The sequence below is a fragment of the Thiocystis violacea genome (genome assembly GCF_016583575.1).
Taxonomy (GTDB): Bacteria; Pseudomonadota; Gammaproteobacteria; order Chromatiales; family Chromatiaceae; genus Thiocystis; species Thiocystis violacea.
Window position 1 is genome coordinate 1 of record NZ_NRRG01000041.1, and the last position, 47,978, is coordinate 47,978.

The following is a 47,978-nucleotide window of genomic DNA, read 5'->3' on the forward strand; positions in this document are numbered from 1 at the left end:
AATTCCGTCATTACGCTGTCGGCAAGGAATCGGGAAAGACAAATCACATCGAACGATACAACGGCACACTCAGGCAACGTATTTCCAGGCTCGTACGAAAAGCACTTTCTTTTTCAAAAAAGCTTCAGAACCATATTGGAGCTATTTGGTATTTCGTCCATCATTATAATAGCACTCTCTCAGCCAAAGCTCATCTGTGAAATCATATAGAGAAGGGTACTACCCCTGCGGATTGGGGCACTACCGGGAACGGCAAGGAGGGGATGTGAAGCCGTTCTTGCAATCGACCGGAAGCGCCGAATGGATCGGCGCTTCCCAAGTTGGCGTGAACCTCAGTCCTCGGCGCGCTGATAGGCGTCCATCATTTGTTTCTGGATGTTGCCCGGCACCGGGTCGTAGTGGCTCAGTTCGATGCTGTAGGTGCCTTCGCCGCCCGTGATGGCCTTGAGGCGGGCGTCGTAGCCTTCCAATTCCGCCATCGGAACCTCGCCATCGATGACGATGCGTCCGCGGCTCTTGGATTCGCTGCCGTTGATGCGTCCGCGACGGCTCGACAGATCCCCGGCCAGATCGCCCATGGCGCTGTCCTGGGCGGTGACGCGGATCTTGACGATCGGCTCCAGGATGACCGGCTGGGCCTTGAGCACGGCGTCGATGAACGCCTTGCGTCCGGCGGTCGCGAAGGCGATGTCCTTGGAGTCGACCGGATGGTATTTGCCGTCATAGACGGTGACCTTGACGTCCTGCAAGGGATAGCCGGCGATGGCGCCTTCGTCCAGGATCTGGCGCACGCCCTTTTCGATCGAGGGAATGAAGTTGTTGGGAATCACCCCGCCGACGACCGCGTCGATGAACTCGAAACCCGCTCCGCGCGCGTTGGGCTCGACGCGCAGATAGACCTCGCCGAACTGGCCCGCGCCTCCGGTCTGCTTCTTGTGACGATGATGGCCATCGGCCTTGCCAACGATCGTCTCCCGGTAGGGGATGCTCGGTGGACGGGTCTCCACGTCGACATGGAACTGCTCGGACAGGCGGCGCAGGATGACCTTGAGGTGCAACTCGCCGAGCCCGCGCACCACGGTCTCGTTGGCGCTGGCGTTGTGCTCGATATGGAAACAGGGATCCTCGGATCTCAGCTTGTGAAGCGCGTCGGTGAGTTTCTGCTCGTCGCCGCGCTTGGCCGTGTTGATCGCCAGGCCGTAGAGCGGAACCGGGCATTCCAGGCTGGAGAGATGGAAGTGGTCCTCGTCATGCGAGTCGTGCAGAACGGCGTCGAAATGGATGTCGTCGACCCGCGAGACGGCCAGGATATCACCGGGAACGCCCTCGCTGACCTCGACCTGTTCGGCGCCGTGCAGCCGATAGAGATGATTGACCTTGAACGGTTTGCGCGCGTCGCCGATGAGGAGCTGGCTGCCCGTGACGATCCGGCCCTGATGGATGCGGAAGATGCCGAGCTTGCCGCGGAAGGGGTCGTTGACTACCTTGAAGACGTGGGCAATCGCATGGAGCGAGGGATCGGGACTGACGCGGACGGGTTCCAGCGAGGCGCCCTCGCCTTTCAGGAAGGGCGGAGGATTGCCCTCGGACGGGTTGGGCATGAGTCGCGCCATGATCTCCAACAGCTCCGGGATGCCGGCGCCGGTCTGGGCGGAGACGTAGCAGATGGGGATCAGATGGGCCTCGCGCAGGGCCGCCTCGAAGGGATCGTGAAGCTGCTCGGGCTGGAGATCCTGACCCTGCTCCAGATAGAGCTCCATCAACTCCTCGTCGACTTCGACCACCTGATCGATGATGTGACTGTGGGCCTCCTCGACCGAGGAGAAATCGGCGCCTTCACCGCTGGGCTGGAAGAAGCAGTCGATGACCCGCCGACTACCCTCGGCCGGCAGGTTGATCGGCAGACACTCGGCACCGAAGGTTTCCCGAATCTGATCGGTCAACTGGGCCAGGTCGATGTTCTCGGCGTCGATCTGATTGACGATGATGAGCCGGCACAGGGCGCGATTGTCCGCCGCCTTCATGAGCCGGATGGTCATGGGCTCGATGCCGGCCTGGGCGTTGATCACCAGGGCGGCCGTCTCGACCGCGGACAACACGGAAATGCTGCGTCCAAGGAAGTCCGGAAAGCCGGGGGTGTCGATCAGATTGACGTGCTTGCCGCTCGTGGTGAAGCTGGTGACGGCCGCGTCCAGCGAGTGTTGCAGCTCCTTCTCCAGCGGATCGAAATCGCACACGGTCGTGCCCTTGGCGACCAGGCCCGGCGCCGGAATGACGCCGGTCGCGGCGAGCAGCGCCTCCACCAGTGTCGTCTTGCCGGAGCCGGCATGGCCGACCAGTGCGATGTTGCGGACGTCCTCGGCATTGTAGTCAGGCATCTTGGATCCCGTCGTGGCGCTTGAGTGAAATGCGGAGCGCTGCGTGAGCGCTCTTTGGGTTTATTCGGCGGAGCGGAAATTATACTGTAACCGAGGCGTCACTCAGACCGTCCGAACGAGGAAATCCGAGGCGGCTGCTTTAGATCAAGGATGTGGAACGGGAGGCGCGGCTTGACAGGCCATGTGGAGCGCCTCCGGGCGAACAATAAAAAGCGGCGGCCATTTGGCCGCCGAAGGACGCACAGCTAGTAATAAGGAATAACCTTTCATTTGATCGGGGATACCCTATGTCGCTTGAAACGTTAGCACAGAGCCGGAGGGCATAAGATGGCACTGGTTCTCAAATCGGAGGCTTTTGTCGAAGGCGGGTCGATCCCGCGATCCCATACCTGTGACGGCGACGACCGGTCACCACCACTCGTCTGGGAAAACCTGCCGGCGGGAACCGAGAGCCTGGTTCTGATCGTGGATGATCCGGACGCCCCGGATCCGGCGGCGCCGCGCATGGTCTGGGATCACTGGATCCTCTACAACATCCCGTCGACCTGCGCGGGCCTGCCCGAGGGTGTCGACGCGGATGGATTACCGGAGGGAACGGGAGAAGGGATCAACAGTTGGGGCCGGACCGGCTATGGAGGGCCTTGCCCGCCGATCGGACGTCACCGCTACTTTCATCGGCTCTACGCGCTGGATGTGCGGTTGCCGGAGGAATTGGGGACGCCCGGTAAGGACGATCTGCTCCTCGCCATGGAGGACCACATCCTCGCGCATGCCGAGTTGGTGGGAACCTACGGCAAAACCGCCCTGGAATGACCTGAATCGAGCGGATGCCTGGTGGGCTAGGCGCTGGTCGATTCGCTTGGCGGAACCGACCAGCGCTGGATTTTAGGTGATTTCCGGGAAACCTTGTACCCGCGATCCACCCCGTCATAGACAGGATTAACAGGATTTCGCAGGATGGACAGGATTTATAACGTTCTGTTTTTAATCCTGTAAATCTTGAACAATCCTGTTAATCCTGTCCATTTCCGGAGCTTTAGGTTGGGCATGGACTTTCCCGGAAATCACCTTGGCTCAGGTCAGGGCCTGACCCGATCGATGATGACCGCGACTCCTCGCTGTCCCTGTGGATCGAGAGGACCGGCCTGGCCCTCAAGGTCGCCGGCTCGCGGAGTCGCATCGCCGCTCTTGGAGATACGCGCCCCCACCAGAACCTGATCGAAGGCCGACAGGCGCATGGCCGGGGTCATGGCCATGCTGTCGTCCAGGGTCACGGTGCTGGGCAGATCCTTCACCCGAAGACGCTGAACGGCGAGCGGCATGGGTGGACCCTGGGCCGCGCGCGCGAAGACGAAGACCGTGTCCTCGGGCGAGGCTTCTCCGGCGAGACTGGCGGCGAGACTGACGTCGAGTGTCACGCCGACCTGGCCATCGGCCGGGGGCTGGTCCGGTGTCGCCGTCGCTTCCGTCGCCTCGCTCGTCGCCGGGTCCGAGGGTACCGGCTGGACCGGCTCCATCGGGGCGCTCGCGGCGATGTTCTCGCTCGCGGGAAGACCCGCGCGGCCCTGGGCTTCCTCGATCATCTTTTTCAGGTTGCCGGCCTCTTCGCTGGCCGGATCCGTTTCATCCAGGATCTTTTTCCAGGCGACGACGGCGGCATTGTATTGAGCCCGTTGGAAGGCGAGCAGGCCGCTCAGCCAGCGCGCGTTGAGATTGTCGGGCTCCTGTTCCAAGGCGGACTGGATCAGTTCCGCCGGCCGACCCTCCAGACTCTTGCCTGGGCTGACGGTGGCGAGTCCCTCGGCGTAGGCCAGTTTGACCTCGGCCTGGTCGGGGGCGAGCGCATAGGCCCGTTCGATGGCCTTGAGACCCGCTTCCGGCTGATTGGTGGCGAAATAGGTTCGCCCGAGCATCAGCCAACCCTCCAGGTTCTCCGGGCTCTCCCGGAGACGCTCCTCAAGCCGTTGAATCAGGACGTCCAGCGGGTCGCCTTGCTGGCCGCCGGCCCCTTCGGACTGGGCAAGAGCCGGCGTCTGGAGCTGGTCGATGATGCCCGGCGTGCCGAGTTCCAGGTAGACCAGGACGACCGAGACCGGAACCGCGACGGCGAGTCCGGCGCCCAGCGCCCAGCGTCCGAAGGTGGAAGACGAGCGCGCCGTCGCCTTGGCGGACTCCCCGCCGTCGAGGTCGTAGAGCAGTTCGCGCTCCAGATCGCGCCGCGCGGCGGCATATTGCTCCTGCTCCAGGAGTCCGGCCTCCAGGTCGACGTCCAGCTCCCGCAGGCGCTGTTTGAAGACCTCCAGATTGAGCATGTCCTGCTCGGGAGCCGCCTCGGGCGGTGTCGCGCGCGACAGTGGCACGACAATAAACAGCAGGGCCAGGCCAACGAGCCCACCAGCGAGAATCCAGAAGATGATCATGAGGCGTTATTCTTTTTGGTCGGGGGTCTGGGCGAGTAGTTGCCGAAGACGGGCGCGTTCGGACTCGCTGATGTCGGGTTCGGGCTCGGCCCTCTTACGCCGGAGGGTGCGCAACAGCATGAAACCGCCGAATCCGACGAACAGGAAGGGGCCGAACCAGAGGATGTAGGTCGAGGGCCTGATCGGCGGCTCGTAGAGCACGAAGTCGCCATAACGGGAGACCAGGAAGTCGACCACGTCCTGGCGGCTCTGGCCCTCCTGCATCATCCGATAGACCTCCTTGCGGAGATCCTGGGCGACGCCGGCCTGGGATCCGGCCAGGGACTCGTTCTGACAGACGAGGCAGCGCAGTTCGCCGATCAGATCCCGGAATTCCTCGGCCCGGGCCGGATCCTCGAAGGTGAATTCCTCAAGCGTGAAGGCTTGGGCCGCGCCAGCCAGCAGGACGCCGGCCAACATCGGCCCGATCAAGAGCGATTTGGATTTCATCTGGATCATGATGGATTGGTCTGGTAGCGCTCGACGATGGGCCGGATTTCCTCTTCCCACACCTTGGCGTCGATCGGCCCGATGCGCTTGTGGCGGATGATGCCCTCGCGGTCGACGACGAAGGTCTCGGGCGCGCCATAGACACCCCAGTCGATCCCGGAGCGGTTATCCGGGTCGAAAAAGGTCATGGCATAGGGATCGCCGAATTGCTGGAGCATCTGGAGCGCCTCGGCGCGGGTGTCCTTCCAGTTGAATCCGATCACCTGCACGTCGGACTGACGCGCGATACGCATCAGCTCGCCGTGCTCCTGCCGGCAGGAGGGGCACCAGGAGGCCCAGACGTTCACCAGCGAGACCTGACCGATCAGGATGTCCTTGGTTAGCGTCTGGTTCGGATCCTTGAGCGACTGGAGCGCGAAGTCGGGCGCCGGCTTGCCGACGAGCGGCGACGGCACCTTTCTCGGATCCAGTTGCAACCCATAGAACAGCAGCGCGGCCAAGGCGAGAAAGAGGCCGAGCGGGATCAGGGCACGAGAGGCGGATTGGGTCATGGGTGGCCTAATTCAGTCGGATCATGCGATCGCCGCGACGCCGCCCATTGGGGCGGTGGCGGTACGGCGGGCGATACGGTAACGCCGGTCGGTCACGGCCAGCGTGCCACCGAGGCCCATCAGGATGCAGCCAAGCCAGATCCAGCGGACGAAGGGCTTGTAGTAGACCCGCAAGGCCCAGTCGCCCTGGTTGCCGACCGGCTCGCCGAGCGAGATGTAGATGTCGCGCAGGAAGCCCGCGTCGATCGCGGCCTCCGTCATGGGCATGCCTCCCGAGAAATAATTGCGTTTCTCCGGGTAGAGCCGGGCGATCTCCCGCTCGCCGCGATAGACGACGAAATCGCCGCGAAAGGCGCTGTAGTTGGGTCCGGTGACCGCCTTGGCTCCATTGAACTGGAACCGATAGCCCGAGTCCTCCAGCGTCGCGCCGGGAGACATGCGTACATCCGTCTCGGTGCCATGGATCGACACCATGGTCACGCCCACGACGAACACCGCCAGCCCTAGGTGCGCCAGCCACATGCCGTAATAACTGCGGCTATTGCCGGAGAGATCCGCCGCCAGCCCCTTCAGCCCGCCCTTGTGGCGCAGACGGCCGAACAGACTGAGCAGCAGCGCGGAGGCCAGCCAGACCGACATCCCGACACCGAAGCCGACCGCCAGGTTCCCAGCGGAGAAGATCGGCAGCGAGGCCGCCAGGAAGGCCAGGATACCGAGCGCGAGGGCGAGCCAGAGCGATCGGATCAAGCGTCCGGGCTCGTCGTGTTTCCAATGCGCGAGGGGTCCGATGGCGACGGCCAGGATCAACAGCGGCGACAGGGTCACGAACATCTTGTTGAACCAGGGAAAGCCGACCGAGATCTTGCCCCAGCCGGCGGCCTCGTAGATGAGCGGCGCCAGGGTGCCGAACAGCACCATCGCCGCCAGCGTGGTGAGCAGCAGGTTGTTGATCAACAGTAAGGTCTCGCGCGAGAGCAGATCGAAGCGACCGCCGCCCGAGATGCTCGGCGCGCGCCAGGCGTAGAGCGCCAGCGAGCCACCGATGACGACGCAGAGAAACAGCAGAATGAAGCTGCCACGCGCCGGATCGGTCGCGAAGGCGTGCACCGAGGTCAGGACGCCCGAACGGACCAGGAAGGTTCCGAGCAGCGAGAGCGAGAAGGTCGAGATGGCGAGCAGCACCGTCCAGGTCTTGAAGGCGGCGCGTTTCTCGGTCACCGCCAGCGAATGCATGAGCGCGGTGCCGACCAGCCAGGGCATGAAGGAGGCGTTCTCGACCGGATCCCAGAACCACCAGCCGCCCCAGCCCAGTTCGTAATAGGCCCACCAGGAGCCGAGCGCGATGCCGAGGGTCAGGAAGACCCAGGCGACCGTGGTCCAGGGCCGCGACCAGCGCGCCCAGGCGGCGTCGAGCTTACCGCCGATCAGGGCCGCGATGGCGAAGGCGAAGGCGACCGAGAAGCCGACATACCCCATGTAGAGCATGGGCGGATGGATGGCGAGGCCGAAATCCTGGAGCAATGGATTCAGATCGCGTCCCTCCAGCGGCACGGGAAAGATGCGATCGAAGGGATTGGAGGTCAGCAGCGTGAATAGCAGGAAACCGATCGCGATCATCGCCTGCACCGAGATGACCCGAGCGATCATCGGCAGCGGAAGATTGCGGCTGAGCGAGGCGACCGCCGCGCCCCAACCCGCCAGCATCAGGACCCAGAGCAGCAACGAGCCCTCGTGCGCGCCCCAGATGGCCGAGATTTTATAAAGGCTCGGCATCAGGCTGTTGGAATTGGTCGCGACATAGATGACCGAGAAGTCATCGGTCAGGAAGGCCAGCAGCAGACAGAGAAAGGCGATCCCGATGAAGGTCAGTTGACCCCAGGCCAGGGGCCGCCCCATGGCCATCCAGGTGCGGTTGCCAGTGAAGCTGCCGACCAGCGGAACACTGGCCTGGACGAGGGAGAGAACCAGCGCCAGGAGGAGCGCGAAGTGCCCGAGTTCGGGGGCCATCAGTTGGTCGCCCCGCTGGCTTGGGCGGCGCTTTCCACGACACCCTGGGCGTGCGCCGTCTGGAGCGTGCTCGCGACCTCCGGCGGCATGTATTCCTCGTCGTGCTTGGCCAGGACCTCGTCGGCGTAGAAGATCCGGTCGGATCCCAGGCGGCCCTTGGCGACAACGCCCGTGCCCTCGCTGAAAAGATCCGGCAGGATGCCGGTATAGGCGACCTTGACGGTCTGGGCGTTGTCGGTGACGTCGAAGTGAACGGTCAGACCGTCCTTCTGCCGCTGCACCGTGCCCTTGGTCACCAGCCCGCCCAACCGGAACACATGATCCGGGGGCGCCTCGTTGGCGATGACCTGGGACGGGCTGAAGAAATAGGAGAGATTGCTCTTGAGGGCGGTGACGGCCAGGGCCGAGGCCGCGCCGATTCCGACGATGGCCAGTCCGACGAAGGCCAAACGCTTCTGTCTTGCTTTCATTCTGTTGCTCCGAAATCAGAGGTCCGAGTCCCAGGCATCCGGGTCAATCGACCAAGACGAGCCAAAATGGTTCGACGTTGCGAACGCAATTGCAGGATCTCGATCAACAAAAGGACCACTACCATCCCATAGGCGCCCCAGACGAAGAAGGCGTAGCCTCCCTGCGAGAAAAAATCGCTCATTTCGGATTCTCCTGGCTCAAGAGTTCACGGACCCAAGCGCTCTCCGCCTCGCGCGTCAGGATGATGCCGCGCAGACGCATGAAGCTGGTGGCGAACGAATACATCCAGAAGCCCAGCGTCATGATCAGCATCGAAAACAGGATGTTGCCATCGATCCGGGTCAGGTCGGAGCGCTGGTGCAGAGCCGCGCACTGGGTGGGATCCGGACAGTTGATCGACCAGTAGATGACCGGAACCATGACCAGCCCGACGATGGCCAGCAGGCCCGAGGCGCGATCCGCGCGACGGGTGTCGTCGATGGCCGAGTGCAGGGCGATATAACCGATGTAGAGGAAAAACAGCACCAGCTCGGAGGTCAGCCGCGGATCCCAGTCCCAGTAGGTACCCCAACTGGTGCGCCCCCAGAAGGCGCCGGTCCAGAGGGCGAGAAAGGTGAAGATCGCCCCGGTCGGGGCCACCGCGTTGGCCATCATGAAGGAAAGACGGGTGTTGAAGACCAGCCCGATCGCGGCCCAGCCGACGATCACCATATAAAGCCACATGGACATCCAGGCCGCGGGGACATGGATGAAGATGATGCGGTAATACTCCTTCTGCGCGTTGCTGCCGCCGAGCTGGTCGGGCGTCTGGAAGAATCCCCAATAGAAGCCGAGCAGCAGCAGCCCGACCGTCAGGATCCAGAACAGCGGCACGAGGCGTCCGGCGACCGGGTAGAAGGACGCGGGAGAGGCGAGTTTGAACCAGTTCAGGGACATGGGCTTGGATGCAACCGTTGAGCGTGGGAAGAATCGGTTATTCGAGCGAGATCCGCAGCGCCGCCGAGGAGGCCAGCGGGGCGAGGATAAGAGCGATCAGGAAAAACGCCCCCAACAGCATGAGATAGGGCTGGACATCCATGAGGTCTATGCGACTGACCTCGACCGCGCCGGCGCCGTAGACCAGCACCGGAATATAAAGCGGCAGGATCAGGAGCGACAAGAGGATACCCCCGCCGCGCAATCCCAGGGTCAGGGCCGCTCCGATCGCCCCGATCAGGCTCAGGATGGGGGTGCCGAGCAGCAGCGCCAGCATCATGACCCAGATCGCCGTGCCCGTGAGATGGTACTGCATGCCGACCAGTGGGGCGATCAGGACCAGCGGCAGCCCGGTCAGGATCCAGTGGGCGCTGATCTTCGCCAGCACCAGCAGCGAGAGCGGCTGCGCGGTCAGCAGCATCTGCTCAAGCGTGCCGTCCTCGTAATCCGCCGCGAACAGCCGCTCCAGGGCCAGCATCGAGGCCAGCAGCGCCGCCACCCAGACCACGCCCGGGCCGAGGATCTCCAGTATCTTGCGCTCGGTGCCGACGCCGAGCGGAAAAAGGCTCACGACAATCACGAAGAAAAAGAGCGTCGTCAGCACGTCGGTGCGCCGGCGCATGGCCAGCGTGAGATCGCGAATCAGGATGCACCAGAAGACACGGGCCATGGCGATTCAGCTCCCCAGATCCAGGCGCGCGACCTGACCCGAGGTCAGCGGCACCTCCTGGTGCGTGGTCAGGACGGTCAGGCCGCCGCCGGCCACATGCCCGGCGATCAACCCCTGGAGCAGGCTCACGGCATCCACGTCGAGCGCCGTGAATGGCTCGTCCAGAACCCAGAGTTTGGCGCGACTGAGCATGAGACGGGCCAGCGCGACCCGCTTCTTCTGACCCTGGGAGAGCATGCGGGTGGGCAGATCCTCGAATCCGGCGAGCCCGATGCGCTCGAGCGCCGTCCAGATGTCGGCCGTCGCGACCCGATCCCCGTCCAGCGTGGCGGCGATGGCGAGGTTCTCGATCCCGGTCAGCTCGCCCTTGATGCCGTTGAGATGCCCGAAATAGAGCAGATCGCGGCGATATTCATCACCCAGATCGCGAATGGACTCGCCTCGCCAGCGCACCTCGCCGGCGTCGGGCGCGAAGAGTCCGCAGAGTGTGCGCAGCAGGGTCGTCTTGCCGCTGCCGTTGCGTCCGCGCACATGCAGGAGCGTCCCCGCCTCCAGGGTCAGACCCAGACCGGAAAAGAGGCGCCGATCGCCCCGTCGGCACTCCAGCCCGACGACCTCAAGCATGAGCGTCGCGGCTTCGGGTCGCATGCGGCGGCCGACTCATGGCTGACGGAACCGGATCATCCAGCAATTGTGGATGCGCGGGTTGCGGATGAAATCCCGCGGGAGCGTCTCGGCGCTGATATCGACCACATGGAGCGGGGACAGCCCTTCCAGATCGATGCGGAAGCGACGCAGATTGTTGGAGAAGATCAGCAGGCCGTCGGGATCCAGCAGGCGCATGGTGGAATTGATGAGCCCCACATGGTCGCGCTGGATATCGAGCGTGCCGTACATGCGCTTGGAGGTCGAGAAGCTCGGCGGATCCAGGAAGATGAGATCGAACTTGCGGCGCCCGGCGACGGTGTCGATCCAGCGCACGCAATCGGCCTGGATCAGCTCATGGTTGGGGCCCTGGATGCCGTTCAGGGACAGGTTGCTGGCGGCCCATTCCAGGTAGGTCCGGGACATGTCCACGGTCGTGGTGGCGGAGGCGCCGCCGTTGGCCGCGTAGACCGTGGCCGTGCCCGTATAGCCGAAAAGGTTCAGGAAGCGCTTGCCGGTCGCCAGGCTCTCGATCAGACGGCGGATGTCGCGGTGATCGAGAAACAGACCCGTGTCCAGATAATCCTCGAAATTGACCAGGAAGCGATGTCCGGCCTCCGAGACCTCGTGGAAATTGCGGGTCTCGGCCAGTCGCTCGTACTGGTTGCGTCCCTTCTGGGGCCGCCGAACCTTGAGGAAGACCTGATCGCCCGGCACCTCCAGGATCTCCGGGATCAGACCCAGCGCCTCGCGCAGACGGTGACGCGCGCGCTTGGGATCGATGCTGGGCGGCGCGGCGTATTCCTGGACATGGACCCAACGCTTGTCGGCGTCATAGACATCGATCGCCAGCGCGTATTCGGGCAGATCGGCGTCATAGATCCGCAGACAGGTCAGATTCTCGACCTTCTGCCACTTGCGCAGCGACTTGAGGTTCTTGGCGAGCCGATTGGCGAGCATGGTCGCGCCCTCGCTGCGTTCCTCGGGCGGCAGGGGGCGGGGATGATTGGTGACAAAGTAGCGCGGCTCGACCTGAAAACTGAGCAGCCGGCACTCGATCGGGCCGTTGTAGAGGCTATGCATGCGCACCGCCCGCAGCCCCATGTTCTTGCCGAGATCCGGATTGGCCGTGAATACCGCCGCGCGCCAGCCCAGGAATCGCTCCCGGAGCACCGAGCCCAGGCGCGCGTAGAGCTGGGGCAGGTCGTCATCGGCACCCAGTCGTTCGCCATAGGGCGGGTTGACGATGACCAACCCCTCGTCCTCCAGCCGGCCCGGACGGCAGTCGCTCAGTTCGCGACGCTCGAAATGGGCGAGACCCGCCAAGCCGGCGCGCTCCAGGTGATGGAGCGAGACGCGGATGGCGTTGGGATTGACGTCATAGCCGCGCAGCGAGCCCAGCCGCTGCACACCGGCATCGCGCCGGATGCGCGCCTCGTCGAGCAGGCGTTGCCAGATCGTCTCGTCGTGCTGGGACCAGCCATGGAAACCGAAGCGCTCGCGCAGCAGGCCGGGGGCGATATCGGCCGCGATCAGGGCGCCCTCGATGACCAGCGTGCCCGAACCGCACATGGGATCGACTAGGGCGCCGCCCTCGGCCGCGATATCGAGCCAGCCCGCGCGCATCAGCAGGGCGGCGGCGAGGTTTTCCTTGAGCGGGGCGGCCGAGCCCTCATCGCGGTAACCACGCTGATGCAGCGACTCGCCGGAGAGATCGAGGCTGAAGGCGATGCTGTCCTGATGACCGTAGAGATGGATGCGCAGATCCGGGGCCACCAGATCGACGCTCGGACGCTGGCCGTACAACTGGGTGAAGCGATCGGCGATCGCGTCCTTCACCCGGAGCACCGCGAAGTGCCGATTGGTGACGCCCGTGAGCGTACCGTCGAACTGAATGGCGAAGGTCCGCTCGGGCGTCAGGTGCTCCTCCCAGGGGAGCGCGAGCGCGATGGCGTGCAGTTCCTCCGGCGACGAGAGCGGCGCCTGCGCGAGCGGCAGAAGAATGCGATTGGCGATCCGCGACCAGAGACAGGCCCGATAGCCATCCTCCAGCCGACCGGAGAAGCGGGCGCCGCCGCGCGTCTCGGTGGCATCCGCCATGCCCAGCCGGATGAGTTCCTCGGCGAGCAGGCTGCCCATGTGCTTCGGGGCGGAGGCGAAAAAGAGATGGTCGGACATGCGGTCTTGGGGCTCCGTGAAGCTAGGACGCTGGTTGACGACGGGGCGTCGTTGGTCGGTCGGCGTCCAAGCCGGCCCCTGGATGACACGGAGTCGCGATCGAAGGTTCCCGCCTGAATGGCCAGCGGATCCCGCGGGCTCTAGCCATCCTTCTTGAGCCGTTCGGCGAGATCCGCGAAGGGGTTGAAGGTCGTGACCGTCGCGGCGGTACCGGCCGCGCGGCGTGGCCCACCGGCGAGCGAGGCGAGATGCTCCTCGTACTTCTGATGCTCATTATCGTGACAGTAAACGCACAACAACTCCCAATTGCTCCCATCGGGCGGGTTGTTGTCGTGATTCATGTTCTTGTGATGCACCGTCAGCTCGCGCAGATTCTCGCGCGTGAAGGTCCGGGCGCAGCGTCCGCAGACCCAGTCGTAGAGCTTGAGCGCCTGATCCCGATAGCCGGCGGCCCGCTCGTCGCTCGCCTTGCGCGCGTCCGCGACCACCTGGTCGAGCTTGGCGGTATCGATGGGCTTGCCGGTCTTGCCATGGCGCGGGCCGTGGGTCGTGGCCATGTGTCGATCCTCGTCTGGGGGTTGGTCCGCTTTGGCTGGCCGACCGCCCGGTCGCCAAGCGTCATGGCCGATGCCGCGAGCGTCGCCGGGCTGAAGTGGAGGCGAGATACCGGCCGAGAGCCTGGTGCGCGAGGGGGGACTCGAACCCCCACGGATTACTCCACTGGAACCTAAATCCAGCGCGTCTACCAATTCCGCCACCCGCGCGATCCGGGCATTTTAGCCTGCTTTGGGATAAAGGGGTATGGATACCGAGCCTGCGGAACCTGGGCCGAAGCCATAAGCTGAATGCCGGGCAAGAGTAACCCGCGGGATCGCGGCGGATCCCGCGGGCTCGACGGTGAAAACCTCAGGGCTTCACGGTGGTCAGGCCGACGCTGACCCAATCCTGCATACCGCCGCGATACCACTTGAGCTTGTGGACCGGGTAGCCGATGTTGACCAGGGTCTGAAGATTGGCGGTGGATTGCGCGCACCAGATGCCGTTGCAGAAAAAAATCAGGGTATTGGCCTGACTGAAATCCCAGGCCCCGGTCGTCGCGTTGCGATCAACGCCGAATTCGTCCTGCAGGATGTGGTGGAAGCTATCGGCCTCGCTGGGCGTCTCGAAGGTGCCGGCCTTGTCGCGACTGATCTTGTTCCAGGGGATGTTGACCGACCCAGGGATGGTGCCCCGCATGACCCAATCGGGGGTGCGGGAGTCGATCAGCATGAGATCCTGCTCGCCCTGGGTCATGCGGTGCAGATAACCCAGAACCTCGACTTCGCCGACGGTTTCGACGCCCTCGACCGCGACCATGGGCTGCACGCAGAAGGGCGGGCAGCCGCGGTCGGTCTTCTGGAAAATCTCGGGCAGGGTGGCGTTACGGTCGTGGCCGCGCTGGATGGTAACGGTCTGGCCGTTATGGAGCACATCCATGGTTTCGATCGTCGGCGTGATCTTGTTATCAGCGGCGAAGGCCGTGATCGGAGCGGTCAGACAGGCAAGCATCGCAAGGCGACGCCAGGATTCTGTGGTTTGCATGCGGCGATTCTCCTGGACTGTTTTGAAGAGGCGATCGGGAGACGGATCGGATCCCGGATCAAGGCTTCTCGATCATATAGGAGGGGAAACCCGCCTCCCGTTCACCGAGCGCCTGCTCGTAGCCCCTTTCCCCCTGGACTCTGGCCCGGTTGGCCAGCGCGATGGCCTCTTGATAACTCCCAGACTTAACCAGGCCCTCGGCCTCCGCGATCATCTTGGCGGTATCCCGCCACTCTCCCCCGACCGAGTCCGCCTTCGCTCGGGCGGCCTCGGCCGCGGCGAGCGCCGCCTCCGCCTGGCTCTTGGCGTCGGAATCACCGCCCTTGCCGCCGGCGGCCTGCCGGACGGCGAAGTCATCCTGCCGCTTGGCCTGGATCGCGAGTTCGACCGCCTTGGTGTATTGGCGCAAGGGCAGCAATCCCTCCGCCTGCTCGATCATCGCCGCCGTTTCAGGGGAAGCGGCATTGGCCGACACCGCCTGCTCGTGGGCGGCCCTGGCCTCGGCGATCGCCTGCTCCGCCTCGGAGCGATGGGTCGCCCAGGCGCTGGTCAGCGGGAGACACACCAGCAGGGCGGTGATCAGCACGCCTTTCGATAGTCCATGGAACTTCATTCTATTCATGCTCCTCTCTCATCTTTTCCGCCCGCGCCGCCGCTGGCAACGCCGGACCGTATTGGGACGCGATGCTCGTTGTGCTTATGATCGACGGCCAGAACCGCCTATTTGCGAGCACCTGGGCCGTTGAGTTCGAGCCCGTTGTTCATATAGGTGAGGAAATATTCGAGGTTGCGGTATTCCTCGCCCTGCGGCTTGAACGCCTTGGCCCGGACCTGCTCGTTGCAGCCGGCGAAGCGCCGATGCAGGGTTCCCATTTCCCCCCATTCGGAACGATAGACCGGCCAATGGGTGGTGTGTCCCAGGGCCGGACTCAGGATCTCGGTCCGCAGCTTGGTCCCGGAGTTACCCAGATGACACTGGGCGCAGGAAAAATTGAGCTGGCCACGACGGGCGAAATAGAACTGTTTGCCCTTCTGGTAAGCCTCCAGGGCGCGCGGATCATCCTCGGGGATCTCGACCTTGGTGATCTGGCCGCGTGACTCGAAGGCGATGTAGGCGACGAGGTCGGCGATTGGACCCTTTTGATATTTCAGCGGTTCCTCCTTGTTGGCCGCGCGACATTCGTTGAGTGCGAGCGGAAGCGTCACGACCAGACCACGCGCCTTATCCCAGTAGGGATATTTTCCCTGGATCGCGGGTCCGTCCGGGAAGCAGTCGGCATAGCCCTTGCCGTTGGCGAAGGGTTTGTTCCACATGGTTTCGCCGTTGCTGATGGAGTTCTCATAAGGCGGAAACTCCTCGATCGCCTCCCAATTCTCGCGCCCGACCGGGTCGATCGCATAGGCGCCATTCTTGAAATCGTCTTCCGGCACGTTCGGGAAACGCTTTTTGAAATACGTTTGGAAGGCTTCCTGTTCTTCCTTGGGGGTCTCCGCCGCGAGCGGGCCAGCCAACAGGCAAGCCAGACCGGCTACCGCGAGGATCAGGGTGTTCTTATTCACGATCATTCGTCCTCCGGAAGCGGTTTCTTATAACGACCAGATGAATTCGACGACATCCACGAATTCTTTCTGGCTCAGGATCTGGTGCTTGCCGAATGGCGGCATGACGGCCTCCGGATTCTTGACCGTCGCGTCCCAGATCTGATTAGCCAGTTCCTTCTTGCTAGGGAAACGTGTCTGCATCGCGATCAGAACCGGCCCGATTGAGCCAGGCCCCTCGGATCCCGCCATCGCATGGCAGGCGACGCAATTTCCCTTGGCGCGGTCGTTGGCGACCAACTTACCCACAGCGGCATCGCCATCGAGCGCCATGTCGTCGGGAATGGCCGCCAGGATCGGGCCGGGAACCATGGCCGACAGCCCGAGTGCGAGCGCGGCCAGGCGTGATCGGTTTAACGCGGTTGTTGGCATGCGAAGCCTCCTCTCGATCATTGACGTTTTGAACCGTTGGATTGGATGGCTCCAAAACCAAGGACCATTATTTTTGCTTTCGCCCCATCGCCAGGCGGTCCAGTGAAGCGGTCCCGCGCCGGGTTCCCGATGCTAGCACGGCCAGGCGCCCGTGGAAGCCGCGACAATGGATGGGCAAAATCCATACGATCAGCGGGTGATTCACGCCGCCCGCAAGGGCGAAAGCTTGCGGGGATCGCCGCGAATTTCAAGCGTGGAAAAGGATGCAAAGCCGTCGGACAATCCGCCAGACGACGGGCGGTGATGGATAGCGGACGGATCGCGCCCCACGATGGGGGCCGCCACGTCTGGTATTCCGTTCGTCAGCCCAGACATCTTGGCTCGGTCGGCGCGGAGCATGGCGAACAGCCAATCCCGCTCGCGAGTACGCGCCTTTCATCGAAAAACAAAGACTGTTTCCGCAACAGGCAGGAGGGCTCTCATCCAATGTCGCTTTCACGACGTGAATTCATCCGACTCATGGCGCTGGCCAGCGCGGCCGGTCTGCTCCCCGCATCGAGCTTCGCGGAAAAGAAATCGCCGTCCGACCCTTACGAGATCCCCAGGTTCGGCAATCTGAGGCTGCTGCACATCACCGACACCCACGCCCAGCTCAACCCGGTTTATTTTCGTGAGCCAAACGTGAATCTCGGCATTGGACCGGCGCTCGGCCAGCCACCTCATCTGGTTGGCGAGGCGCTGCTGAAACACTTTGGGATCGCCCCAGGCAGCCGCGAGGCCCACGCCTTCAGCTATCTCGATTTCGCGGCCGGCGCGGAGCGCTTCGGCACCGTCGGCGGCTTCGCTTACATCAAGACGCTGGTCGACCGGCTGCGGGCCGAGGCCGGCGACGGCAACAGCCTCTTGCTCGATGGCGGCGACACCTGGCAGGGATCCGGTACCGCCTTCTGGACGCGCGGCATGGACATGGTCGGCGCCTGCAACCTGCTCGGCGTCGACGTCATGACCGGACACTGGGAGTTCACCTATCGCGACGAGGAGGTCATCCGCAACATCGCCGAGTTCAAGGGCGATTTCGTCGCCCAGAACGTCAAGGTGCGCGAGGAGGCCCTGTTCGACTATCGTTTCAGCGACTTCGCCGGCTTCGACGAGGACGCCGGCCTGGCTTTCAAACCCTACGTCATGAAAGATGTTGGCGGGGTCAAGGTGGCCATCATCGGCCAAGCCTTCCCCTACACCCCGATCGCCAACCCCCAGCGCTTCATCCCGGACTGGACCTTCGGCATCGAGGACGGCCGGATGCAGGAGATCGTCGACCAGGTGCGCGAGGACGAGAAGCCGGCCCTGGTCGTGGTGCTCTCACACAACGGCATGGACGTGGATCTCAAGATGGCCTCGCGGGTGACTGGCATCGATGTCATTTTTGGCGGTCACACCCATGACGGCATGCCGGCGCCCACCCTGGTCGAGAATTCCGGTGGCAAGACCCTGGTCACCAACGCCGGCTCCAATGGCAAGTTCGTCGGCGTCATGGATCTGGAGGTCAAGGACGGCAAGCTGAGTGATTTCCGCTACCGCCTGCTGCCGGTCTTCTCCAACCTCATCCAGCCCAATGCGGCGATGGCGGACTATATCGCCGGTGTCCGCGCGCCCTACAAGGCCCAACTGGAGGAGAAGCTGGCGACCGCCGAGGAACTGCTCTATCGCCGCGGCAATTTCAACGGCACCTTCGATCAGGTCATCTGCGACGCCCTGCTCAAGGTGAAGGAGGCCCAGATCAGCCTCTCGCCCGGCTTCCGCTGGGGAACCACGGTGCCGCCCGGACAGGCGATCACCATGGATCACGTCATGGACCAGACCTGCATCACCTATCCCGAAACCTATCGGCGCGAGATGAGCGGGGCCGACATCAAGATGATCCTGGAGGACGTCTGCGACAACCTCTTCAATCCCGACCCCTATGTGCAGCAGGGCGGCGACATGGTGCGGGTGGGCGGTCTGAATTATGTCTGCGATCCGGCCGCCGGCATGGGCGAGCGCATCCAGGACATGACGCTCGACGACGGCACCCGGATCGAGGCCGGGAAGAACTACATGGTGGCCGGCTGGGCCACGGTCGGCAGTCAATCGCCCGGCGAGCCCATCTGGGAAACGGTCGCGACCTATCTGCGTGATATCAAAACGGTCAAGATCGAGCGACTCAATACGCCCAAGCTCAAGAACGTCAAGGGGAATCCGGGGATCTCCGATTATCCGTTCCAGATCTGAGAGTTTGTGAAACGATTCAACCCAGCCTGAACTCGACCCGTAGTATGGGCAGAGCGAGAGCGATGCCCATCTTTCAAACCGCTGTGCCTTCAGGACCGTGCCGGATGACACCGGCACGGTTCGATGTATCTTTAAGCCTCGGAGCGTACAGGATGGGCATCGCTGCGCTCTGCCCATCCTACGAGTTTTTCACAAGCTCCGAGGTACGTCGGCGCGACAACAAAAAACGGGGCCAATGGCCCCGTTTTTCGTACTGGCGATTCCTGCCGTCGGCCTCGGGACATCCTGCCCCGAGACCAACCGATTCCATCCTTAGTGGCCGGAGGCGCCTTCCGCGCCGATGCCGGTCTCGCAGCGAATCCGCTGTGCCTCGAAGGCCGCGCGATCCACCTTGGCGCGTTCCGAGTTGTCCAGCAGGGACACGATCCAGATGAAGAAGAAGGCCAGCGGCATCGAAACGATCGCCGGGTTGTTGAGCGAAATCAGCCCAACGGCGACCTCCTTGCCATCCACCAGCGCGGTATGACCCAGCGCGTCGCCCCACACCGCCTTGGACAGGATGGTGAGCGTGACCGCGCTGATGAGTCCGACCAGACCGCCGACCAGGGCGCCATTCGTGGTCATCTTGCCCCAGAAGATCGAGGCGACCAGGACCGGGAAGTTGGCGCTGGCCGCGATCGCGAACGCCAGGCCCACCATGAAGGCCACGTTCTGACTCTCGAAGGCGATACCGAGCACGATGGCGAGCAGACCCAACCCGAAGGTGGCGATCTTGGAGATACGGATCTCGGTGGTCTCGTTGCTGCGACCGCGCGCGATGACGCTGGCGTAGAGGTCATGCGAGATGGCCGAGGCGCCAGCCAGGGTCAGACCCGCGACCACCGCGAGGATGGTGGCGAAGGCGACCGCGGAGATGAAGCCGAGGAAGAGATTGCCGCCGACCGCTTCGGCCAGCCGGATGGCGACCATGTTGGTACCGCCATTGATCCCCGAGACGAGTTGGGCCTTGATGACCGAACCATCGGCGGCGAGCGCCTCAGGCTTGTAGAACTCGGGATGCTGGGCCAGCATCACGATGGCCGCGAAGCCGATGATGAAGGTCAGGATGTAGAAATAGCCGATGAAGCCGGTGGCGTAGAAGACCGACTTGCGCGCCTCCTTGGCGTCCGGCACGGTGAAGAAACGCATCAGGATATGCGGCAGGCCGGCGGTGCCGAACATGAGCGCCAGGCCCAGCGAAATGGCATTGATCGGATCCGTGACCAGCGAGCCAGGCGCCATGATGGACAGCGCCTTCGGATGGGTTTCAACGGCCTGACGGAACATCTCCTCGGGCGAGAAACCGAAGGTCGACAGCGCCGCGATGGCCATGAAGGTCGCGCCGGAGAGCAGCAGCACCGCCTTGATGATCTGCACCCAGGTGGTGGCGGTCATGCCGCCGAAGATGACATAGACCATCATGAGGGCGCCGACCGCGACCACCGCCATCCAGTAATCCAGTCCGAACAGGAGTTGGATCAGCTTGCCGGCGCCGACCATCTGGGCGATCAGATAGAAGGAGACCACCACCAGGGAGGACACGGCCGCCATGGTGCGGATCTTGGTCTGACCGAAGCGGTAGGAGCTGACGTCGGCGAAGGTGAACTTGCCCAGGTTGCGGATCTGCTCGGCGATCAGGAACATGATGATCGGCCAGCCGACCAGGAAGCCGATGGAGTAGATCAGGCCATCGTAGCCGGACGCGAACACCAGGCCGGAGATACCCAGGAAGGAGGCGGCCGACATGTAGTCGCCCGCGATCGCTAGGCCGTTCTGAAAGCCCGTGATGCCGCCGCCGGCGGTGTAGAAATCGGCGGCGGAACGGGTGCGCTTGGCCGCCCAATAGGTGATGCCGAGCGTACCGGCGACGAACGCCAGGAACATATAAATCGCGGTGTAGTTGGTGGCCTGCCGCTCGACTTCACCGGTCACGGCCGGTCCAGCGATAAGGGCGAAGGGAACCAGAAGAGCGAGCAGGACGCCCCAGATCGAGAAGCGCCTCATTGCAGATCCTCCCGAATCATCTTGGTCAGGGCGTCGAACTTGCTGTTGGCCTTGGCGACATAGAGTCCGGTCAGGATGAAGGCGCTGACGATGATGACAACGCCGACCGGCATTCCGATCGTGGTTACGGCGCCGTCCGAGATGGGCGTGCCGAGCAGCTTGGGCGCGAAGGCGATGACCAGGATGAAGCCGTAGTAGATGGCGAGCATCAGCACCGTCAGATTCCAGGCGAAGCACTTACGCGAGCACACGAGCTCCTGGTAACGCGGGTGCGCCTTGATGGCGTCGACCGTGTTTTGTTGCATGGGAGTTCCTTTGGAGAGCGTTGGAGGAAGCGAAAATCGAGAGACGCAAAACAACCTCACGGGCAGGCCGTGAATGTAATGGAGTCTCGTCGAACGGTGGAGGCGCGCGCTAGTTTACCGCCGTGCCTGGGCACGAGCAGAATGGCCCTCGTTGATTCTTGGAATATGCGCGCGAGATCCTTGGAGAGCGCTGGATTCTGTGATTGATGAACGAGAGGTGTCAACTAAAAAATGATTGGATATATCAATTTCGTTTATTTGCGGACAGATAGGGTTGGGCCGAGGGCGCTCCCGAGAGAGGCGGGCGAAGCCCATGCCGAAGGTCTTGGGGAGGGCGTCCGAGTCGCCTCCAGGTCAAGCCAGCGATAGCGGCAAGCCCCAGGCTTTTTCCCGCTCACGCGATGATTCGCCAACGCTTCCCCGTCGCGATCCAGAACCTCGGCGAGCCCCGAGCCCTGACTTCATGACTCCGCCCCCAAGGACGCCTCCGACGTGCCCGCCATCGTTTCCATCACCTCGCCCATCTTCATCCTGATCGCGCTCGGATTCGCCGCGACGCGCGCGGACTGGATCGCGCGCGAGGGCACGCTCGCCATGGGCCGCTATGTGCTGTCCTTCGCCCTGCCGGCGCTGCTCTTCAATGCGCTGGCCCAACGCCCGCTGGATCAGATCATCGTCCCGCCTTTTCTGCTCGCCTATGTGGCGGGCTCCTTGATCGCCTTCGCGATCGGGCTGAGCGTCGCCGCCGTCGCGCGGCGCTCGCATCCGCTGGACAATGCCTTTTTCGGCATGGGCGTCTCCATGTCCAACAGCGGCTATATCGGCTATGCCCTGGTCTCCCAGATCCTGGGAGCCGAGGCGCTGATCGCGGTCGCCATGGCGATCCTGACCGAAGTTCTGATCATCATGCCGCTGACCCTGATTCTGGCGGAACTGCATGAGAGCCGGGGTCGTCATGGGCTGGCCCGCACCCTGGGCCGGGTCGCGCGGCTGGTGGCCAGGAATCCGATCCTCCAGGCCATCACCGCCGGGCTTCTGTTCGCCTGGCTCGGCTGGCGACTGCCCGACATGCTCGGGCGCACGGTGGACATGCTGGCCGGCTCCGCGGCGGCGGTGGCCCTGTTCGCGATCGGCGGAGCCCTGGCCGGTCAGCGGCTCCACCATGGGCTCAAGGCGGCCCTGGCCATCGCCGGCGGCAAGCTCCTGATCCATCCCGCGGCGGTACTCCTGATGCTGTCCCTGGTTCCGGCCTTCGACCCCAAGCTGACCCAGGCCGCACTAATCCTCTCCGGGCTGCCCATGGTCACGATCTTCCCACTGCTCGCCCAACGCTACGGACAGGGTGAACTCTGTGCCTCCGCCCTGCTGATCACGACCCTGCTCTCCTTCGTCACCCTCAACCTGGGTCTCTGGGCCTTCGGGATCGGGCCGCCGAATTAGTACCGGGGCAGGAACCATCGTCCGTCGGTTCCTGCCCCGTTTTCTGAGCTGCCTACTCGGCAGTGAACGTGACCGGGCGGTGGGGCCACACGTCCTGGCTTTTCTGAGCTGCCTACTCGGCAGTGAACGTGACCGGGCGGTGGGGCCACACGTCCTGGCTTTTCTGAGCTGCCTACTCGGCAGTGAACCCTGGCGCGATACCTGGCGGCTGGACCTCGGCTTTCTGAGCTGCCTACTCGGCAGTGAACCAGCGGGCGATGTCCGCGCAGTTGGCGCGGGCTTTCTGAGCTGCCTACTCGGCAGTGAACCCGAGAGGCATCCGGGCCGCGCTTCTCATGGTTTTCTGAGCTGCCTACTCGGCAGTGAACGCCATCGGGTCTCCCACCGAGATCGTTTTGCATTTCTGAGCTGCCTACTCGGCAGTGAACACGACGGCGGCAAGCCGTAATCCTCTGGGGTATTTCTGAGCTGCCTACTCGGCAGTGAACCGGAAACCTTGCGAGCAATGAACATCGCTGTCATTTCTGAGCTGCCTACTCGGCAGTGAACTCTTGCTACACACCAGCACCGACGGGGACAGCTTTCTGAGCTGCCTACTCGGCAGTGAACCCTTATCGATGCCCAAGGGCGCGCGGTTGCATTTTCTGAGCTGCCTACTCGGCAGTGAACAAGGGCGGTCCCGGCTCCTTGTCGATGCCCAATTTCTGAGCTGCCTACTCGGCAGTGAACTTCGGGATTGATGCCCTCGGTGGATTGGCTTTTTTCTGAGCTGCCTACTCGGCAGTGAACTTGATGCCCTCGGTAGATTGGCTTTGAGTGTGTTTCTGAGCTGCCTACTCGGCAGTGAACCATTCGTCGGCTGCCATTGATTGGCTAGGGGATTTCTGAGCTGCCTACTCGGCAGTGAACGAGTGAACGAGTGAACGCAGTGAGCGGGGTGCTCGGGCGCTTTCTGAGCTGCCTACTCGGCAGTGAACGGAGTCCACAAAGAAAATTTGTGCCAGTCAAATTTCTGAGCTGCCTACTCGGCAGTGAACCGCTCCGGTGTCACGTAGCGCTGAAGACCCTGTTTCTGAGCTGCCTACTCGGCAGTGAACGGGACGTGCGGCCCGATCTGTCGCTTCTGACCTTTCTAAGCTGCCTACTCGGCAGTGAACGTCTGGCTGGCCCTTGTACAACTGGGCCATCATTTCTGAGCTGCCTACTCGGCAGTGAACGGGCGTCGCCTATGGCCCCGTCACCTTGTTCTTTTCTGAGCTGCCTACTCGGCAGTGAACGACCGGCAGCGCGGCAACGGCGGTCACCGCTCTTTCTGAGCTGCCTACTCGGCAGTGAACCGACCGGGCGATTCATCCCAGAAGGACGACAATTTCTGAGCTGCCTACTCGGCAGTGAACCATGCCGTGGTCTCCGGATCCCCGGCCCTGTCTTTCTGAGCTGCCTACTCGGCAGTGAACGCCGGCGCGGTACAGGGTCAGGCGCGGCGGTTTTTCTGAGCTGCCTACTCGGCAGTGAACATGCCGGCGTGATCGCCGCGCGCGCGGTGCTCTTTCTGAGCTGCCTACTCGGCAGTGAACGGCGATCACGGGGCTGTCGGCCAGCGCTCGCATTTCTGAGCTGCCTACTCGGCAGTGAACCCGGCGGCATGGGGCCACAACTGTCGCCACTTTTTCTGAGCTGCCTACTCGGCAGTGAACTCCCGGGCGTCGTGTTTGTTGCGCGTCCGGTTTTTCTGAGCTGCCTACTCGGCAGTGAACCTCCGCATGACGCCCGAGCGCCGGGTTGTCATTTTCTGAGCTGCCTACTCGGCAGTGAACGAGGGGAGGGCGCAGTACGTGGCGCTGGCGGATTTCTGAGCTGCCTACTCGGCAGTGAACTCATGTAGGCTAGCCTAACACTCGCTCGATTATTTCTGAGCTGCCTACTCGGCAGTGAACGACGATGCGGTCGCGGGCGATCGGGTGGGTCATTTCTGAGCTGCCTACTCGGCAGTGAACTCCAAGCATGGACGCCCACCCGTCGGCGGAGTTTTCTGAGCTGCCTACTCGGCAGTGAACAGGAGTGGGCTCGCGCGAGGTCGAGCTGGACTTTTCTGAGCTGCCTACTCGGCAGTGAACCACGAGCCCCGAGCGACTCATCCAGGACGCCATTTCTGAGCTGCCTACTCGGCAGTGAACTCCCCTGCCTGCTCCAAGCACCATGACATCAATTTCTGAGCTGCCTACTCGGCAGTGAACCCCCTAGGAGCCGTCCGAGTCTTTCGGCACATGTTTTCTGAGCTGCCTACTCGGCAGTGAACGCCAGCGGCGCGAGCATGAGCACGGGCTTGTTTTTCTGAGCTGCCTACTCGGCAGTGAACATCCAGAAAGAGCGGCGCACGCGGGCAATAGTTTTCTGAGCTGCCTACTCGGCAGTGAACGACTCGTATCACGCTGGATTAAGAGCGCGCGATTTCTGAGCTGCCTACTCGGCAGTGAACATTTCAGGGCGTTGAGATCCCCTTATTTCAACTTTCTGAGCTGCCTACTCGGCAGTGAACCGCTCGTCCTTTGTCGCTCCGCACGCTACAAATTTCTGAGCTGCCTACTCGGCAGTGAACACGGCTTCGGCGTTACCTGACGCCACAATCAATTTCTGAGCTGCCTACTCGGCAGTGAACGTCAATCGATGGCCCAAAGCGACTTTCATCAATTTCTGAGCTGCCTACTCGGCAGTGAACACGTCGAACGTCGTGGTTTGCTCCGCCGTCATTTTCTGAGCTGCCTACTCGGCAGTGAACGGACCCTCCTAACCGACGAGCCACCCAAGCCTTTTCTGAGCTGCCTACTCGGCAGTGAACGACGAGGTCGAGCACTGCCTGCACGACATCAATTTCTGAGCTGCCTACTCGGCAGTGAACCCAGGCCGGAGCCGTTGTCTACGGCACGGTATTTTCTGAGCTGCCTACTCGGCAGTGAACGTGGGTCTGACCCTGCCGAAACCGGATAAACATTTCTGAGCTGCCTACTCGGCAGTGAACGACGAGGTCGAGCACTGCCTGCACGACATCAATTTCTGAGCTGCCTACTCGGCAGTGAACCCAGGCCGGAGCCGTTGTCTACGGCACGGTATTTTCTGAGCTGCCTACTCGGCAGTGAACGTACTCTGGCCAATCACATTTATTGTGTTCCTTTTCTGAGCTGCCTACTCGGCAGTGAACCCGACAATCACCCAGACCACCCGCATGACTTCTTTCTGAGCTGCCTACTCGGCAGTGAACTATGTAAAGCATCCTATATCCATCCTGTGTTAGTTTCTGAGCTGCCTACTCGGCAGTGAACCGACCGGCACCGACGGCACGACCGGCACCGACTTTCTGAGCTGCCTACTCGGCAGTGAACCAGGGCATCCATCACGCCCGCGAATATCGTTTTTTCTGAGCTGCCTACTCGGCAGTGAACCCGGCGTTCACGCTGGTCAGGTTGTTGCGGTGTTTCTGAGCTGCCTACTCGGCAGTGAACGTGAAGCCGTCCGCGGGCGATTGGCCGGCGAATTTCTGAGCTGCCTACTCGGCAGTGAACGAGCCGCAAGGAAGCCCACCAGCCGGCGGAGTTTTCTGAGCTGCCTACTCGGCAGTGAACCAGACGGGCGACGCCTCGAACCTGTCCATCAATTTCTGAGCTGCCTACTCGGCAGTGAACCTGCTCCCCGAAGCCCCGTCCGATGTCGGGGATTTCTGAGCTGCCTACTCGGCAGTGAACGACAAGACCTACAATTACGCTTTCGGGTCGGCTTTCTGAGCTGCCTACTCGGCAGTGAACGGGTGAGGCCGATTGTCCAATAGGTACCGAGTTTTCTGAGCTGCCTACTCGGCAGTGAACGATCCGCCATGGGATGAAGCGCCAACCTACAATTTCTGAGCTGCCTACTCGGCAGTGAACTCGACCACGGCTCGCGCCCCGACCCCAAATGGTTTCTGAGCTGCCTACTCGGCAGTGAACTCGTCGGTCCCAAGCGATGCGCCGGAGCTGGTTTTCTGAGCTGCCTACTCGGCAGTGAACGCTCCAGCCGACCCGCGCGCTCGGCGTTGTAATTTCTGAGCTGCCTACTCGGCAGTGAACATGGCCATAGCCCCCTCCCCTAGCCGATCAATTTTCTGAGCTGCCTACTCGGCAGTGAACAAGGTACGCGTTTCGATCTCCGGACCTTCGAATTTCTGAGCTGCCTACTCGGCAGTGAACCGGAATATTGGTGCGTACCGGTCGCCCTTGACTTTCTGAGCTGCCTACTCGGCAGTGAACCTGCACTATCACATCGTTCTGTGGCTGCCCAATTTCTGAGCTGCCTACTCGGCAGTGAACTTGAAATTCTTTGTCATCGAATCCCCCGACTTTTTCTGAGCTGCCTACTCGGCAGTGAACTGCAATGACCCCGCGAGACTTCATCGCCAACATTTTCTGAGCTGCCTACTCGGCAGTGAACCTCTGGCCCTGGTGGGCGCGGCGCTGGTGCATTTTCTGAGCTGCCTACTCGGCAGTGAACGCGGAGTCCCACAGTCTCCATCTGTGTTCGTTTTTCTGAGCTGCCTACTCGGCAGTGAACCCTCTCCGGCCATGCCTGTCCATCCCTATCCTTTTCTGAGCTGCCTACTCGGCAGTGAACTTCGGAATCCGCCGTAATTTCCAGACCCTTTCTTTTCTGAGCTGCCTACTCGGCAGTGAACCGGATGTACCTTCCAACGTTCAGAGCCTTGTCTTTCTGAGCTGCCTACTCGGCAGTGAACAAGGAGCGCATTGCCACGGCGAGAGCGTTTCGTTTCTGAGCTGCCTACTCGGCAGTGAACGGCAGACGCCGAATTAGGAAGCGCACGGTGTATTTCTGAGCTGCCTACTCGGCAGTGAACCCATCGAAGCATTCTGGATCGCCCTCGTTATCTTTCTGAGCTGCCTACTCGGCAGTGAACGATGTCTTCGTTGGTCATGTATCACCTGTGTTTTTCTGAGCTGCCTACTCGGCAGTGAACGCGCACCTGGCCGTCGATGCTGGTTTGCTGAATTTCTGAGCTGCCTACTCGGCAGTGAACCCCGTGATTTGTGCCCACTCTTCGACGGAAAGTTTCTGAGCTGCCTACTCGGCAGTGAACGCGATGCACCTGTGGAGCAATCCCGGCGATGTTTTCTGAGCTGCCTACTCGGCAGTGAACTAGGAAACAGAGACCCCAAGCCTCTGTTTTTATAAATTTATCCGCTTTTCATGGTTACCTCACCCTTTTTTCCGCAAAACCCTAACACACTGATTTTAAAAGCCGATTGATGACCTCGAAAAAAAGGGTCAGAACCAGGGCAGGGTCGCCGTGCGGCTGAATCCATAGTGGTTAAATACGCCATCCTCACTCTGAAGGGCCGATGGTTGCTGATCGATGAAGAGCCGGAAGGTTTGTCCCGTGCTCCGACTCTTGATAGCGAGATAGGGCAAGTCCAGCCGTTTCGCTTTGTTGTCCGGAATGGATCGTCGCGCTTCTTCCTCGCTGATGCCCTTACGTATGGCTAGACGGCGACGCAGCCGCTCGGGACTGCTTTTGGCCTGCATCCGACGAACCGTGCAGTAACCGATCCGGTCCGGTATCGGCGCCGGTCCGTACAAGTCGATGTGATCGCGCATGCCGGTCAGCCACGATAACTCCATCAGGTTCCGCAGATCGCCGACGAATCCATGAATTCGCATGAGATCCCCGAGATCGCGGCATTTGGGATCCTTCCGTCTCCCAGGAAAGCTGACTCCGATCTGCGTACTCGCTAGGTCGACGAGGGCACGATGGAGTTTGGCGAAGAGCGCGTCCATGAGCACCGTCGGCGTGAATTCCGGATCTGGCAGGAGACGGATATCGAGATAGTGGTCCATGGATCAATCCTTCTCGGAATCCCCGAAGACACCACCTCGGATCAGGTTGGCCATGACGAAATGCTGCTGTTCGATGGCTGGCGCCTCGTCTTTCAATACCCAGCGATCGAGCAGGGTGTAGAAATCGGCCTTCTGCTTGGGTTGGCGATACGCCTTGCCTTGCGAGGTCACGGATCCGTAGGGCTCGACCGCGATGGGACCGAGACCATCGCCCGCGTCGGGATACCAGATGTCGATGGTGCGCAAGGCGTTGCCGATCTTCTGGCTGTGCATGGCGGCCACCCCGCCCACCGTATAGAGGGTCTTGCTTTTCTGCCCCTTTTTGTCGCCTTTGTCGAGGATCAGTTCTTGCGAGGGATAGACTTCCTGACCGTCGCCAACACGGGCGAAGGCGATCACTTCCAGCAGCGTATAGGCGTGACCAGAAAGACCCATTTCGATGATGCTCGCCAATTGAGCGAGGTCATTTTTCGGTGCGTCAGGCGCTTCAGTATTGCGCAGGCTGAACGTCAGAGCATCGAAACGCCAAGTCTGTTGTGGTTTTCCGTCTTTTAAGTGGCGGACTTCGACCTTGATCTCTTCAGCTCCAACACGGTTACGCCAGAGAAAACGGCCATTGGCGAGGTTGTAGGCATAGCGTCGTGCCAGCTCGCCAAAACCGTTTTTGCTGACATATCCCTGCACCGTCGTCTGCAATTTTGCCAAATAGGCGGCGTTGTTGCATGCGGAGGGCACTCCGGCACCGCCCAACACCCGCAGGGTGAAACGGATGCGCAGGGTGTCGGCGTTGTTGGATAAGGTCGCAACATCGACGGTCTGCAAGTTTGGCTGATCGATAGGCGCATCGAGTTTGGCTGGATCTTTACTCTTTGATTTAGGGCGACTTGAGCTAGTACCGCGCACAGACTTCGTGCGAATACCAATAGTGGGCCACTGATCTCCATTGCCGAGATCCTCCCAGTGCCCGCCGCTGAAGAGCGCATCAGATGGATCCAGCTTACGCTCGAAGGCGAGGACGGAAGCGGTGGTGAGTTCGTTGTTCTTGGCCATGCTCATGCTCCTTGAAGGGCGTCAACGTCGATTTTGGCAAGGGTGTCGGAATAGCGGTTGATGCAGCGGTAAAGTCCGGCCTCGGAATCCGCGCTGCTGTGCCAGAGCAATTGTTCCAGGCTGGTAAGGCGATGGGGACCGATCCATTGGCCGAGCGAGTAGAGGCTTTCCACGAAGCGGAACGGGGTCGTCTCATCACGGGCGCCAGCGACCGTCCCCGGCGCGTACAGCGGGGAGATGCCGGCATAGCCGATCGGCAGGGGGACCAGCCAGCCTGGACGCCGCTCGATCTGCCACTGGACTTTCCTGTGGCTCTCCTGGTCCGGCTTGGTCGAATCGGTCGCTTGGGGAGCGGTTTTCACATCTCCATCGCTCACGGATGCCTCGCCAGCTTCGGTTTCCACGGGAACGTGATTCAGGCGCGTCAGGTCGAGCAAGGCATCGAGCACGCTGGCCGAGGGATCAGTTTCTTCCCGCAGTTTGGTGAGCCGGTCGCGCAGAAGATCGGGGCGATGCACCAGGGCGAATCCAGGCAGGAGCTGACGGCGGATGCGGGTAAATGACTTGCGTTGGCTCTCTGCCGTATCGGGCCAGGACAGCCAGACAGGTTGAGTCCGTCGATTCCGCGCGCCGGGAAGCAGACTGCCACCCGCCAACCGCATACCAAGCGCGGCGCGATAGGCATCCTCAGCGAAATCCTGCCCTTCCTGGTCCTCGATGAAAATGTTGCGCAGCGCGATGACCAGACTTACCTCCAGGTGCGCGCGGCCTTCCTCGACAATGGCCGCAGGCGTTCCGTCGGCGATGAACTTGACCACGTCACGCTTGAGATAGATCGGATTCCGGCTTTGGGTGAAGATTTTGTGATGACGCCGGTTGGGACTGAAGATCAACGGCTCGAAGTCGTGGCAGATGATGCCCACACCATCGAAGCTCTGACCGTGTTGGGCCGACAGCCGGCGCTCCAGGGCATGAGCAAATCCAAGAAAGGCGGTTGGCGACGGAAAACCCCAGGTCAGCGGACCGGAAATGGCGTTGGCATTCTGAACCCGCAGCCGGGGCAGCAAGAGCAGGCCGGCAGGTTGGCGAATCGGCTCATTCATCGTCCAGATCCTCCCGCAACATTTTCAGCTCCTGCTCTAACATTCCTTTCCATTCGGCGGCTTCATCAGCGCCGAAAAAGGTCTTGTCGGTCTGCAAGCTGGCATTCAGCCAGTTGGCGAAACGCTGGCAAACCTCTTGTTTCCAATCGTCCTGTCGGTAATGCACGGCGAACGTCTCGTCCATCAGGCTGCGTTCGGGATCGAGCCAGCATTGTTCGGCCAGATTCAGTTGGCACGCCTCCGTTGCCGTCCAGCCGGGTTCGGCCTCCCGCAGTTCGGCCGCCATCTGGAGCACCTGATCGCAGAGATCGGCGACCAGTTGATGGCGTGTATTGCGGATGCGAACGTTATTGGCATCGGCGGCACGCTTCAGAAAATCCCGCAACGCCTCGACCAACTGACTGACCCGGTGCCGATAGCCGAAATAACCCTTGACCACGAACACACTATCCGTTTTCAAGGGCAAGCGAATGGCTGCGGATTTCCAGGTGGGCGGGACAGAAGCCAACAGATAATTCTGTCCTCGCCGCTCGCTATTGAGCTGACTGATGTTTTGAGGCTTGGAACCGCCGAAGCTCTGGATGGCGAGATTGGGATAGGTGCGGTAGGTGGACGAATGCCACTCACGTGCATTCCACGCTTTTTGGGCAGCCTTGGCGTCGTCGGAGAAGCGGTCATCGCTGATACGCTGGTAGACAGCATGGGCCAGGGAGGAAGAAAACAAAGGGGCGAGCAGGTGATAAGCGCCATCATCCATGGGCCAGTAGAGCTGTTTCGCGAGCTTGTGGGAGGACAATCCTCCTTTCGGCTCGGGTAAGGCGGCAAACGCCGCCATCCACTCGGCGGCCTCGTCCTCATCGTCCGAAAACGCCTTTGCCAGCGCCAGATCCCTGGCCATGGCGCGTTCGAGCAGCGAGCGGCCATCAATGGTCAAGCACAGGAATTTGTAGACATCGAGCGCGGCGGCGTTGCCAACCACGTCAGGGGTCCATTCATCCCGCAGGCTGTGCGTTCCCAGTTCAAGCGCATCCGCATCCGGGTTGCCCGAGCTGGAGAGGTTGGAGCCATCCGCTGACGGATGGGTGAATTTGAGTGCGTGTGAAACCTGCTGGATCCATCCGACTCGGCGGGCGGCGCTGGCGATCCAAGCCGCGGGCTGGTGCTCGTCAATGAGCTTCCGGCGGGTTTCGTCGTCGTCATCCTTGAGCTTGTCCAGTTTGGGCTGGAGGCGTTCCGCCAGAAATCGAAGGATTTCCGTTCGGATTAAAACTGCTTGCTGTGTGGCAATGTCAGGTGAGGCCACTGTCATCTCCTTGCTAAGTCAAGCGTTGGGGGAGATACAATAGGCCCCGGAGTTCAATCTCCGGGGCCGCCAAGACTCTTCTGATAGGGCGCTTGCCAAACACCGCTTGACCTCCAGTGTCGCAACAGGCTCCGCGACTGAGTTCTCGCTGCCAACGAGAGTTGTCATTTCGCAAGGCGTCGGTGCCGTCATCACCGATGCCTTGCGCTCCTAATCCGATGCAGAAGATAGACAGTTTCAGATCTAAAGTAAACCCTAGCATGTGTTATCTGTTATTTATTTCGATCGATCCAAAATATTCGGTGAGGCAAAGTGATGCGATACTTAAGCGACTGCCGAAAGAGGCAGCTCAGAAATAGCAAGCGTTGTCTGTGAACATTCACTGCCGTATAGGCAGCCAAACGCTGAAGCCCCCTGGGCTTCAGCGTTCTCATCCAAACCAACGACTGAACCCCAAAGCAGGGTGATAGCGCCAGAGTTGCCCATCGTCCGGTTTTCCAGGTAGATCGATGGTGCCGAATTTCCGGGCGCAGTCCACCGGATCCAGGTCGAAATCCTCGGCCAGATCGATCAACGCGGGGAGATAGTCGGGCACAGCCCAAGGCACAATTCCTTGTCCCGTGAGCACATCTTCGTCGGCTAGGTGCATCAGTCGATTGGCTTGGTCGGAAGCGGTGCCGTATGGCCCATCCGGTAGCCAATGGAAACCGACGGTAAGCGAATCCTCGTCCGGCAGGAGGACGAACGTCTGGCGACCTTCTTTGTCGTGCCGAAACGGGGTGCATCGCTGCGGGATGCCGGTCAGGTGCGCGGGGGTTTCCCACCAGCGTTTTGCCGGCCATTTGACCTGTTGCTGACCCTGTTGCGCGCCCAGAAGCAGGTCGGTCAGCGCAGCATGCTCCAAATCCACCAAGTTGCCGGCTGGATCGAGATCAGGGCGCGGACGAATACGGGCGCGGGCATCGATTACCTGCCACTGCTCGGGCGTGAGGAGGTCCGTCAGTCGGTGTGACCTGAGCCGAAAATCCCCGCTCTCGAAACCGGGCTTGGTGAAGGCCGGCTGCTCAATGCCGGTCTTGAGGTGCTTGAGGTTGGTGTCCAGCAGCAGGATGTTCGGCTGATCGGCCGCGCAGGCTTCCTTGCGGTGACGCTTGACCCGACCGGCAAGCTGGATGATGGAGCGCATGGACGAGGGTTCGACGACGGCCCAGTCGTAATCATGGTCGCGACCGACCTCGGCAACCGCTGTAGCCAGGACGATGAAGACATGATCCGCCGCGTCGCCCGCATCCAAATGACGACGAATGCTTTCTTGATGGAAGACGGCCTGTTTCTTGTGGCGCTTCAGGGCGGCATCCAGCTCCCGTTCGAGGGCGGAGCGCACCAGCAAGGGATGGCGGGCGTGGTAGACACACAGATGGATCCGATGACCCGCTGGAGCGTTCCGCGCGAACAAGGCCCGCGCCACGTCGAACAGAGGATCAATATTGGCCATGCGGATAAGGCCGAAGCTGACCCGCTTGCCGGTCGTGGGATCATGGTCATGATGCCGTCGGTGCAAGATCAACGCCTGCTCAAGCAACAGGTCCGCAAGCGCGGTGCAGAGTTCCGCTTGCTGGCGGGCCTTGTCGTTGTGCACTGGTCTGGCGATGGCAACCGGAATGATCGCTGCGCGACGCCGGGGCGCCTCTTCCCTGGCGAGTCGAGCGATGCGGCGATCCACGAAGGTGGCGTGCGTGGCGAGGAATGCCTCGCCGCCTGCTTCGTTGCCATGTTCCGCTGGTGTTGCGTCGAATTCATCGAACCAAGCGCAGCATACGGCGAGACGCTCCCCCAGATCTCCCCGATGGCGTTGGAATTCACGGCGTCCTGCACAATAGGCCAGGAAGAGCCCTTGAACCAGGGCGGGTGGAAGCGTGGCCGAGGAGAGCAGCACCCGGCTTCCAAGCAATCCCGCCCAATGTACCAAACGGGTCAGGGCCGGCAGATCGGCCAAGTCGAAGTCGTCTGGCTCGTCCAGCACCAGATCCGAGGTCATCAGACGCAGCATGGGCAGGATCTGGTGGCCGCCCCGAGTGCTTTCGGTGGCTGGCATCAGGTGATCCACGGTGCACACGAGGACCGGGGAGTCGAGCAGGGCACCGGCCTCGCGGCCTCGCCCGCCTGCCTTGCCGGATTGGTGATCGGGATAGAGCCAACGCTTGAGGGGGCCATCTTCGAGGCCGCCCTCGTAGCGCACATGGCTGTGGTCGGGGAGCAGATCGGCAACGGATTCGCTTCCCGCGACCGACGCTGGAGAAACCGGCTCATGGTGATGTTCATGCAGCGCAGGGATAGCCGCCCCGCCCACGAGAACCGCCATATCTTCCGGCCCCAAACTCAGCCGTTCCCGGTAGGCATCGCCCGTTTGCAAGGTCAGGGTGCGCAAGCCGAGGGCGATGGTGAAGCGGGCACCGCGCTGTGGATTGGACAGACCGTAGAGAATCCGTCCGTTGGCGATGGTCTTGCCGCAGCCGGTCGAGGCCAGATTGATTCCGAAGAACCCTTGCTGTGCGCTGCGATCACGGAGACTCTCCGCCAGATCGAACGCGGTGTTCTGCCAGCGATAGGCGCCGCTGCTGCGCGCGCGGAACCCTTTGTGGCGAGCGATACGCGGGAGGCTTTGATCCAATCGCGGCAGCGTGCGCAGCAAGCGACTGGCGTTCACGCCAACACCGATCAGATGCTCATCAAGTCGCTGATTGAGGCTCGCCTCGCCCTTGTCATCTCGACGCGAATTGGCGTAGAGCACCTTGCCGCCACGCGGCTTGTCGCCGTAACGGGTGTGGCTGGGCTGGGCTGAGTAGTAATGATCCGCCAGCATCAGGACGAGGCGAGCGAGATGGAGGACATAGGGGCTGTGAAGAACGTCGGGAGCCTCGTCTCCGCTGAGGGTCGGTCGTTTGAGGATCGCCGACGCGACCTTTCCCGCATGCTCACGCCAATGCTGGCTGTTGAGCGGGAGGGTTTTGGGGATTTTCCAGCAGGCGAGTTTGGCCTTTTGCTCTGCCTCGGCTCGGCTGCCGCACCAGCCATGAGTGATCGGCTCCGGGATCTTGGCAAGGATCTCTTCGCGTAGATCGCAAGCATCCCATAAGCTCGGAAGACGATGATGGCTGACGATCAGCCAGCCGATGGCTCGCGAGAGAGGACATTTCAGCGTGCGAAACGGGCTATAGGCTTTGTCCAGCCCATCCCTCCGCAGTGCGGCAATCACCTTGTCGGCGGCTGCGCCATCAAGCATGACGAGACGCTCCAGCCAATCCCGGTCACTCGCGCAGCCGTCACCGACAAAGGCTTCGAACAGTCGCAGGGAGACCCATTCATGCCGGAAAGGGTCAGCGATTGCCTGCTGCTTGGCGAGCTTGTTCTGAAAGAAGTCATTGGCCTTGCCCAAGTCGTGGAACAGCGCGGCCAGAGTAGCGATGAGCCGGATATCCTCTGCAGGGTGCCAGTCGTTCTCATCCTCGCTGCGCAACACATTCCGCTCGGTACTATTGGTCGGCGTGGCTCCCTGAGCATTGAAGCGCCGCGCATCGCCGACGATCCACATCAGCTCGCTGTGATCCTTGCCACGAATCCAGTGGCAGGCGACCGCCGTGTTCTTACGGGCGGTCTTGCGCAACAGACGATGCAGGGTCTCCAAACCCTGCTGGGTGATGGGCGTCTGCCAAGTCCGGTCGCCGCGCCGTTCGGCGAACTGATCGAGGATCCGGCGGGTTTCGGTCAGCGCGTTCTTGGTGCATTGCGAGATCAGCAGCACGTTCATGCCGTCGCGCCCCCGAGATCCTGGGCAATGGCCTTGAGCGAGTCGATCATGAAATCCAGGGCCTCGGCGCGCGTCAGCGACTCGATGCAGGATTGACGAAAGGTCTGCTCATCGTCTCCCTGCATCGCCGAGAGGAAGGCTTGCGGCAGGATGACTGCGTCCTTGACCAGGTCGGCCGTATCGAACACCAGACCGCCGCGTCGGGTCTTACCGTGAAGGACCGCTAATCCGTGCGGCAGACCGAGCACCCAGGTAGCCGTCGCCGCCAGGCCATAGGCCAGGTAATTCCCGTGATCGAGGAAGCGGTTGGCGGGATCGCTCCCGGTTCCCCGCTTGGCGCGCACGAAGTCGCCGTAACCGACCGCCTGAACGGCCAATTTGAAGAGCTGTTTGGTCAGTCGCGCCTCCTCGGTCAGGAGGGCGGTGACATCGACCGCCGCATTCACGCCTTCAAGAGCACGTTGCAGCATGGTTTCCAGGCGATTGTGATCGATGGCAAAGCCGCGCTCGCTCAGGACGCGCCCTCTCAGCCAATGGTCGCGGATGAAACCGAGTCGCAGGCGCTGGATCGTCTTCGCCGCTGCGAGACGGCGTGCGTCGTCGAACCAGAATCGCACCCAAGCCTGAAGGTATTCGGTGGGGCGATACTCGCTTTGAGGCGAGAACCAGAGGATATCGGTGTCGCGCTCGGTAGCGCTGAACAAGGGCGTCCCCCCGCCGCCGCTGAAGCCCACCAGAACGCCAGCCTTGCCCAGTTCACGCATGGCCGCCTGGGTGATCGAGGTGCCGGTTCCGAGCAGCAGGCAGGTGGTATTGGCTATGGGGATGTTCCAGTAAAGCGAACGCTTCCCCTCATCGGTGACATACTCGACGCGTCCGCCATTGACCAGGACTCGGCAGTGCTCCAGGTAGTAGAGATTGGCGCGTTTGGAGTGAAGGATGGTTTTGAGATCCGAGGGAGCCAGGTCTTCCATGTCGGGTGATGGTCTTCGCGGTTAGTTCAGACGCTCACTATTACACACTCCGAGGCGCCCAATCGCCGTAGAGTCGGCACCTGACAGGAGAGGTGGCGGCGGTGGGGAAACGCCACGACCGCGGCCGATGGGCCGCTATCAATAGGTGTCCTGCTCGGCCGGAGCCCGGTCGGGCCATCATGCACAGGAGAGAAAACGCCAATGCGCGCCTTGATCCTTTTCCCGATGCTCGCCGGACTCGGTCTGGTGTTCGGTACGCCGCTGACGAGTGCCGCGACGCTCGTCTCGAACCTGCCCTCGCCACAGTCGGCCGGGACGACCATCACCTTCACGATCGACGGGGAGGGCGAATCAAGCGCGCTCTACCGACTGAGTGTCGGTCCGGCGTGGGATCCCGGGCGGATCGGCGTCGTCTACGATTATTCCCAGGATAACGTCCTCGAATGGACCATCATCGATCCCGGAACCTACCGCGTGATCGGCACCGTGCTTGACACGGAGACGGGCCGGGAGAGCGTCGCGAGCCAAGTCTTCACGATCATGCCCGCCGTCCCGCCATCGGTGACCTCGCCGGTCGTGCAACCGACAGGCAACCCGCTGGTCGCGCTCTACGTGGTGCCGCCATGCCCCGAGCCAGTGCTGATGCGGGTGCGCTTTTTCGCGCCGTCCGTCGGCATCGAACAGACGACGAGCCCCAAGCGCTGCGAGCCCGGCACGCCCTTACACTTCTACGTCGCCGGCATGCGCGAGAACACGACCTACCGGATGCGGCACGAGACACTGGGACCGAATGGCCTAATGCTCGACCCTGGGCCATTCATCAGGTTCACGACGGGGCAGGCGCCGATCGGGATCTCACCAAACCGGCTGACGCTCCCCCAAGCCCCCTGGGCCAGCGTGGCCGAACCGGTGATCTGGAACTCGCCGCTCATCGGGAACCAAGACCTCGGACTCAGCCCCTACATCCACGCGACGGACCTCGATGGCCACCTGATCTGGTATCTGGACGAGGTGACATGGGCCGTGCGCCCCAGCCACGACGGCACCTTCTGGTCCCTGAGGCCCGACCCCTTCACGGGCATCCAGGACAATCTCCTGGTCAAGGTCGATCTGCTCGGCCAGGTCGTGAAACAGACGAGCGTCCAATCCTTGAACCACCAGGTCGCCCAACTCGGTCACGGCGACAGGATCAACGATATCCACCACGACGTCCGCGACCTACCCAACGGCGACATCGCCTTCATCTCGACGGTCGAGCGGCTGGTCACCGACGTTCAGGGCGCCGGCGAGGTCTCGGTCATCGGCGACATGATCCTCGTCACGAACCAGGATTTTGAGATCAAGTGGATCTGGAACGGCTGGGACCATCTGGATCCGACCCGTCTCGCGACGCTCGGCGAGGTCTGCATGGCCGGCGTGGCCGGCTGCCAGCCCTTCTTCCTGGCGGACGAAACCAACGACTGGATGCACGCGAACGCGCTCGCCTACACACCGGACGGCCACCTGATCCTGTCGGTCCGGCACCAGGACTGGATCATCAAGATCAACTACGCGAACGGTGCCGGCGACGGCCGCATCCTCTGGCGGCTCGGCCGGGAGGGCGACTTCAGGCTCGTGGGTGGCCACGAGGATGACTGGTTTTCGCACACCCACGATCCCAGTTTCATCAGCGACAACCGGATCCTCGTCTACGACAACAGCAACCAGCGCTGCGCCTCCGCGACGCCGCCAGCCGACTGCCAGAGCCGGGGGCAGGTGTGGGAAATCGATGAAGGCGCGATGACGGCCGAGCTCGTCTTCAACAAGGATCTCGGTGAATACGCCTTCGCGGTCGGCTCGGCCCAGCCGCTCGGCAACGGCAACTACTGGTTCAACTCCGGCATGCTCGGAACCTTCGCGGAACCACGGACGACGATGCAGGAGGTGGATCCGAGCAGAGCCACGCTCTATCAGAACGATCTCGATATTTTTCAGTATCGCTCCTATAGGCTGAGCGACCTCTACACGCCGCCCCCATCCTGGGGCACACCCACCCGGATGGACCATGGAAGATCCGATGGGTGCCCAAGGAGCCCCGACCATTCCTGCCGACCGATCGCGGTCGATCCCGAAACCCCTCGCGGACCGGATCGAAGGTTCCCGCGGTAAGAATGACGCCTTATTCGGCGCCAATCATGCGAGCACGGCCACGCCGCGATCCTGGTCGCGGGCGAAGTTGATCAGCATCTCAAGGGCGACACTCGGGCGGGCACCGACATGGGCCGCATCGAAGCCATGTTCGAAGAACGGGGCGTAGTCGCGGTAGGCCGCGGCGTCCCGAGCGTCCAGGCGTTTGAAGCCCATGCTCCAGCGGTCGAAATTGCGCTCGCTGATCGGTGCTCGCTCAATCACGAAAACAGCGGTGTGACGCGGATCGTCCCTGATGCGCGAGAAGACCTCATCCACGGCGACGGCGTCGCCTTCGAGCACCTGCATGAAGCTACCGTTCGAATAGAGCAGCATGCCGGTCACGCTCTGAGGTTTGTTATGGCGAACGGAGGATGCGAGGATCTTGTCAAGTTCCGCCTCGCTTAAGTCCTCGCGCGCGCTGCTGACGTAAATGAGATGAATGAGAGTCATGGCATCAATGAGAGTTAAAGGTGTGGGTATTGTCGAAAGATCACGATTTTAACACCATCGCCAAGAATTCACGCCAGAGCGGGTGCGACCATGACGGATGCCTGGCCGGGAAACCCCAGCCACGGCGTCCGATATCGAGGGTCGGGAAATCGCGTCGATACCGCCTCCAACCGCCCCGTCCGGCGTCCACCGATCGTAGATCAAACAAGGTCCAGGCGCCGCTCAAGCCAGACCCACCAGTCATTCAACCGACCCAGAACCCAGTGGGCGCCGTCCTGAACACGCTCCCCGAGATCGTCCAGGACCAGGAGCGGATCGACGTCGATCCGCTCCAGCACGCCATCGGCCGGCGGAGCCACCCAGAGCAGGGCCAGCAGGACCAGGGCCATGGCGAGACTGCTCCAGGGCGAAGCCAGACAGAAGGGCTTGAGCGCGGTGCCGAAGGAACGTTTCACCCTGGCGTTGAAGAGATCGACGCTCGAGAACTCATCCAGACAGAGATGCGTCAGGTAGCCGATGCCGACCACCAGCCCGGCGATCCAGGCCAATTCCGGCGGCCGTTCCCAGACCCAGTAGGCGAGATTCGTCGCCGCCAGGGCCGTGGCGGCGATGGCAAGCCAGGAATGCCAGATGCCCCGATGAACCGTGAAGCGGGAAAAAACCTTGAGGAACCCATAACGCACGCAGAGAAAGACCCCGACCCAGATCGCCGCCAACTCCAGGGGCAGGAACCGGTTCGTCAAGGGTAGCGTCATGGCGAAGGCCAGACTGGCGCCCAGCACGCTGAAGAGGGCGTTGACCGGCTTGGAGGTATCCGAATCGATATCCGGAAGCAGGCTGCCAATCACACCGAGCGAGAACAGCGACAGGGCTTCGGTCTCCTGGATCCAGCCAGCCATGTTCAGGGAGAGCGTGGTCGCGGCGCTGACCAGGATGCCGACATTGAGGTGCGTCTGGAAATTGGCCATGCTGAACGGCTGGATCGATCGTAAAACGCGAACAAGGCGAGAGTGTAACCCAATCCATGAGGGTCGGAGCCGACCGCCGTGCGTCCCGGCCAGGCCGAGACGCTTGCCCACGGAAGCGCGAATACGCGGATAATGAACGCCAATCGACACCCGGAGACTCGACGCCATGCCCCGCTCGTCCTTGACTCTCGCGCTCGTGCAGCAGTCCGACCAGGGTGGCACGGCGGCCAATCTGGATGATTGCGAGGCCGCCATCCGCGCGGCCTCGATCCGGGGCTGCGGACTGGTGCTCTTGCAGGAACTGCACAACGGCCCCTACTTCTGCCAGACCGAGGATCCCGACCTGTTCGACCTGGCCGAGTCCATCCCCGGCCCGACGACCGAGCGTCTCAGCGCCCTCGCGCGCGAGCTGGAGCTGGTCATCGTGGGTTCGCTGTTCGAGCGGCGCGCCCCCGGTCTCTACCACAACACGGCCGTGGTAGTGGACGCGGACGGCTCGCTCGCCGGCATCTATCGCAAGATGCACATCCCGGACGACCCTGGCTACTATGAAAAATACTATTTCACCCCTGGCGATCTGGGATTCAATCCGGTCGACACCGCCGTGGGGCGTCTCGGGGTTCTGGTGTGCTGGGACCAATGGTTTCCGGAGGCCGCGCGGGCGATGGCGCTCGCGGGTGCTCAGATCCTGCTCTACCCCACGGCGATCGGCTGGGATCCGAACGACGCGCCCGAGGAGCAGCAACGCCAGCTCCAGGCCTGGATGACCATCCAGCGCGGGCACGCGATCGCCAACGGACTGAACCTGGCGGCCTGCAATCGGGTGGGTTACGAACCGGATCCGAGCGAGGTCACGCCCGGCGCCCGCTTCTGGGGCCATTCGTTCGTCTGCGGCCCCCAGGGCGAGATCATCGCCCAGGCCGACGACCAGGCGCCCAAGCTCCTGGTCGCCGAGGTCGATCTGGCGCGCACCGAGCAGGTCCGGCGCGTCTGGCCCTTCCTGCGCGACCGACGCATCGACGCCTATGCCGATCTGGCTCGACGCTACCGCGATTAGTTGTCAGTTGTCAGTTGTCAGTTGTCAGTTGTCAGTTGTCAGTTGTCAGTAAAGGCTAATCGATTGTTTATAAAAGATGCATGGGGTTTCGGTATCGTCTGTTCCCGCCCCTATTGAACGCGGTAGACCGCGCTTCCAAATCCCATAGACCCGGAGGACTCCGCATGACCAACAGCTTATCCGCGCTCGATGACGTCCAACTCCAGATGCGTTCCATCATCCAGCGCATCGCCACTGGCCCGGAACTCTCCAAGGACATCTCCCTTGAAGAGGCGCGTATCGGGATGCAGGCCATCCTGGACAATCAGGTCGATCCGGTCCAGGCCGGTATCTTCCTGATCGCGCTGCGCATGAAGCGCGAGAGCGACGACGAAATGAAGGGCATCCTGGACGCCATCCGCGAGGCTACCGGCCATGTGGTCGCGGACGTCGACGACGTGGTGGATATCGCCGATCCCTACGACGGCTACAACCGCTGCCTGCCGGCCGCGCCCTTCCTGATGCCGGTGCTCGCCGAATGCGGCGTCGCCAGCATCAGTCATGGCGCGCATGCCGTCGGACCCAAGTTCGGCGTCACCCATCGCCTCATTCTGGAGGCCGCCGGAGTCCCGGTCGATCTGTCCCCGGTCGAGGCCGCCGAACGGCTCTCCGACCCCGGCCTAGGCTGGAGCTATATCGATCAGCGGGCCTTCTGCGCCCCCCTGCACAACCTGGTGGATCTGCGCCGCGCCGTCGTCAAGCGTCAGGTCATCACCACCGCCGAGGTGCTGGCCCGGCCCATTCATGGACGCAAGCACACCCATCTGGTGACCGGCTATGTCCACAAGCCCTATCCGCGCATCTACGCCCTGCTCGCGCGCCATGCCGGATTTGATTCAGCCCTATTGATTCGGGGCGCGGAGGGCGGCGTCATTCCCTCGCTGCGCCAGAAGGGCACCTGCTTCAGCTATCAGCATCACTCCGAGGAGCAATCCTTCGAGATCGACCCGATCCAGCTTGGCATCGAGCAACCAGTTCGCTCCGTGCCGCTGCCGGACGACCTGCCGCAGACCACCCGGCCAGGCGACGAGATCGCGGTGGCCGTGGATGTCCCAGCCACCGCCAGGGCCGCCGCCGAGGCAGGCCTGGAGGCGCTCGCAGGGGTCAAGGGTCCGACCTACGACAGCCTGGTGTGCACGGGCGCGCTCATCCTCTGGCACCTGGGCCGGGAGAAATCGCTGGAGGTAGCCGCCGACCGCATCCGCGACGCGCTGGATTCCGGCCAGGCCGCGCGGAGGGTTCGCTGATGCCCGAGGCGCCCTTCGTCGCCGTCGCCGACCGCGACGCCATTCAGGATGGGAAATTCATCAAGGTCACGATCGAGGGGCGATCCTTCATCCTCGCCCGTGTCGACGACCGCTTCCACGCGGTCGAGGACAATTGCAGCCACGAGGACTATCCCCTGTCCTACGGCTGTCTCGATGGGGATCGCATCAAGTGCTCCCTGCACGGCAGCCGCTTCAGCCTGGAAACCGGCGCGCCCATGGACGAACCCGCCGACACGCCGATCCGCACCTACGCCGTCAAGGTCGCCGACGGTCGCGTCTGGATCGATCCGACGCAGCCATCGAACTAACGACCGAAACGGCTCCGACCGGCGCCCGCCGGTCGGAATGGGCGACGAGAGACATTGACCATAAGGATGGCGGAAAACCCGCCCTCTATCCCTCAAAGCCCGAGCGTCCCTCGACCGCCCCGAGAGCCAGCTCGATCTGCTGATAGGCCCGATTGATCCAGACCTTGACGCGCTGGCGCTCCATGAGACCCAGCCCGGAATCCTTGTTATGCGCGGCCGCCCAGAGGCTGGCGTTGCCATGGTCGATCTTGCGCATGGCGGCGGCGTGCAGTTCCGGAAGATCGATCACGGCCGCCCCGAGATCCTGCGCCCTGGCATGGACCGGAGAGGCCGTGTAGGCGGAAAAATCCTTGCCGCGTCCATGGTTCCTCACCACGACATAGGTGGCCGCCCGACCGTAACGCTCCAGCAGGGCGTCGAGCAGCGCGATCCCGTCGGCGCCGTCGTCGAGTACATGCCAGAAAACGATCCGGGTTTGCTCCTCGCGCGCGAGGGTCATGAGGTCGTTCTGATCGATCCAGCGATGCAGAAGCGCCGAGGTCTGGGCCGCCAGGTCGACCAGGACGTTTCGCTCGGTCTCCAGGGCAGCCTCCATGAGCTGGTCCGCGCTCTCGATGTCATCAAGCACGATGGGGCGACTGAAGTCGGCATAGAAGCGCAGGAGCGCGCCATGGGAGCGATCCGTGTCGAAGGCCGTGAAGGCCAGCCCCTTGTCGATATGGTACTGAGCCAGCAGCCGCGCCAGGACCGATTTGCCGACCCCGCCTTTCTCTCCGCCGATGAAGTGAATCTCGCTCATGCTATCCGCCTTGGGTTAAATGGAAACAGGTCGGGCCAGAATCCCGGAGGGGCGCATGGTAGCCCCTTACGGCAGGCCGGTCATTGGAGTCGCGCGGGATTTAGCCATTGGCGACAGAAATCGATGGGGCATGCTTGCCGGCATCGCGGCGCCGAGCAGGGCATCCGCGCATCGTTGACGGCAATGGATGTCAGGCGATAATCATAGGCCGGATGTCGCCATGGCGAGACAGACGACACTTTACAGACAACCCCGATCTGGATATAAATAATAACAATTCCTATTTGATCAAAAAGCGATCGATTATTGACCAAGCGGTCAGCCCAGCGGCGCGAAATCAGCGCCTCTCAAGCCATCGTCCAACCATCGCGCCCGGATCGGAACGACCCTGACTCGCTCGGCCGACCATCCGACCCATCCGCATCCGAGGGACGTCACCCGGCCGATGCGCGACTTATTTACAACATCCACCACAGGTGTCGGCCGCCACCCAAGGCCGCATCACTCGTCACGTCAGGAGCCAAAGAGACCGTGAACATTCAACTTCTACCCGCCGCCATCGCGCTCGCGCTCGTCAGTCAATCGGCGGTCCAGGCCGCGGGCGTCGAGGAGCGGGGAACGACCGTCGCCGGACAGCCGGCGATGACGGAAGGCGCGCCCAAACGGCTCCAGAAACTGGATGAGGATCTCGACGAAAAGCGCACCTTGACCGAGGGTGACGGGGCCTGGTATCGAAACATCCAGATCGCGGGCCTGATCGAGGTCGAAGCCGCCTATGTCTCCCCTTACGAGGGCGACAGCGAGAGCGACATCACCCTCGCGACGGTCGAGTTAGGCCTCACCGCGCAGGTCAATGATTGGGTCGAGGCCGGGATCACGCTCCTCTATGAGCAGAACGTAACCGACCTGGAAGTGGACGTCGCTTACATCAAGCTCGCCAACGCGGATGTCTCGCCGGTCTTTCTGACCGCCGGTCAGATCTACCTGCCCTTCGGCGACTACGGGACCAATCTGGTCTCCGATCCTCTCACACTCGAGATCGGCGAAACGCGCGAGACGGCCCTGCAAGTCGGCTTCGCGCAGGCCGGTTTCACGGGTAGCGCCTACCTCTTCAACGGCGACAACCAGGTCAAGGGCCAGAACCAGATCGACGGCTGGGGCGCCAACCTCGGCTTCGCGCACGAGCAGGAGGGTCGCGCCTGGGCCTTGGGTATCGGCTACATCAATGACCTCGGCGACTCGGACGGCCTCGGGGATCTCGTCAACGAAAACCGCGTCGCCTTCCTCGACGAATCCATCGAGGCCGGCCTCGACACCAGCGCTTTCAGCGTCGACCCGACGGATCGCACCGCCGGCTGGACCCTCAACGCGGCGGCGACCTTCGGCCCCTTCAACATCATCGGCGAGTACCTGTCCGCGACCGACGACTTCGATCCCATCAGCCTCGGCTTCGGGGATCGGGGCGCCAAGCCCTCCGCCTGGAATCTGGAGGCCGGCTACAGCTTCGAGATCATGGGCCGCGAATCGGTCGCCGCGCTCGCCTATCAGGGCACCGACGAAGCGCTGGCCCTCGAACTCCCCAAGGAACGCTGGCTGGTCGGCTGGTCGGTTGAGATCCTCGAGCGCACCTCGCTCTCGCTGGAGTGGGCGCGTGACAGGGATTACGGCGCCAAGGACGGCGGCACGGGCCAATCCGGCGATACCCTGACCGCCCAACTGGCGGTCGAGTTCTGATCCTCGCGCCTCGCCAGCCCCCTCGCCGCCGCCAACGGATGGCGGCGGCCGGGGCGTCACTCGCCCGACCTCCCCGCTCGCTTCGACACCCCGCCGAAAACCAAAACAGCAAGGGCCAATTCGCCCTGAATTGATCCCGGTCAATGAATCTCCGACTTGGCAAACACAGCATCTAGTTGACGCTACACTTCGCACCACAAGATATAGTGCCAACGTCAGAGAGCCCCGAATGGGAAGCACCCACTCCAATTTCACGACCCTGCCGACTCGCGTCCTCAAGCGCGACGGGCTCGAGGTCCGTTTCGACGCCTCCAAGATCGAGTCCGCGATCCTGCGCGCCGGCCAGGCAAGCGGCGAGTACGGCCCCCTGGAAGCCGGTCTGCTGACCGCCCAGGTGGTCAAGGTGCTGGCCCATCGGTTCGATGGCGGACGCCTGCCGGACATCGAGGACATCCAGGATGTGGTGGAGCAGACGCTGATCAGCGCCAACCACTTCGAGACCGCGCGCGCCTACATCGTCTATCGCGAACAGCACAAGAAGCTGCGCACCGACAGCCGCACCCTGGTGGATGTCGGCGGCTCCATCAACGAATATCTGGACCGCTCCGACTGGCGCGTCGCCGCCAACGCCAATCAGGGCTATTCGCTCGGCGGGCTGATTCTGAACACCTCGGGCAAGATGATCGCCAACTACTGGCTGAATCATGTCTATCCGCCCGAGATCGGCGAGGCGCATCGCGAGGGCGACATTCACATCCACGATCTGGACATGCTCGCCGGCTACTGCGCCGGCTGGTCGCTGCGCACCCTGCTGAACGAGGGGCTGAACGGGGTTCCGGGCAAGGTCGAGGCGAGCGCGCCCAAGCACATGTCCTCGGCGATCGGTCAGATCGTCAACTTCCTCGGCACCCTGCAGAACGAGTGGGCCGGGGCGCAGGCGTTCTCCAGTTTCGATACCTACATGGCAGCCTTCGTGCGCGTCGACGGACTCGACTATCCGCACGTCAAGCAGGCGATTCAAGAGCTTATCTATAACTTGAACGTGCCGTCACGATGGGGGTGCCAAACACCCTTTACTAATCTGACCTTCGACTGGGTCTGCCCCGATGATCTGCGCGACCAGGTTCCGGTGATCGCGGGCAAGGAGCAGCCCTTCACCTATGGCGATCTCCAGGCCGAGATGGACCTGATCAACCGCGCCTATATCGAGGTGATGACCGAGGGCGACGCCAAGGGCCGGATCTTCACCTTCCCGATCCCGACCTACAACATCACCCCGGACTTCCCCTGGGAGAGCGAGAACGCCGAACTCCTGTTCGAGATGACCGCCAAGTACGGCCTGCCCTACTTCCAGAATTTCATCAACTCCGAGCTGACGCCCAACATGGTGCGCTCCATGTGCTGCCGGCTTCAGCTCGACCTGCGTGAGCTGCTCAAGCGCGGCAATGGGCTCTTCGGCTCGGCGGAGCAGACCGGCTCGCTGGGCGTGGTCACCATCAACTGCGCGCGACTCGGCTTCACCCATCGCGGCAACGAGGCCGGTCTGCTGGGCCGACTCGACGAGTTGCTGGAGATCGCCCGCAACAGCCTGGAGATCAAGCGCAAGGTCATCAAGCGGCACATGGACGCCGGGCTTTTCCCCTACACCAAGCGCTATCTGGGCACCCTGCGGAATCACTTCTCGACCATCGGCATCAATGGCGTCAACGAGATGATCCGCAACTTCACCAGCGACGCCGAGGACATCACCACCCCCAAGGGTCACGAGCTGGCCTGCCGAATGCTGGATCACGTCCGCGCGCGCATGGTGGAGTTCCAGGAGAGCACCGGGAGCATGTACAACCTGGAGGCCACGCCGGCCGAGGGGACGACCTATCGCTTCGCCCGCGAGGATCAGAAACGTTTCCCCGGCATCCTCCAGGCCGGCACGCAAGAGACGCCCTACTACACCAACAGCTCGCAACTGCCGGTGGGTTTCACCGACGACCCCTTCGAGGCGCTCGCCATGCAGGAGGCCCTGCAAAGCAAATACACCGGCGGGACCGTGCTGCATCTCTACATGAGCGAGCAGATCTCATCCACCGACGCCTGCAAGCGACTGGTGCGCCGCGCGCTGGAGAATTTCCGCCTGCCCTACATCACCATCACGCCGGTGTTCTCCATCTGTCCCAAGCACGGCTATATCGCCGGCGAGCATCCCTATTGCCCGATCTGCGACAAAGAGCTGATCGCACGCAAGCAGGCCAACCAAGACGCCCCGGCGCTCGAAGCCCAGGGATAACCCGACACCATGATTTGTCCAAGCGATATGACGAAGGAGAAGCGCACCATGACCCAGGCAACCATCCAGCTCAACGACGAAGAACGGACCCCTTGCGAAGTCTGGACCCGGGTCATGGGCTACCACCGCCCGGTCTCCGCCTTCAACACCGGCAAGCGCGCCGAGCACGCCGAGCGCTGCTACTTCAACGAGCAGCCGAAAGGCGCCGTGCAGCATCGCGAGCAACGCGCCGCCGCCTAGAAAAAAAGCCCCTCTCCCTCGAAGGGAGAGCAACTGTGTTTCAGGTCAAGCGGTTTTCCCATGAGCAGGATCCCAGTGCGCCTGATCGCGCAGCATGGCGTTGACGATGGTGAGGAGCTTGCGCATGCACGCCACGAGGGCCACCTTGGCGACCT

Annotated in this window: 36 protein-coding genes, 1 tRNA gene, 2 pseudogenes and 1 CRISPR repeat array; of the genes and pseudogenes, 10 read left to right on the top strand and 29 right to left on the bottom strand. The window is 62.3% G+C overall.

Annotation, left to right across the window (positions count from 1 at the left end; all coding sequences use genetic code 11):
• Positions 1-200, top strand: a 200-nt coding sequence (locus CKO27_RS17215) for an IS1 family transposase (protein ID WP_242470963.1), incomplete at its 5' end; no start/stop codon positions are given.
• A gap of 132 nt (positions 201-332) precedes the next feature.
• On the opposite strand, the gene fusA is transcribed toward CKO27_RS17215, so the two are convergent.
• Positions 333-2,378 carry an elongation factor G gene (fusA, locus tag CKO27_RS17220; RefSeq protein WP_200376152.1) on the bottom strand — a complete coding sequence of 682 codons (2,046 nt, stop codon included), beginning with the start codon at positions 2,376-2,378 and terminating at the stop codon, positions 333-335.
• Positions 2,379-2,705: 327 nt separating this feature from the next.
• On the opposite strand from fusA, the gene CKO27_RS17225 reads away from it, so the two are divergent.
• Entirely contained in the window at positions 2,706-3,191 is a 486-nt protein-coding gene (locus tag CKO27_RS17225; protein ID WP_200376153.1) for a YbhB/YbcL family Raf kinase inhibitor-like protein, read from the top strand.
• A gap of 266 nt (positions 3,192-3,457) precedes the next feature.
• On the opposite strand, the gene ccmI is transcribed toward CKO27_RS17225, so the two are convergent.
• The 16 genes from ccmI to soxX form a co-directional block, all read right to left on the bottom strand.
• Positions 3,458-4,798, bottom strand: a complete 1,341-nt coding sequence (ccmI, locus tag CKO27_RS17230) for a c-type cytochrome biogenesis protein CcmI (protein ID WP_200376154.1) — start codon at positions 4,796-4,798, stop codon at positions 3,458-3,460.
• A gap of 6 nt (positions 4,799-4,804) precedes the next feature.
• Complete coding sequence (locus CKO27_RS17235; RefSeq protein ID WP_420825843.1) at positions 4,805-5,287, bottom strand: cytochrome c-type biogenesis protein; 483 nt, start codon at positions 5,285-5,287, stop codon at positions 4,805-4,807.
• A gap of 5 nt (positions 5,288-5,292) precedes the next feature.
• On the bottom strand, positions 5,293-5,838 hold the full coding sequence (locus tag CKO27_RS17240) for a DsbE family thiol:disulfide interchange protein (RefSeq protein ID WP_200376156.1): 546 nt from the start codon (positions 5,836-5,838) through the stop codon (positions 5,293-5,295).
• Positions 5,839-5,859: 21 nt separating this feature from the next.
• A complete protein-coding gene (locus CKO27_RS17245; protein ID WP_200376157.1) occupies positions 5,860-7,845 on the bottom strand; it encodes a heme lyase CcmF/NrfE family subunit in 1,986 nt (661 codons plus the stop codon).
• Positions 7,845-8,315, bottom strand: a complete 471-nt coding sequence (gene ccmE, locus CKO27_RS17250) for a cytochrome c maturation protein CcmE (protein WP_200376158.1) — start codon at positions 8,313-8,315, stop codon at positions 7,845-7,847. Before ccmE ends, CKO27_RS17245 begins: the two co-directional genes overlap by 1 nt.
• Positions 8,312-8,497 carry a heme exporter protein CcmD gene (ccmD, locus tag CKO27_RS17255; protein WP_200376159.1) on the bottom strand — a complete coding sequence of 62 codons (186 nt, stop codon included), beginning with the start codon at positions 8,495-8,497 and terminating at the stop codon, positions 8,312-8,314. Before ccmD ends, ccmE begins: the two co-directional genes overlap by 4 nt.
• Entirely contained in the window at positions 8,494-9,252 is a 759-nt protein-coding gene (gene ccsA, locus CKO27_RS17260) for a cytochrome c biogenesis protein CcsA (RefSeq protein ID WP_200376160.1), read from the bottom strand. Before ccsA ends, ccmD begins: the two co-directional genes overlap by 4 nt.
• A 37-nt stretch (positions 9,253-9,289) precedes the next feature.
• On the bottom strand, positions 9,290-9,961 hold the full coding sequence (ccmB, locus tag CKO27_RS17265; protein ID WP_200376161.1) for a heme exporter protein CcmB: 672 nt from the start codon (positions 9,959-9,961) through the stop codon (positions 9,290-9,292).
• Positions 9,962-9,967: 6 nt separating this feature from the next.
• Entirely contained in the window at positions 9,968-10,585 is a 618-nt protein-coding gene (gene ccmA / locus CKO27_RS17270; protein ID WP_200376188.1) for a cytochrome c biogenesis heme-transporting ATPase CcmA, read from the bottom strand.
• Between the two features lie 36 nt (positions 10,586-10,621).
• Positions 10,622-12,784, bottom strand: coding sequence for a bifunctional 23S rRNA (guanine(2069)-N(7))-methyltransferase RlmK/23S rRNA (guanine(2445)-N(2))-methyltransferase RlmL (gene rlmKL / locus CKO27_RS17275; protein ID WP_200376162.1), 2,163 nt, complete (start codon positions 12,782-12,784; stop codon positions 10,622-10,624).
• Positions 12,785-12,924: 140 nt separating this feature from the next.
• Entirely contained in the window at positions 12,925-13,341 is a 417-nt protein-coding gene (locus CKO27_RS17280; RefSeq protein ID WP_200376163.1) for a YajD family HNH nuclease, read from the bottom strand.
• Positions 13,342-13,463: 122 nt separating this feature from the next.
• Positions 13,464-13,548 (bottom strand) — tRNA-Leu (locus CKO27_RS17285).
• Between the two features lie 142 nt (positions 13,549-13,690).
• Entirely contained in the window at positions 13,691-14,365 is a 675-nt protein-coding gene (locus CKO27_RS17290; protein ID WP_200376164.1) for a rhodanese-like domain-containing protein, read from the bottom strand.
• A gap of 58 nt (positions 14,366-14,423) precedes the next feature.
• Positions 14,424-14,987, bottom strand: coding sequence for a hypothetical protein (locus tag CKO27_RS17295; RefSeq protein ID WP_242470964.1), 564 nt, complete (start codon positions 14,985-14,987; stop codon positions 14,424-14,426).
• A 98-nt stretch (positions 14,988-15,085) separates the two neighbouring features.
• Positions 15,086-15,925: a sulfur oxidation c-type cytochrome SoxA gene (gene soxA / locus CKO27_RS17300; protein WP_338116091.1), complete on the bottom strand. Its 840-nt coding sequence runs from the start codon at positions 15,923-15,925 to the stop codon at positions 15,086-15,088.
• Positions 15,926-15,952: 27 nt separating this feature from the next.
• The gene (gene soxX / locus CKO27_RS17305) at positions 15,953-16,336 is read right to left on the bottom strand and encodes a sulfur oxidation c-type cytochrome SoxX (protein ID WP_200376166.1); all 384 of its coding nucleotides are present in this window, start codon (positions 16,334-16,336) and stop codon (positions 15,953-15,955) included.
• Between the two features lie 486 nt (positions 16,337-16,822).
• On the opposite strand from soxX, the gene soxB reads away from it, so the two are divergent.
• Positions 16,823-18,604, top strand: coding sequence for a thiosulfohydrolase SoxB (gene soxB / locus CKO27_RS17310; protein WP_200376167.1), 1,782 nt, complete (start codon positions 16,823-16,825; stop codon positions 18,602-18,604).
• Between the two features lie 312 nt (positions 18,605-18,916).
• Here soxB and CKO27_RS17315 read toward each other — a convergent pair whose 3' ends face one another.
• Together CKO27_RS17315 and CKO27_RS17320 are read right to left on the bottom strand one after the other, a co-directional pair.
• Positions 18,917-20,647 carry a cation acetate symporter gene (locus CKO27_RS17315; RefSeq protein ID WP_200376168.1) on the bottom strand — a complete coding sequence of 577 codons (1,731 nt, stop codon included), beginning with the start codon at positions 20,645-20,647 and terminating at the stop codon, positions 18,917-18,919.
• On the bottom strand, positions 20,644-20,952 hold the full coding sequence (locus CKO27_RS17320; RefSeq protein ID WP_200376169.1) for a DUF485 domain-containing protein: 309 nt from the start codon (positions 20,950-20,952) through the stop codon (positions 20,644-20,646). The genes CKO27_RS17315 and CKO27_RS17320 overlap by 4 nt, the downstream gene beginning before the upstream one ends.
• A 492-nt stretch (positions 20,953-21,444) precedes the next feature.
• On the opposite strand from CKO27_RS17320, the gene CKO27_RS17325 reads away from it, so the two are divergent.
• Positions 21,445-22,392, top strand: coding sequence for an AEC family transporter (locus CKO27_RS17325; protein ID WP_200376170.1), 948 nt, complete (start codon positions 21,445-21,447; stop codon positions 22,390-22,392).
• Positions 22,393-22,432: 40 nt separating this feature from the next.
• A CRISPR array of direct repeats spans positions 22,433-27,574; the repeat unit is 28 nt; unit sequence TTTCTGAGCTGCCTACTCGGCAGTGAAC.
• 128 nt (positions 27,575-27,702) lie between these two features.
• On the opposite strand, the gene cas6f is transcribed toward CKO27_RS17325, so the two are convergent.
• The 6 genes from cas6f to cas1f all read right to left on the bottom strand — a co-directional run bounded on the left by cas6f (position 27,703) and on the right by cas1f (position 36,510).
• Positions 27,703-28,272, bottom strand: a complete 570-nt coding sequence (cas6f, locus tag CKO27_RS17330) for a type I-F CRISPR-associated endoribonuclease Cas6/Csy4 (RefSeq protein WP_200376171.1) — start codon at positions 28,270-28,272, stop codon at positions 27,703-27,705.
• Between the two features lie 3 nt (positions 28,273-28,275).
• On the bottom strand, positions 28,276-29,322 hold the full coding sequence (csy3, locus tag CKO27_RS17335; protein ID WP_200376172.1) for a type I-F CRISPR-associated protein Csy3: 1,047 nt from the start codon (positions 29,320-29,322) through the stop codon (positions 28,276-28,278).
• Between the two features lie 2 nt (positions 29,323-29,324).
• Positions 29,325-30,425 (bottom strand): type I-F CRISPR-associated protein Csy2, encoded by a 1,101-nt coding sequence (csy2, locus tag CKO27_RS17340; protein ID WP_200376173.1) that lies wholly within the window; start codon positions 30,423-30,425, stop codon positions 29,325-29,327.
• Positions 30,418-31,728, bottom strand: a complete 1,311-nt coding sequence (csy1, locus tag CKO27_RS17345) for a type I-F CRISPR-associated protein Csy1 (protein ID WP_200376174.1) — start codon at positions 31,726-31,728, stop codon at positions 30,418-30,420. The genes csy2 and csy1 overlap by 8 nt, the downstream gene beginning before the upstream one ends.
• Before the next feature lie 430 nt (positions 31,729-32,158).
• Complete coding sequence (gene cas3f, locus CKO27_RS17350; RefSeq protein ID WP_200376175.1) at positions 32,159-35,536, bottom strand: type I-F CRISPR-associated helicase Cas3f; 3,378 nt, start codon at positions 35,534-35,536, stop codon at positions 32,159-32,161.
• Positions 35,533-36,510 (bottom strand): type I-F CRISPR-associated endonuclease Cas1f, encoded by a 978-nt coding sequence (gene cas1f / locus CKO27_RS17355; RefSeq protein WP_200376176.1) that lies wholly within the window; start codon positions 36,508-36,510, stop codon positions 35,533-35,535. The genes cas3f and cas1f overlap by 4 nt, the downstream gene beginning before the upstream one ends.
• A 201-nt stretch (positions 36,511-36,711) precedes the next feature.
• Between cas1f and CKO27_RS17360 the strand changes: the two genes are divergently transcribed.
• Positions 36,712-38,658 (top strand): aryl-sulfate sulfotransferase, encoded by a 1,947-nt coding sequence (locus CKO27_RS17360; RefSeq protein WP_200376177.1) that lies wholly within the window; start codon positions 36,712-36,714, stop codon positions 38,656-38,658.
• A 24-nt stretch (positions 38,659-38,682) separates the two neighbouring features.
• Here CKO27_RS17360 and CKO27_RS17365 read toward each other — a convergent pair whose 3' ends face one another.
• Both CKO27_RS17365 and CKO27_RS17370 read right to left on the bottom strand, forming a co-directional pair.
• A complete protein-coding gene (locus tag CKO27_RS17365) occupies positions 38,683-39,129 on the bottom strand; it encodes a BLUF domain-containing protein (RefSeq protein WP_200376178.1) in 447 nt (148 codons plus the stop codon).
• 200 nt (positions 39,130-39,329) lie between these two features.
• Positions 39,330-40,097 carry a metal-dependent hydrolase gene (locus CKO27_RS17370; protein WP_200376179.1) on the bottom strand — a complete coding sequence of 256 codons (768 nt, stop codon included), beginning with the start codon at positions 40,095-40,097 and terminating at the stop codon, positions 39,330-39,332.
• Positions 40,098-40,263: 166 nt separating this feature from the next.
• Here CKO27_RS17370 and CKO27_RS17375 point away from each other — a divergent pair, with 166 nt between their 5' ends.
• The 3 genes from CKO27_RS17375 to CKO27_RS17385 all read left to right on the top strand — a co-directional run bounded on the left by CKO27_RS17375 (position 40,264) and on the right by CKO27_RS17385 (position 42,769).
• The gene (locus CKO27_RS17375; protein ID WP_200376180.1) at positions 40,264-41,154 is read left to right on the top strand and encodes a carbon-nitrogen hydrolase; all 891 of its coding nucleotides are present in this window, start codon (positions 40,264-40,266) and stop codon (positions 41,152-41,154) included.
• Positions 41,155-41,318: 164 nt separating this feature from the next.
• Positions 41,319-42,440, top strand: a complete 1,122-nt coding sequence (locus tag CKO27_RS17380) for an anthranilate phosphoribosyltransferase (RefSeq protein ID WP_200376182.1) — start codon at positions 41,319-41,321, stop codon at positions 42,438-42,440.
• Positions 42,440-42,769: a Rieske (2Fe-2S) protein gene (locus tag CKO27_RS17385; RefSeq protein WP_200376183.1), complete on the top strand. Its 330-nt coding sequence runs from the start codon at positions 42,440-42,442 to the stop codon at positions 42,767-42,769. The genes CKO27_RS17380 and CKO27_RS17385 overlap by 1 nt, the downstream gene beginning before the upstream one ends.
• Before the next feature lie 85 nt (positions 42,770-42,854).
• On the opposite strand, the gene CKO27_RS17390 is transcribed toward CKO27_RS17385, so the two are convergent.
• Positions 42,855-43,568, bottom strand: a complete 714-nt coding sequence (locus CKO27_RS17390; RefSeq protein ID WP_200376184.1) for a P-loop NTPase family protein — start codon at positions 43,566-43,568, stop codon at positions 42,855-42,857.
• Positions 43,569-44,099: 531 nt separating this feature from the next.
• Between CKO27_RS17390 and CKO27_RS17395 the strand changes: the two genes are divergently transcribed.
• Positions 44,100-45,302 (top strand): LbtU family siderophore porin, encoded by a 1,203-nt coding sequence (locus CKO27_RS17395; protein WP_200376185.1) that lies wholly within the window; start codon positions 44,100-44,102, stop codon positions 45,300-45,302.
• A 229-nt stretch (positions 45,303-45,531) separates the two neighbouring features.
• Positions 45,532-47,817 (top strand): annotated as a pseudogene (locus CKO27_RS17400) (ribonucleoside triphosphate reductase); the annotation flags it as partial.
• 51 nt (positions 47,818-47,868) lie between these two features.
• On the opposite strand, the pseudogene CKO27_RS17410 reads toward CKO27_RS17400, so the two are convergent.
• Positions 47,869-47,978, bottom strand: a pseudogene (locus tag CKO27_RS17410) (IS110-like element ISSm3 family transposase); the annotation flags it as partial.

Excerpts from the sequence above, each read along its gene's own strand:
- soxB (WP_200376167.1), top strand. The coding sequence starts at position 16,823 with ATGTCGCTTTCACGACGTGAATTCATCCGACTCATGGCGCTGGCCAGC.
- rlmKL (WP_200376162.1), bottom strand. The coding sequence starts at position 12,784 with ATGTCCGACCATCTCTTTTTCGCCTCCGCCCCGAAGCACATGGGCAGC.
- CKO27_RS17320 (WP_200376169.1), bottom strand. The coding sequence starts at position 20,952 with ATGCAACAAAACACGGTCGACGCCATCAAGGCGCACCCGCGTTACCAG.
- fusA (WP_200376152.1), bottom strand. The coding sequence starts at position 2,378 with ATGCCTGACTACAATGCCGAGGACGTCCGCAACATCGCACTGGTCGGC.
- csy3 (WP_200376172.1), bottom strand. The coding sequence starts at position 29,322 with ATGGCCAAGAACAACGAACTCACCACCGCTTCCGTCCTCGCCTTCGAG.
- ccmD (WP_200376159.1), bottom strand. The coding sequence starts at position 8,497 with ATGAGCGATTTTTTCTCGCAGGGAGGCTACGCCTTCTTCGTCTGGGGC.
- CKO27_RS17315 (WP_200376168.1), bottom strand. The coding sequence starts at position 20,647 with ATGAGGCGCTTCTCGATCTGGGGCGTCCTGCTCGCTCTTCTGGTTCCC.
- CKO27_RS17375 (WP_200376180.1), top strand. The coding sequence starts at position 40,264 with ATGCCCCGCTCGTCCTTGACTCTCGCGCTCGTGCAGCAGTCCGACCAG.
- ccsA (WP_200376160.1), bottom strand. The coding sequence starts at position 9,252 with ATGTCCCTGAACTGGTTCAAACTCGCCTCTCCCGCGTCCTTCTACCCG.
- soxX (WP_200376166.1), bottom strand. The coding sequence starts at position 16,336 with ATGCCAACAACCGCGTTAAACCGATCACGCCTGGCCGCGCTCGCACTC.
- csy2 (WP_200376173.1), bottom strand. The coding sequence starts at position 30,425 with ATGAATGAGCCGATTCGCCAACCTGCCGGCCTGCTCTTGCTGCCCCGG.
- cas3f (WP_200376175.1), bottom strand. The coding sequence starts at position 35,536 with ATGAACGTGCTGCTGATCTCGCAATGCACCAAGAACGCGCTGACCGAA.
- CKO27_RS17225 (WP_200376153.1), top strand. The coding sequence starts at position 2,706 with ATGGCACTGGTTCTCAAATCGGAGGCTTTTGTCGAAGGCGGGTCGATC.
- CKO27_RS17245 (WP_200376157.1), bottom strand. The coding sequence starts at position 7,845 with ATGGCCCCCGAACTCGGGCACTTCGCGCTCCTCCTGGCGCTGGTTCTC.
- CKO27_RS17365 (WP_200376178.1), bottom strand. The coding sequence starts at position 39,129 with ATGACTCTCATTCATCTCATTTACGTCAGCAGCGCGCGCGAGGACTTA.
- CKO27_RS17295 (WP_242470964.1), bottom strand. The coding sequence starts at position 14,987 with ATGAATAGAATGAAGTTCCATGGACTATCGAAAGGCGTGCTGATCACC.
- CKO27_RS17380 (WP_200376182.1), top strand. The coding sequence starts at position 41,319 with ATGACCAACAGCTTATCCGCGCTCGATGACGTCCAACTCCAGATGCGT.
- cas1f (WP_200376176.1), bottom strand. The coding sequence starts at position 36,510 with ATGGAAGACCTGGCTCCCTCGGATCTCAAAACCATCCTTCACTCCAAA.
- CKO27_RS17280 (WP_200376163.1), bottom strand. The coding sequence starts at position 13,341 with ATGGCCACGACCCACGGCCCGCGCCATGGCAAGACCGGCAAGCCCATC.
- cas6f (WP_200376171.1), bottom strand. The coding sequence starts at position 28,272 with ATGGACCACTATCTCGATATCCGTCTCCTGCCAGATCCGGAATTCACG.
- ccmA (WP_200376188.1), bottom strand. The coding sequence starts at position 10,585 with ATGCTTGAGGTCGTCGGGCTGGAGTGCCGACGGGGCGATCGGCGCCTC.
- CKO27_RS17240 (WP_200376156.1), bottom strand. The coding sequence starts at position 5,838 with ATGACCCAATCCGCCTCTCGTGCCCTGATCCCGCTCGGCCTCTTTCTC.
- CKO27_RS17360 (WP_200376177.1), top strand. The coding sequence starts at position 36,712 with ATGCGCGCCTTGATCCTTTTCCCGATGCTCGCCGGACTCGGTCTGGTG.
- CKO27_RS17390 (WP_200376184.1), bottom strand. The coding sequence starts at position 43,568 with ATGAGCGAGATTCACTTCATCGGCGGAGAGAAAGGCGGGGTCGGCAAA.
- CKO27_RS17370 (WP_200376179.1), bottom strand. The coding sequence starts at position 40,097 with ATGGCCAATTTCCAGACGCACCTCAATGTCGGCATCCTGGTCAGCGCC.
- ccmE (WP_200376158.1), bottom strand. The coding sequence starts at position 8,315 with ATGAAAGCAAGACAGAAGCGTTTGGCCTTCGTCGGACTGGCCATCGTC.
- ccmI (WP_200376154.1), bottom strand. The coding sequence starts at position 4,798 with ATGATCATCTTCTGGATTCTCGCTGGTGGGCTCGTTGGCCTGGCCCTG.
- ccmB (WP_200376161.1), bottom strand. The coding sequence starts at position 9,961 with ATGGCCCGTGTCTTCTGGTGCATCCTGATTCGCGATCTCACGCTGGCC.
- CKO27_RS17290 (WP_200376164.1), bottom strand. The coding sequence starts at position 14,365 with ATGCAAACCACAGAATCCTGGCGTCGCCTTGCGATGCTTGCCTGTCTG.
- CKO27_RS17385 (WP_200376183.1), top strand. The coding sequence starts at position 42,440 with ATGCCCGAGGCGCCCTTCGTCGCCGTCGCCGACCGCGACGCCATTCAG.
- CKO27_RS17235 (WP_420825843.1), bottom strand. The coding sequence starts at position 5,287 with ATGAAATCCAAATCGCTCTTGATCGGGCCGATGTTGGCCGGCGTCCTG.